Below are 57,671 nucleotides of genomic sequence, written 5' to 3' on the forward strand. Positions count from 1 at the left end.
AAGACCGGAGACAGAGCCAAGGCTGAGACCGAGAACTGAGCCGGGGCCATGACCGGAGCCGAAGCGAGGAGGACGTGAACCTCGCTCGTGCGGAGGCAGTGCTGCCCCGCGAGCAGAGCCGGGGCGGAAGACGAGCCAGGGCCGGACCGAGTCCAGGACCCGAGCCAAGCCGGAGCCCGGACCGGGCCCCGCACACCAGACGCTGGACCGAGGCCAGGCCCGAACCCCAGCCAGAGGCCAGAGCAAGGCCGAGGCCGAGGCCGAGACCAAGACCGCGACGGAGACCCGCACCCGCACCCGCACCCGCACCCGCACCCGCACCGAGACCAGCACCGAGACCAGCACGGACCCCGGCGACAAGACCGCGACCGAGGCACCGCCGATGACCAGCCCGACCGAGAACAAGGCCGCCGACAAGCCCCGAAACGCCTGCCCCACCGCTCCCCTCCCCTGATGGCCCACACCGCAGGCGACCCCCATCAATCCCTCCTAATGTGACGTTCAGTCGGCTCAGCCCGCTTACGGGAGGTTTCCCATGCCCCGCCGTCCCCCGATACCCGGCGCCGTCACCGCGACCGTCACCGTCGCAGCGCTGCTCACCGCGCTGACAGCGCTGTCCGTCACCCCTGCCGCGGCGGGTGGCGAGGACGACGGCACCGCTCGCTACCGGGGCGTCGTCACGGCCGACGGTGGTATCTGGCTGCGGGACCGGCCGGATCGGGGCAGTCGCATCATCGGGTTCGCCGCAGAGGGCGAGGTGGTCTCGATCTACTGCAAGATCTACGGCGAGCCCGCGCTCGGCAACCCCGTCTGGTACCTCCTCGCGGACGGCACCTGGGCCTGGGGGCCGGGCCGCTTCATCGACAACATCGGGGAATCGCCACGCTGGTGCTGACCGTCAAGGAGCACAAGGCTTTCCATTTGGGTAGGTTCCGGACATGACGAAGGCCGTAACCGCCCTGGCAGCGGCGAAGCCGCTCGCTCCCGCCGAAGCGCTCCCCCGGCGTCGAGGTGTCGAACTCGCGCTCATCGTGCTGGCCGTGCTGCTGTCCGTGTACGGCTACTGCACGGTCGGCCTGGCGAAGACCGGCACCGTCCCGCCCGGCGCCGCCGGCTACGGCGCCGGGCTCGGCGTCCTCGCCCTGCTCGCGCATGTCGCGGTCCGCCTCCGGGCGCCGTACGCCGATCCGCTCCCGCTGCCCATCGGCGTGCTGCTCAACGGCCTCGGCCTGGTGCTGATCTACCGACTCGACCTGGAGACTCCCGGCAACCGGGCGGCGCCCGCCCAACTCGTCTGGTCCACGCTCGGGGTGGCGCTGTTCATCGTGGTCGTCCTGCTGCTGCGCGACCACCGCGTGCTCCAGCGGTACGCCTACGTGAGTGTGGCCGGGGCGCTGGCGCTGCTCATGCTGCCGATCCTCTTCCCTGCCGTGAACGGCGCCCGCATCTGGATCCGGATAGCCGGATTCTCCATCCAGCCGGGCGAGTTCGCGAAGGTGCTGCTCGCGGTGTTCTTCGCCGCGTACTTGGCGGCCAACCGCAACGCGCTCGCCTACACCGGCCGCCGCGTCTGGTTCGTGCAACTGCCCACCGGCCGGGCGCTCGGCCCGATCGTCGCCATCTGGCTGATCAGCGTCGGTGTGCTGGTCCTGGAGCGCGACCTCGGCACCTCGCTGCTGTTCTTCGGGCTGTTCGTCGTCCTGCTGTACGTCGCGACCGGGCGCACCGGCTGGATCGCGGTCGGGCTGCTGCTGGCCGTCCTCGGCTCGGTCGCCGTGAGCTGGCTGGAACCGCATGTGCACGGCCGGGTCGAGGACTGGCTGCATCCGCTGGCGACGATCGAGGCGGGCCAGGGTCCCAACCAACTCGCCCAGTCGCTCTTCGCCTTCGCCGCGGGCGGCTTCCTGGGCACCGGCCTCGGGCTCGGCCACTCCGTCCTGATCGGCTTCGCGACCAAGTCGGACTTCATCCTCGCGACGGCGGGCGAGGAACTGGGCCTGGCCGGGCTGTCCGCGATCTTCCTCCTGTACGGCCTCCTCGTCGCCCGCGGCTACCGGGCGGGCCTGGACCTGCGCGACCCTTTCGGGCAACTCCTCGCCGTCGGCCTCGCCTCGATCGTCGCGCTCCAGGTGTTCGTGATCGCGGGTGGGGTGACGGGGCTGATCCCGCTGACCGGCATGGCGATGCCGTTCCTGGCCCAGGGCGGCTCCTCCGTCGTCACCAACTGGGTGATCACCGCGCTGCTGATCCGGCTCAGCGACTCGGCCCGGCGCCAGTCGGACATGCGGGTGAGCCCATGACCAAGTACATCCGGCACGCCGCCGCATTCTGCGTCCTGCTGCTCGCCGCGCTCCTGGTCAACGCGGCCCGCGTGCAGGTCTTCGGGGCCGGCACCTACACCGACAACCCGGCCAACCGCCGTGCCACGATCGCCCGTTACGGCCAGCCGCGCGGCGACATCCTGGTCGACGGCCTGTCGGTCACCGGCTCCCGGGACAGCCATGAGCAGCTGCGCCACGAACGGACGTACGCCGACGGCCCGTTGTACGCCCCGGTCACCGGCTTCGCCTCCCAGGAGTACGGGACGACGTTCCTGGAGCACGCGGAGGACGGCATCCTGTCCGGCAGCGATCCGCTCCTGGCGCCGTTCCCGCTGTGGAACGACGTCACCCGGGCCCGGAGCCCCGCCGGGGACGTCGTCACGACCCTCAACCGGGCCGCGCAGGAGGCCGCTTACCGGGGCCTCGGCGCACGCAAGGGCGCGGTGGCGGCGGTCGAACCGGCGACGGGGCGCATCCTGGCGCTGGTGTCCACCCCGTCGTACGACCCGGCGGAGCTGTCCGGCAACGGCCAAGCCGCGAAGTCGGCGTGGGCGCGGCTCAACCATGATCCGGAGCAGCCGATGCTCAACCGGGCCGCGCGGCAGACCTATCCGCCGGGCTCCACCTTCAAGGTGGTCACCGCGGCGGCGGCGCTCGACGCGGGTGTGATCCGCGACCTGGACGAACGCACCGACTCCCCCGATCCGTTCACCCTGCCCGGCACTCGGACGCGGCTGATGAACGAGGGCGACGGGTGCGCGGACGCCTCGCTGCGCGCCGCCTTCGCGTGGTCCTGCAACACGGTGTTCGCCAAGCTGGGCGTGGATGTGGGGGCCAAGAACATGCTGACCACGGCCCAGGCGTTCGGGTTCAACGACACCGGTCTGCGGATCCCGTTCTCGGTCTCGCCGAGCACCTTCGACACCACGGTGGACGGGGCGCAGCTGGCGCTGTCGTCGATCGGGCAGTACAACACGCGGGCCACACCGCTGCAGATGGCGATGGTCGCGGCGGCCGTCGCGAACGGGGGGCAGGTGCGGGACCCGTATCTGGTCGAGCGGACCGTGCGGAAGGGGGGCGAGACGATCGCTACGTCAGGTTCCCGGCCGCCGCGCCAGGCGATGCATCCGGCGACGGCGGTGGCCATGAAGGAGCTGATGACCGACGTGGTCCGCGAGGGCACCGGCACGAACGCGGCGATTCGCGGCGCCACGGTCGGCGGCAAGACCGGCACCGCGCAGCACGGCATCGGCAACTCCGGTGTCCCGTATGCCTGGTTCGTGTCCTGGGCCCAGTCGGACAACGATCTGGAGCCGAAGGTCGCGGTCGCGGTGGTCGTCGAGGACGCGGCGGCGGACCGCCTCGACATCAGCGGCGGCGGCGACGCGGCACCGATCGCGAAGGCGGTGATGCGGGCGGTACTCGGTCTGTGAGACGGGGGGTGTCGCGGACGGGGTGGACCGACCTACCGTTCGGTCATGACCGCATCCGCAGCCGTGCGCCATCTTGCCCAGGTCAACATCGCCCGCCTCAAGTTCCCGCTGGACTCACCGGAGTTGAAGGACTTTGTCGACGCGCTCGACCCGGTGAACGAGGTCGCCGACGTCGCCGACGGGTTCGTCTGGCGACTGCAGAGCGACTCCGGGAACGCCACCGACATTCCCGTGCTCGGGGACGAGTGGCTGATCGTCAACATGTCGGTGTGGCGGGACACGAACGCGCTCACGGCGTTCATGTACCAAGGTCAGCACCGGGAGTTGCTGGCCCGGCGCCGCGAGTGGTTCGAGCGGCTCGAAGAGGCGGTGACGGTCCTGTGGTGGGTGCCGGACGGTCACCGGCCCAGCGTCGCCGAGGCCGAGGAGCGACTGCTGCACCTGAGGGCGCACGGCCCGACGCCGTACGCCTTTAATCTGCGGACACCGTTCCCTCCGCCGGAGGCATCGGCTACGGCCGGCGGTTGATCGCGGTGAGGTCGATGTCGATGGGGAACGGCTCCGTCAGCTTGAGGCGGTTATGGAAGATGACGTTCAGGCCGTAGGCGTTCGTCGTCCGTCGCACGAATGATCACCCGGCGCTGCGTTGACCTGCCTCGATCGCCCCCTCCACCTCGGCGACCCGCTCCCGCTCCTCCACCGCGAACCGCTCCGCGTCCAGCTTCTCGGCGATCTCCTCGTCCTGGGCCATCAGCAGGTCCAGATTGGAGTCGCCCATCTCCAGGACGCCCATGTCGACATAGGCCTGCTGCAGGCGCTTGCCCCACAGGCCGATGTCCTTGACGCACGGCACGATGCGGCTGAACAGCAGTTTGCGGAAGAGCTGGAGGAACTCGGAGCGCTCGCTCAGTTCCTCCGCCTCCGCCTTGGGGATGCCGAAGTTCTCCAGAACCTCGACCCCGCGCAGCCGGTCGCGCATCAGATAGCAGCCCTCGATGACGAACTCCTCGCGCTCCCGGAGTTCGGCGTCGCTCAGCTGCTTGTAGTAGTCGCGCAGGGCCATGCGCCCGAAGGCCACGTGCCGGGCCTCGTCCTGCATGACGTAGGCGAGGATCTGCTTGGGCAGCGGCTTGTTGGTGGTGTCCCGGATCATGCCGAACGCAGCCAGCGCCAGGCCCTCGATAAGGACCTGCATGCCCAGGTACGGCATGTCCCAGCGGCTGTCACGGAGCGTGTCGCCGAGCAGGGACTGGAGGTTGTCGTTGATCGGGTAGACCAGCCCGATCTTCTCGTGCAGGAAGCGGCCGTAGATCTCGGCGTGCCGGGCCTCGTCCATGGTCTGGGTCGCGGAGTAGAACTTGGCGTCCAGGTCGGGCACGGACTCCACGATCCGCGCCGCGCAGATCATCGCGCCCTGCTCGCCGTGCAGGAACTGGCTGAACTGCCAGGAGGCGAAGTGCTGTCGCAGCTCGCCCTTGTCGCGGTCGGTCATCTTCGCCCAGTACGGCGTGCCGTAGAGGGTCAGGGCCTCGTCGGGCGTGCCGAGCGCGTCGTACGGATCGACCTCCAGGGACCAGTCGATGCGCTTCTGCCCGTCCCACTGCTTGTCCTTGCCCTTCTGGTACAGGGCGAGGAGACGGTCGCGGCCGTCGTCGTACTCCCAGCTGAACCGCGCCGCGCCGCTCGCGGGCACCTGCCAGTGGGGGTCTCCCGGGTCCTTGGCGTACACGTCATAGGTCGGCATACCCCGCAGGCTCACACGTGGACGCCGCGTCAACAAGTCATGCGCAAGGGATTGACGGTCTTACTGACAAGCAGTCTCATAAGTGGGAGAGGAACCGTACCCCCGGGTAACCAGGCAAGGGAGCCAGACCCATGACGACCCTGACGGAAGCCGACGCCCTCGACGGGCTGCGCGACGCGCTGGGCCTGCTCAAGGACCGGGAGCAGGTGGCCGAGCGGCTCCTCGCATCTTCCGCCAAGCATTCCTTCGACCCGGACAAGGAACTGGACTGGGACGCGCCCTTCGAGGAGGGCAAGTGGTTCTGGCCGCCGGAACTGGTGTCGCTGTACGGCACGCCGCTGTGGAAGCGGATGAGCGAGGAGCAGCGGATCCTGCTCTCCCAGCACGAGGCCGCGGCGCTGGCGTCTCTGGGCATCTGGTTCGAGATCATCCTGATGCAGCTGCTGGTGCGGCACATCTACGACAAGTCGGCGACGAGCGCGCATGTGCGGTACGCGCTCACCGAGATCGAGGACGAGTGCCGGCACTCCAAGATGTTCGCCCGGCTGATCTCGCGGGGTGACGCGCCCTGGTATCCGGTCGGCCGCGCCCACCAGGCGCTGGGGCGTGTCTTCAAGACGATCTCGACGACGCCCGGTTCCTTCACGGCGACGCTGCTCGGCGAGGAGGTCCTGGACTGGATGCAGCGGCTGACGTTCCCGGACGAGCGGATCCAGCCCCTCATCCGCGGCGTGACGCGCATCCACGTGGTGGAGGAGGCCCGGCACGTGCGCTACGCCCGCGAGGAGCTGCGGCGCCAGATGCTCACGGCTCCCAAGTGGTCCCAGGAGTTCACCCGGGTCACCTCGGGCGAGTTCGCCCGCGTGTTCTCGATCGCCTTCATCAACCCCGACGTCTACACGAACGTCGGCCTGGACAAGCGCGAGGCCCTGGCCCAGGTGAAGGCCAGCGCCCACCGCCGCGAGGTCATGCAGACGGGCGCGAAGCGCCTGACGGACTTCCTCGACGAGATCGGCGTCCTGCGAGGAGTGGGCCGGCGACTGTGGAAGTCGTCGGGGCTGCTGGCCTGAACGCTCCGAACGCACCCCAAGACACCGCGCAAAGCGCCTGACGGCCACGCGGCAGAGCCGCATATCGACACAGCCTCGACGAGATCGGCGACCTGCGAGGAATGGGCCGGCGGCTATGGAGGTCGCCGGGGCTGCCGGCCTGAGCCGTGGGCCGGGGTTGGTCTGCCCGCAGCCACGCGGGGCGGCAGCGGTTACCCTGCGGGTCATGAGCCCGCAGGCACCCACCCCGGCCTACCGTCGCCTCAGCGTCGAGGAGCGGCGCAGGCAGTTGCTCGCCTCCGCTCTGTCGCTGTTCGCGCACCGCGTGCCCGAGGACGTGTCGCTGGACGACGTGGCGGAGGCGGCCGGGGTATCCCGGCCCCTGGTGTACCGCTACTTCCCGGGCGGCAAGCAGCAGCTGTACGAGGCCGCGCTCCGGTCCGCCGCCGAGGAACTGGAGCAGTGCTTCGACGAGCCCCGCCAGGGCCTGCGGCTGCCCCGTCTGGGCCGCGCCCTCGACCGCTACCTCGCCTTCGTCGACGAGCACGACGCCGGCTTCAGCGCGCTGCTCCAGGGCGGAAGCGTCGTGGAGACCAGCCGTACGACCGCCATCGTGGACGGCGTACGCCGGGCCGCCGCCGAGCACATCTACAGCCACCTCGACATCAAGGACCCCAGCCCCCGTCTGCGGATGACCGTCCGGATGTGGATCACGGCCGTCGAAGCGGCCTCCCTCATCTGGCTCGACGAGGGCAAGCAGCCGCCGGTCGGCGAGCTGCGCGACTGGCTGGTCGAGCAGTTCGTGGCCGTGCTCACGGTGACCGCCGTCCGCGACCCGCAGACCGCCGCGCTCGTCGCCGAGCTGTCGGCGGATGTCTGAGACTGGTGCCGTGAAGAAACAGGACACCCCCTTCGAAGGCGGCCCCATGGACGGCCGCGTCCTCGCCGTGCTGCTGGGCCCCACCGGCCACCCCCCGAAGACGTACCGCATCCCGGTCCCGGACGCGCACGGCGGCCCGCCCACCGTCCTCGTCTACCGCCGCGTGCCGCGCGGGCACAGCAAGCGCCTCGGGCTGGTGCAGGGGTGGAAGTACGAGTACGACCCCGAGGGCAGGCGGGGCGGCGGGCTGCGGTGGCCCTGGTCGAAGCCTGACGCCGATCCAGACGCTACGCCGTCCGGCAAGCCGGATGACGCCAACGGGTGACTCGGTTGCGCCGAACCGCGCACGCTTGGCGCGCGCAGCCTCCCGCCGCGGTGATGCTCTCGGTGCGGAAGGAAGCGGAAGGCCCGCCCCCGCACCGGAGGTGACGCGATGTCAGGAAGGATTCTGCGCCTGGTCTGCACGGCAGTGGTGGCGGCCCAGGCCGCCCTCGCCCCACTGCCCGCGGCGGCGGCACCCGAGCCCCGGCGACCGGTGAACGAACTACTGGCGGATCTTCAGAAGCTGTACCGGAAGACGGAACAGGCCACCGAGACCTACAACGCCACCGAGGAGAAGCTGACGAAGCAGCGCGCCGAGGTGAAGCGGCTGGACGGCGAGCTCGTCCGCGCCCGGCTGGCGCTCCAGGAGAGCCGCGGCGTCGCCGGCCGGCTGGCCCGGCAGCAGTACCAGAGCAGCACCGACATCTCGCCGTACGTACGGCTCCTGCTCGCCCGCGATCTGCAGCACGCACTGGACGAGCGCCATGTGATCGGGCAGTTGGCGCGGGAGCGGGCCCGGACGGTGGGGCGGCTGACCAGCAACGAGAAGCGCAGGGGCACCCTGGGCCGCCAGGCACGCAAGGCACTCGACGCCCAACTCACCCTCGCCCAGCGCCAGAAAAAAGACCGCGACGACGTCCGCCGCCGCCTGGCCCGCGTGGAGGTCATGCTGGCCTCCCTCACCCCGACCCAGCTGACCGAACTCACCCGCCTGGAACAGAACAAGACCACCGACGCCCAAAACAAGCTCGTGACATCGGGCGCACTCGGCAGCGAGCGCACACCGTCACAGCGGGGCATCGCAGCCGTGCGCTACGCGGAGGACCAGCTCGGCAAGCCGTACCAGTGGGGCGCGGAAGGCCCACGCTCGTACGACTGCTCGGGCCTGACGTCCCAGGCCTGGGACTACGCGGGCACACCGATCCCCCGCACCAGCCAGGAACAGTGGGCCCAACTCCCCAAGGTCCCGCTCAAGGACCTGCGCCCCGGCGACCTGGTGATCTACTTCCCGGAGGCGACGCACGTGGCGATGTACGTGGGCAACGGCACAGTGGTCCAGGCCCCCCGCCCGGGAGGCAGGATCAAGCTCTCCCCGATCGCGTCCAACCCGATCCTGGGAGCCGTACGCCCTGACAAGCGCCTCTCATGAGCGCCCGGATCAGCGCCCCGAGGGGGCGCGGGGCTCTTCCTGATATGCGGCTCCGCCGCGCGGGCGCGGATCAGCCACGACGAACCCGCAGCCGCTGGCTCCCCGCGCCCGCAACGGCGACTAGGCCACAGAAGCGAGATACGCCTGAGTCTTCCCCGGCTCGTAGAAGAAGTTCTCAAAATCGGACGGATCATTGAACGCGTTGGCGAACCGATCCGCCACCGGCTGCAGCTGCCCGGCGGCGCCGATGAGATTCAGGATGTGCTCCGGCGGCGGCGCCAGCATGGCGTTCGTCCACTTGGTCACATGCGCCGCGGTGTCCCAGTACCGGTCAAAAGTGCTGCGCATCCACGCCTCGTCGAACTCCTTCTCCCCCTGCTCGAGAATCGAAGCAAGATACGCGGCAGCACACTTGGACGCGGAGTTGGACCCCTGCCCGGTGATCGGGTCGTTCGCGACGACGACGTCGGCGACACCGAGGACCAGCCCGCCGCCGGGCAGCTGACCGACGGGGTTGCGGACCGTCGGCGCATAACGCCCGGCCAGCGTGCCACCGGCGTCGGTGAGTTCCACGTTCTTCGTCCGCTCATGCTCCCAGGGCGTGAACTTCTCCATGAGTTCCAGGGTCAGGGAGAGGTGTTCCGCCGGGTCCTTGACGCCGTTGAAGACGTCGAGGGGACCGCCGGGTATGCCCTCCCAGAACAGGATGTCCGCGCGGCCGGAGCTGGTGAACGTCGGCATGACGAACAGCTCGCCCACGCCGGGCACCAGGTTGCAGCGGACCGCGTCGAACTCCGGGTGTTCCGGGCGCGGGTCGAGCCCGTGGACGTACGCGACCGCGAGCGCGCGCTGCGGCTCGCTGTACGGGGAGCGCGAGGCGTCGCGGCCGAACATCGACACCAGTTCGCCCTTGCCGGCCGAGACCAGCACCAGGTCGTACGTGCGGGAGAAGTAGTCGAGGTCGGAGACCGCCGCGCCGTGGATGACGAGCTGGCCGCCGCGCTGGGCGAAGGTCTCCATCCAGCCGGCCATCTTGACCCGCTGGTCGATCGACTGCGCGTACCCGTCGAGCTTGCCCACCCAGTCGATGGCCCGCTGGGTCGGACCGGGGTCGTGCGAGCCGGGGGCCGCGACCGAGACGCCGAGTCCTTCGATCTTCGGGGCCTGGGACTCCCAGAAGTTCAGCTGGAGATCGCGCTCGTGCTGCAGTGCCGTGTGGAACATGCACTGCGTCGACATGACCCGGCCGGAGCGAATCTCGTCCGCGGTCCGGTTCGACATCAGGGTGACTTCGTATCCGTGCGACTGGAGGCCGAGGGCCAGCTGGAGTCCGGACTGTCCGGCTCCGACGACGAGTATCTTCCGCATACGGGTGGTGGCTCCTAAATCGGGACTACTCGGGGGTTTCGTCGAGCGCGTGGCCGACGAGGGCCAGGAGGGTCTCGATCACCGAGATCCGGCGCCGCGCATCCATGATCATGACAGGTATGTGCGGGGGGATCGTGAGGGCCTCCCGCACGTCGTCAGGCTCGAACAACTCGGTGCCGTCGAAGTGGTTGACCGCGACGACGTACGGCAGCCCGCAGCTGTCGAAGTAGTCCAGTGCGGGGAAGCAGTCCTTGAGGCGGCGGGTGTCGGCCAGCACGACGGCACCGATCGCGCCACGCACCAGGTCGTCCCACATGAACCAGAACCGCTGCTGACCCGGCGTGCCGAACAGGTAGAGCACCAGGTCGTCGTCGAGCGTGAGGCGGCCGAAGTCCATGGCCACCGTGGTGGTCAGCTTGCCCGGCGTGGCGGTGAGGTCGTCGGTGGCCTCGCTCGCCTCGGTCATCAGCGCCTCTGTCTGCAGCGGCGTGATCTCCGAGGCGGCGCTCACCAGCGTGGTCTTGCCGACCCCGAAGCCGCCCGCCACGACTATCTTCGTGGCTATCGGGGCACGGGTGCGGTCCGTCTGCCAGGACCTCAGGTTCTCGTCGCCTTCGACGAGGGGGGAGACACCGACCGAGGAGTCGGCGTCAGAGACGGCGGAGTCCACTCAGCACCCTTTCCAGCAGAGCGCGGTCCGGGCGGCCCACCCCGTGGCCGGTTCCGGTGCCGTACACACGGATCTTTCCCTGGTCCGCGAGATCGCTCAGGAGCACGCGGACCACACCGAGCGGCATCTTCAGCAGCGCGGCGATCTCGGCCACCGTGCGCATACGGCGGCACAGTTCGACGATGGCCCGCATCTCCGGCATGACCCGGGTGCTGAGGGAACCATTCGTCAGTTCCTTGCGCTCCTCGGCGGCATCGAGCGCGGCCGTGCTCGCGACGAACGTCTCGACGAGCAGGACGTGGCCGAAGCGGGTACGGCCGCCGGTGAGCGAGTAGGGGCGGACGCGGGCGGACTTGCGGTCGCCGCCGCGCACCGGGAGTTTCTTCGGCGTACTGCTCATCGGGCACTCCCCGTCGAGTCGGACTCCTCCAGCGATTTTCGGAGCTCGGTGCGGAGTTCGGGCGTCAGCACGTGACCGGCCCGGCCCACGAAGAGGGCCATGTGGTACGCCACGACGCTCATGTCGCACTCCGCGGAGCCGTGCACGCCGAGCAGCGAACCGTCGCTGATCGACATCACGAAGAGGCTGCCCTCGTCCATCGCGACCATCGTGTGCTTGACCGCGCCGAACTCCATCAGCTTGGCCGTGCCTGCGGTCAGGCTGCCGATGCCGGACACGATCGTCGCCAGGTCGGCGGCGGAGCCGCGCGGACCGGTGAGCGTGGCCTCGCGGGCCTCGCGCGCCTCGGCGACGCGACCCGGGTCGGAGGTCAGGAGCAGCAGGCCGTCGGAGGAGACCACCGCGACCGACTGGATGCCCGGCACCTCCTCGACCAGGTTCCTCAGCAGCCAGTGCAGGTTGCGGGCCTCACTGCTCAGTCCGAAGGTACTGGGCGCGGTCAACTGCTTGCCTCCTCGACTGTGCCCCCCGTGGACTCTTCGGCTGTGCGCTCCGTGGCAGCGGCCGCGGGTTGCGCGGTCTGGCCCGTCCGTTCGGTGATCTCCGCCTCGACGTCGCGATAGCCGGCCTCCGCTCCTCGGCGGAACCCGCCGAGCCTGCGGCGCAGGGCTTCGGCGTCCACCGAGCCGGTCCGCTGGCGCGGCGCCTGGGCGGGTGCGCTGATCCTGGGGGTGCGCTTGGGCAGGCCCTTGTCGGTGACCTGCTCGTCCGTCTCGTCCGCCGCGCGCTCGTGTGTGTCCGGGCCGATGGCGTACGGGTCGGTGTGCGTGTCCGGGCCGCCTGTGTGGGGGCCGGCGGCGGGCTCCGGCGTGAGCAGCAGTTCCATCGTGGTCTCGGCGGGGGACGGTTCCGGGACTTGTTGCGGCTCCGGCGCGGTGGGCGCCTCGCCTTCCGCCACCGGTACGGCGTTCTCCTGTACGGCCCGCTCCCGTACGGTCCGCTCCGCCAGCGCCACCAGCGGGTCGCCGCCGGTGGCCCGGCCGTGCAGGACGTTCGAGTTGGCCTCGGCGTCAGCGCCCGGCAGGGAGACCGTGTGGGTGCCGTTCGCCGTCGCGGGTCCCGGCACGGCCGTCGCCGGGGCCTGGGCCAGCAGGGTCTGTGGAAGGACCACGACCGCCGCGACCCCGCCCTGCTTCTGCTCGCGCAATTGCACGCGGGCGCCGTGGCGGTGGGCGAGGCGGGCCACGACGTACAGGCCGAGGCCGAGACCGTCCTCGCCCTCCTGGTCGTACGGCGTGTCCGGGTCGAACGCGGAGAGGCGGGAGTTGAGGCGCTCCAGGCGTTCGGAGGTCATGCCGATGCCCTCGTCCTGCACGGAGAGCATCACCTCACCGCTCTCGAGGAGCCAGCCGGAGAGCTCGACGGGCAGGTCCGGCGGGGAGAACGAGGTGGCGTTCTCCATGAGTTCGGCCAGGAGGTGGGAGAGGTCGTCCGCGGCGAAGCCCGCCACGTGCGCGTGCGGGGGCAGCGCGGCGATACGCACGCGCTCGTAGCGTTCGATCTCGCTGACCGCGGCCCGGACCACGTCCACCAGCGGCACCGGGCCCGGATGCTGCTGGACGTGCTCGGTGCCGGCCAGGACCAGGAGGTTCTCGCTGTGCCGGCGCATGACCGTGGCGAAGTGGTCGAGCTTGAACAGCGTGGCCAGCCGGTCCGGGTCCTGCTCGCGCTCCTCCAGGCCCTCGATGACCGCCAGTTGGCGCTCGACGAGGCCCAGGGTGCGCAGCGCGAGGTTCACGAAGGTGCCGCCGATGCTGCCGCGCAGCCGCTCCAGCTGGGCCGCGGAGTCGGCAAGCTCAGCGCGCAGGTCCTCACGGGCGTCGGCCATCTTCTGCCGCTGGCCGACCAGGTGCTTGCGGTCGGTCTCCAGGGTGCCGATGCGCTCATGGAGGGCGACGGCGTGCGCGTGCAGGGCGTTGACGGAGCGGACGACCTGGGCGAACTCGTCGTTGCGCCCGGTGAACGTGACTGGTTCCTCGGCCGCCGGGTCCTCGGCGCCGGCCAGCCGGGCCGAGCCGCGGCGCAGCACCGAGAGCGGGCGGGTGAGGGTGCGGGCCATGGCGGTGGCGATGCCGACGGCGACCAGCATCAGGGCGCCGAGGATCGCGATGCGGATCTCCAGGGCGGTGACGTCGTCGTCGCGGAGATGGGCCAGGTCCTTGGTGCGGTGGTCGTAGAGGGAGGACTCCACGCCGCGCATCAGCTCGACGCGGGCGGACAGGGCCGCGTCCAGCTTCTTGGTGTCGGTGCCGACCTCGTCGTCCCCCAGCGTCGGCTGGTCGGTGAGGGCGGCGAGGTACTTGTCGGCGTTGTTGACCTCGGGACCGGTGACCGTCGAGTCGTACGTCGCCACCGACGCCTTGGGCGCCGTCTCGTGGAAGTCGGCGACGGCCGCGTCGGAGCGCAGGCGGGCCTGCTGGGCGGCGGCGGTCAGTGCGTCGCGCTGCTTGCGGTCGGCGTCGCTGGTCGTCGTGGTCTCGGTGGGCAGGCCCGTGATCGGGCTGATGACCGTTTGGGTCGTGGACGGCACGTTCAGGGCCGCGAGGAGCAGTCCGCGGGCGGCCGCGGACTGCTGGACGGCGGCGTCCAGCTCGGCGAGCGCATACGCGCCGGAGCCCGCCCTGGGCGGCATCTGCTCGGCCAGGCGCTCGGCGAGGCGGTGCAGTTCGGTGATGGCGGCGGAGTACGCCTGGTGGGTCTCCAGGGCCGTGCTCTTACCGGTGAGCGCGGAGCGGCGCAGTGTCCCGATGCCGTCCAGGTCGTCGCGCAGCCAGCCGGGTGTGTCCGTGTCGGCGCGCAGGTCCTCGACCTGCCGGTCGACCCGGGCGCCGCGCTGCTCGGAGGGCGCCTTGTCTTTGGGGCGGCCGGCGGCCACGTAGGCGGTGACCTCGTCGCGCTCGTCCGCCAGGGAGTGGGCGAGGGCGAGGGCGTCCTGGGTGCGCCCGGCCAGCATCACCAGGTCCTGGGAGTCGCTCACCTGCCCGGAGGCGGCCAGCAGAGACGGGGCGCCGGCCCCGGCTATCGCCGCGGCCACGACAGCCACGGCGACGATCAGCCGGTTGCGTACGTGGGTCGGGCGGCCGGTGCCGACCGGTGTGCCCTCGGCGCCCCCTTCGGGGGCCGTCTGCCTGCCTGTGCGCCGAGGCCGCTTCATCTGCACCGGTGCTCGCATTCCTGAACTCGTGTACCCATGGGCCCGGGTGGCACCCCGTCACATCGGTGCCAAGGGTTGCGTACGCCCGGTACGGTCCGTGCCCCGACCCTCCCAGTGCCGGTGGTCAGTGGTCGCGCATCACCTGACCCGCCACCCGAAGGAGTGAACATCGGAGGAGAGTTGGCGAGCAAGTTCCTCCGGTGTGTGCGGGCGCGCATTCCGGCGGGCCGGTTGGACGCGGGCGGCAGGCTTTGGCAATATTCGCCGCCACGCTTTCCCGGACCGCGCCATTCCACCTCAAACCAGGCGTCTGACCTGCACGGCTGCGCCAATTCAAGGGTTGTCGCAAGCCTTTGGCAGACCCTGTGGAGGGCTCGTGCAGACTGGCCGAATGCGTACTGAACTCGCGTCGGAGCCCGGCGACCCCATCCGACCCAACGAGGACTTCGCCGGTGTCGGACTACCGGCCTCCGGACAGGGCGGTTGTGTGATCGTCCTGGACGGAGTGACCCCTCCGCAGGGTGAGACCGGGTGTCTGCATTCCGTTCCCTGGTTCACCTCACGGCTCGGCGGGGCCTTGACCGAACTGACCGTTTCCGGCCGAGATCTGACGTTGCCGGAGATTCTCTCCCGGGCGATCCTTCGCACAGCCGACGCACACGTGGTGACCTGTGACCTTTCTCACCCGCGGACGCCTCAGGCGACCGTCGTCATGACGCGCTGGTCGGAGGAATCACTCGAGTATCTGGTGCTCTCCGACTCGACGCTCCTCCTGCAGTCCCCCGACGGCACGGTCACCCCCGTCCAGGACGACCGCCTGTCCCGGCTGCCCCGCTCGGCCCTGGCCACGGACGCCCTGGTGGACGCGACGGTCCGCAACAGGGAGGGCGGCTTCTTCACGGCGGCCGCGGACCCCACGGTCGCCTCCCGAGCGGTCACCGGCACGGTCGCCCGCGCGGAGGTGCGGGCCCTTGCCGCGCTCACGGACGGCGCGACCCGCTGGGTGGAGAACTTCCGCGAGGGCGACTGGACGCAGTGCTTCACGCTCGTACAAAAGGACGGCGCGCGGGCGCTGATAGAGCGCGTACGGGCCCTGGAGACGGCGGACCGGGAGGAGCGGACGCACCTGGGGCGCAGCAAGACGCACGACGACGCGACGGCCGTGTACGTCGAGCTGTGAGCGGGACGGCCGTGCGGCGGCCCGGCGGCTACTTCTCCGCGATCCCGTTCAGCTGGTGCAGCAGGCGGGCCAGTTCCGCCACCTCCCTGCGGTCCCAGTCGGCGAGTTGGCTGACGTAGCGCCCGCGGCGGGCCTCACGGACCCTGCCCACCCGGCCGCGGCCGGTCTCCGTGAGGGCCACAAGCCAGGCGCGCCCGTCGGCGGGATCCGGCTCGCGGGCGACCAGGCCCAGCTCCTCCAGGGCGCGCAGCTGGCGGGACATGGTCGCCTTGCCGACGCCGATGTACGCGGCCAGTTCGGTGGCCCGCTGCGGGCCGTGCTCGTCGAGGCGGACCAGCAGGCCGTACGCCGCCGACTCCAGGCCGGGGTGGACCTCCCGCGCCATCTCCCCCTGGCTGGCCCGGGCGCGCCGCAGCAGTACGGTCAACTCGCGTTCCAGAGCCAGGAATTCCTGGTCTGCACCACTCGGCGACATCCCGGCGGCGCCGAAAGGTCCGTCGCCGTTTCCGTCCTCGTGCACGTCAGCACCCCTGATCGGTTTCGCGGTCCTGAAAGTTTCTGCCACACGCCGCCGTTGCCGCAGCTCCGTCAGTATTTCGCAGGCGTAGACCAACGGCAGCGTCCGGGCCCTCTTCCCAGCCCGGGGTCTACGTGCGTAGCTTTTTACCGCCACCTACATGACATGCCCACGCCAGTGGGTCAACCGCGGTCCCCCCACCTCTCCCTCGGAGGCACGTCATGCTCGTGCACAGACCCGGTTCCTCCCGCCGACACGCGGCCACGGCACTCGCGGCCGCGCTCCTGTCGGTCCTCGCCCTCACTCTCCCCCTGACCAGCGCCCACGCCGCGACCACCCCCGCCCGCGGCTCCGCCCACATGGGCATGGGCGTCCTGGCCCACGACGGCCAGGACGGCACGCCCAACACCGGCGACGCCACCCAGACCGAGGGTGTCGACGTCTCCAGCTACCAGGGGAACGTCGCCTGGTCGACCCTGTGGAGCAGCGGGGTCAAGTGGGCCTACGTCAAGGCGACGGAGGGCACGTACTACACGAACTCCTACTTCACCCAGCAGTACAACGGCTCCTACAACGTCGGCATGATCCGCGGCGCCTACCACTTCGCGACGCCGGACACCACGAGCGGCGCCACCCAGGCCAACTACTTCGTCGACCACGGCGGCGGCTGGTCCCGGGACGGCAAGACCCTCCCCGGGGTCCTCGACATCGAGTGGAACCCGTACGGCGCCTCCTGCTACGGCAAGTCGGCCAGCGCGATGGTCAGCTGGATCCGCGACTTCGTCAACACGTACCGCTCCCGCACCGGCCGCGACGCAGTCATCTACACGGCCACCAGCTGGTGGACCGAGTGCACCGGCAACTACAGCGGCTTCGCGTCGACGCAGCCGCTGTGGATCGCGCGGTACGCCTCGGACGTCGGCACGCTGCCGGCCGGCTGGTCGTACTACACGATGTGGCAGTACACGTCGTCCGGCCCGACGGTCGGCGACCACGACAAGTTCAACGGCGCCCTCGACCGGGTCGTCGCCCTCGCCAACGGCTGACGCACACCCGCGCGCGCACTGAGAAGGCCCGGGCCTCCCTCAGGGGACCCGGGCCATCCTTCATCCGGCAGCGTCCGTCACGCCGCCACCGGAACCTCCGGCGTCGCGCCGTTCGTGGCCGGCGACAGAGCCAGTTCCAGGACCTGGCGGACGTCCGTCACCGCGTGGACCTCCAGCTTGTCCAGCACCTCGGCCGGGACGTCGTCCAGGTCGGCCTCGTTGCGCTTCGGGATGATGACGGTCGTCACGCCGGCCCGGTGCGCGGCGAGCAGCTTCTGCTTCACGCCGCCGATCGGCAGGACCCGGCCGGTCAGCGAGACCTCACCGGTCATCGCCACATCCGTGCGGACCAGCCGCCCGGACAGCAGCGAGGCCAGCGCCGTCGTCATCGTGACGCCCGCGCTCGGGCCGTCCTTCGGGACCGCGCCCGCCGGGAAGTGGATGTGCACACCCCGGTCCTTGAGGTCACCCACCGGCAGCTCCAGCTCGGCACCGCGACTGCGCAGGAAGCTCAGCGCGATCTGCGCCGACTCCTTCATCACGTCGCCCAGCTGACCGGTGAGGGTCAGGCCCGCAGCGCCCGTCTCGGGGTCCGCGAGGGACGCCTCGACGAACAGGACGTCACCGCCCGCTCCGGTCACGGCCAGACCGGTCGCGACACCCGGGACCGCCGTACGGCGCTCCGCCGGGTCCTGCGCCGACTCCGGCACATGGTGCGGCCGGCCGATCAGGGCGCGCAGGTCCGCGTCCGTGATCGTGAACGGCAGCTCCCGGTCGCCGAGTTCGTGCTGGGCCGCGACCTTGCGCAGCAGCCGGGCGATCGAGCGCTCGAGCGTACGGACACCCGCCTCGCGCGTGTACTCGCCGGCCAGCTTGCGCAGCGCGCTCTCGTCCAGGGTGACCTCGTCCTTGCCCAGGCCCGCCCGCTCCAGCTGGCGCGGAAGCAGGTGGTCACGGGCGATGACGACCTTCTCGTCCTCGGTGTAGCCGTCCAGGCGGACCAGCTCCATACGGTCGAGCAGGGCCTCCGGGATGGCCTCCAGGACGTTGGCCGTCGCCAGGAAGACGACGTCCGACAGGTCCAGTTCGACCTCCAGGTAGTGGTCCCGGAAGGTGTGGTTCTGGGCCGGGTCGAGGACCTCCAGGAGGGCCGCCGCCGGGTCGCCCCGGAAGTCGGATCCCACCTTGTCGATCTCGTCGAGCAGGACGACCGGGTTCATCGAACCGGCCTCCTTGATCGCGCGGACGATACGGCCCGGCAGCGCGCCGACGTACGTACGCCGGTGGCCACGGATCTCCGCCTCGTCACGGACGCCGCCGAGGGCGACACGGACGAACTTCCGCCCCATCGCGTGGGCGACGGACTCGCCGAGCGACGTCTTGCCGACGCCGGGCGGGCCGACGAGCGCGAGCACGGCACCGCCGCGCCGCCCGCCGATGACACCCAGGCCGCGGTCGCTGCGGCGCTTGCGCACCGCCAGGTACTCGGTGATCCGCTCCTTCACGTCCTCCAGGCCCGCGTGTTCGGCATCGAGGACCGCCTTGGCGCCCTGGATGTCGTACGCGTCCTCGGTCCGCTCGTTCCACGGCAGTTCGAGGATGGTGTCGAGCCAGGTACGGATCCAGGAGCCCTCGGGCGACTGGTCGCTCGACCGCTCCAGCTTGTCGACCTCCTTGAGAGCGGCCTCACGGACCTTCTCGGGCAGGTCGGCGGACTCCACGCGGGCGCGGTAGTCGTCGGACTCCTCGCCGTCCTTCTCGCCGTTCAGCTCGCGCAGTTCCTTGCGGACGGCCTCCAGCTGGCGGCGGAGCAGGAACTCGCGCTGCTGCTTGTCGACGCCGTCCTGGACGTCCTTGGCAATGGTCTCGGCCACGTCCTGCTCCGCGAGGTGGTCGCGCAGCTGCTGCGTGGCGAGCTTCAGCCGGGCCACCGGGTCGGCGGTCTCCAGCAGTTCCACCTTCTGTTCGGTGGTCAGGAACGGTGAGTAACCGGAATTGTCGGCAAGGGCGGACACATCGTCGATGGCCTGTACCCGGTCCACGACCTGCCAGGCGCCGCGCTTGCGCAGCCAGGCGGTGGCGAGGGCCTTGTACTCCTTGACAAGTTCGGTCACGTGACCGGGCAGCGGCTCGGGCACGCTCTCGTCGATGCGGGTCCCCTCGACCCACAGCGCGGCACCCGGGCCGGTGGTCCCGGCGCCGATCTGCACACGGCCGCGGCCGCGGATCAGCGCGCCCGGGTCACCGTCGGCCAGCCGGCCGACCTGCTCGACGGTGCCGAGCACACCGGTGCTCGGGTACGACCCGTCGATGCGCGGCACCAGAAGAACCCTGGGCTTCCCGGGCTCGGAGCGGGCGGCGGCCTGGGCGGCCTCCACCGCGGCGCGGACATCGGGATCGTTCAGGTCCAGCGGCACCACCATCCCGGGCAGCACGACCTCGTCGTCGAGCGGCAGCACAGGCAGGGTGAGCGGTGTGGACGTCGAAGCCATGATCTCCCCTTCGGCAGTCAAGTTGAGTTACGTCGACTCAATGATCGGACGGCGCAGAATGTTCCCCGCGCCGCGTTCGCTGTGAGCGATCTGCGCGACTACCGGTCCTGGCCTGCGGAAAGAGGCGGGGAGCCAGGTCAGCTGATGGCCATGGCGGGCTCGCGCTGCCACCGTCGGACCAGCGGCCAGGCCGCGATGCCGATGCACAGCGCGATCAGATGACCCCAGGCGGTCATCGGGTCGGCGAACGCGACCAGGGCATCGGCGAGCGTGGCACCGAACAGGATCAGCAGAGGCCAGCGCAACCAGGGGGCGAGCAGCCCGGCCAGAGCGCCGGCGGCCGCGGCCACGCCGAAGCTGATGCCGTAGTCGAGCCGGTGCAGCGAGCTGTCGGGCAGATGGCCGACGAGGACCGCGAGCCCCACGGGCACCTCGGTCGCGAGGGTGGCCAGGACGTGGCCGAGCAGGAAGACCACGGCCGTACGGGCACCGCCTATCCGCCGCTCCAGCGCGGTGAGTACGAGCAGAAAGCCCAGGGTGTACGGCGACACGAGCCCGCCCGCGATCCACAGCGCGCTCGCGAGCAGCACCAGCGCGGGGGTCTGTACGAGGTGGGCGACATCGGTACTGGAGGCCTGCTGGAGGGCGCGTACGAGGGACGGGTCCGTCTGCTCGGCGAGGAGCGAGACGAGGGCGAGCAGAGCGGCGTACCCGAAGGTGAAGGGCGTACCGGTGGGGGTGGGGAACAGCCGCCGGAGCCGTACGGCCCGAAGGACCCGCGGGACCGCTGGGCGGGCCGGTCCCGGGACGGTGGGTGTCCCCGTTCCCCGCTGGCGCGGCATCACGTCCAGCAGGTCGGCGGTCTCGACGCCGTCGATCGTCTCGGGAAGGGGCGTCGCCGAGGCCGACGCCGCTGCAGTCCTCGCGGTTCGTTCCACGCTGACGCGCTCCTTCCGTTCCGCCCCACATTTGGCGCCCCGGCAGCCCCTGTCCATGACCGACGCCACACGGAACCCGATTCACACGATGTTCGGAGGAACCGCGCACTCCACCCGGGTGTTCCCGCCGGAGCCGCCTCCCCGTGCGGGTGAACTGCCGTGCGCCTGCCCGCCATCCGTAATTCCCGTGGCCGTGGCGGCCAGTTCGTGCAGGATGGGCGCATGACCGCCGCGTACGACTACCCCGTAGTCCTGGACCGTCGCGAGGGCCCGTACGGCGAGGTGGTCCTGCGCCGGCACGGACGGTTGCTGCAGATCATCGCGAACGGCTGCTTCCTGATGGACACCTCCGACGGCCGCTCGGAACGGCTGCTCGTCGACGCCGCGTACGAGGCGCTGAATCGGCGGCCGGTGGACGGGCAGCCGCGCCCTGACGTGCTGATCGGCGGCCTGGGCGTCGGGTTTTCGCTCGCACACGCCGCCGCGGACGACCGCTGGGGCCGGATCACCGTCGTCGAGCGGGAGCCGGCCGTCATCGGCTGGCACCGCTGCGGCCCGCTGTCCGAACTGTCCGCCGACGCCCTCGCCGATGCGCGCACGGAAATCCTGGAGACGGATCTGGTGGCGTACGTCAATGAGACTTCCGCCACGTTCGACGCCCTGTGCCTGGACATCGACAACGGCCCCGGCTGGACGGTCACGGAGGGCAACGGCGGACTGTACTCACCGGCCGGACTGGCAGGCTGTGCAAGGGTGTTGAGGCCAGGAGGGGTGCTGGCGGTGTGGTCAGCGCAGCCCTCTCCGGAATTTGAAGGATGCTTGTGGAATGCCGGGTTCCAACAGGTGCGTACCGAAGAGATCCCCGTTGCCCGGGGCGTTCCGGACGTCGTGCACCTCGCCGTACGACCTGGATAGCGAGGGCACCGTCCATCCCCGTAGTGTGCTTCCCTGACGCGGATCATTCAAGCGTCAAGCGCAGTCATGGGATCACCCCACGGGTTCCGGAAAGCACACTTCAGGGGCGGGCGATGGAGCAGACACACACCTCGCACAGCGGCACGGCGCAGGCGACACCGGGCGCACAGCGCCGAGTCCTGGTCGTCGAGGACGATCCGACGATCGTCGACGCCATCGCGGCCCGCCTGCGCGCGGAGGGATTTCTCGTGCAAACCGCGGGCGACGGTCCGGCGGCCGTCGACACCGCCGAGGCCTGGCAGCCTGACCTGCTGATCCTCGACATCATGCTGCCCGGCTTCGACGGCCTCGAGGTCTGCCGCCGCGTGCAGGCCGCGCGTCCGGTGCCGGTGTTGATGCTCACGGCGCGGGACGACGAGACCGACATGCTGGTCGGACTCGGGGTCGGCGCCGACGACTACATGACCAAGCCGTTCTCGATGCGGGAGCTGGCGGCGCGCGTGCATGTCCTGCTGCGGCGGGTGGAGCGGGCGGCGGTGGCCGCCGCGACGCCGCGCTCCGGCATCCTGCGCCTCGGCGAGCTGGAGATCGACCACGCGCAGCGCCGGGTGCGGGTGCGCAGCGAGGACGTGCACCTCACGCCGACCGAGTTCGACCTGCTGGTCTGCCTGGCCAACACCCCGCGCGCGGTGCTCTCCCGCGAGCAGCTCCTCGCCGAGGTGTGGGACTGGGCGGACGCGTCGGGCACCCGGACCGTCGACAGCCACATCAAGGCGCTGCGCCGGAAGATCGGCGCCGAGCGGATCCGCACCGTGCACGGTGTGGGCTACGCGCTGGAGACACCGACGCCATGAGCGACGGGCGGTCGGCCGCGCGGAGGAGCCCCGGGGAGCCCTGGGGCGGCGTACGCCCGTTCTCGATCAAGACCAAGCTGGGCGCTCTGGTTGTCATCTCGGTGCTGATCACCACCGGTCTGTCCATGATCGCGGTGCACACCAAGACCGAGCTGCGCTTCATCATGGTCTTCTCGATGATCGCCACGCTACTGATCACGCAGTTCGTGGCGTTGTCCCTGACCTCCCCGCTGGACGAGATGAACGCGGTGGCCCGCTCCATCTCGCACGGCGACTACACGCGCCGGGTGCGCGAGAACCGCCGGGACGAGCTGGGCGACCTGGCCCAGACGATCAACGTCATGGCGGATGAGCTGGAGGCACAGGACCGCCAGCGCAAGGAGCTGGTGGCGAACGTCTCGCACGAGCTGCGCACACCCATCGCGGGGCTGCGCGCGGTGCTGGAGAACATCGTGGACGGGGTCACCCAGGCCGACCCCGAGACCATGCGCACGGCGCTGAAGCAGACGGAGCGGCTGGGCCGGCTCGTGGAGACGCTGCTCGACCTGTCACGGCTGGACAACGGCGTCGTACCGCTGCGCAAGCGGCGCTTCGAGGTGTGGCCGTATCTCTCGGGCGTGCTGAAGGAGGCCAACATGGTCGCCTCCGCACGCGCGGGCATCGCCTCGGGCTCGGGAAGTCACACGCGTACGGACGTCCATCTGCACCTCGACGTGTCCCCACCGGAGCTGACCGCGCTGGCCGACCCTGAGCGCATCCACCAGGTCGTCGCCAACCTGATCGACAACGCGGTCAAGCACAGCCCGGCGCACGGCCGCGTGACGGTGAAGGCGCGGCGCGGGCCGCAGCAGGACTCGCTGGAGCTGGAGGTCCTGGACGAGGGCCCCGGCATCCCGAAGGCGGACTGGCACAAGGTCTTCGAGCGGTTCAACCGGGGAACCGTCAGCCGCCCGCACGGTCCGGGCAGCGACGGGGGTACGGGTCTGGGCCTGGCGATCGCGCGCTGGGCCGTCGATCTCCATGGCGGCCGCATCGGAGTGGCCGAATCCGAGCGGGGTTGTCGGATTCTGGTCACCCTTCCGGGAGAGCCTTCCACGCCAAGTTGACGTAAAGTTCGAACTGCAGCCACAAGATCCATCTGCGTCCGCGCCGATGGACACGTGTGATCAGCGAAGGCCCGCACCCACGGGGTGCAGAGGCCCGGGTCGCGGCATGCCTTCCACAGGCCTCCCACTGGCGAACCTCGTTTGTTTCCCGCCATTTCAGCCCCCGAAACACGCTTTCCAATGTGACTTACACGACGATGAACCGGCCCGACCTGACCTTCCCGGTCATGGAGGCGTAGCCTTAATTCCCGCTGTCCATCACCTTGTGAAGCGGAAGAGGGCGGTTGCCGCCGTGTCGCCACAGTCCCCCAGTAACTCGAGCATCTCCACCGACGACCAAGCCGGGAAGAACCCCGCCGCTGCGTTCGGTCCGAACGAGTGGCTCGTCGACGAGATCTATCAGCAGTACCTCCAGGACCCGAATTCGGTAGACCGTGCCTGGTGGGACTTCTTCGCCGACTACAAGCCGGGCGCCACTGCCGCCCCGGCTCCGGCGGGTACCGCGGCCCCGACCGCTCCTCCGGTCGCCCCGGCCGTTCCGGCCCCGGCTCCCGCAGCCCCGCAGCCCGTGGCCGCCGCGCCGGCCCCGGCTCCCGCGCCTGCTCCGGTCGCGCCGAAGCCGGCGCCCGCCGTGGCTCCGACCCCGGCTCCGGCGAAGGCCCCCGCTCCGGCGGCGAAGGCCACGCCCGCGACCGAGGCCCCCGAGGGCCCGGAGTACGTGACGCTGCGCGGCCCCTCCGCGGCCGTGGCGAAGAACATGAACGCCTCCCTGGAGCTGCCGACGGCCACCTCGGTCCGCGCGGTCCCGGTGAAGCTGCTCTTCGACAACCGCATCGTCATCAACAACCACCTGAAGCGTGCGCGCGGCGGGAAGATCTCCTTCACGCACCTCATCGGCTTCGCGATGGTCCAGGCCATCAAGGCCATGCCGTCGATGAACTGGTCGTTCGGCGAGAAGGACGGCAAGCCGACCCTGGTCAAGCCGCCGCACGTCAACCTCGGCCTGGCCATCGACCTGGTGAAGCCCAACGGCGACCGCCAGCTCGTCGTGGCCGCCATCAAGAAGGCCGAGACCCTGAACTTCTTCGAGTTCTGGCAGGCCTACGAGGACATCGTCCGTCGCGCCCGCGACAACAAGCTGACGATGGACGACTTCACCGGTGTCACGGTCTCGCTGACCAACCCCGGCGGCCTCGGCACCGTCCACTCCGTCCCGCGCCTGATGCCCGGCCAGTCGGTGATCTTGGGCGTCGGCTCCATGGACTACCCGGCCGAGTTCCAGGGCACCAGCCAGGACACCCTCAACAAGCTCGGCATCTCGAAGGTCATGACGCTCACGTCGACCTACGACCACCGGGTGATCCAGGGCGCCGCCTCCGGCGAGTTCCTGCGTGCCGTCGCGAACCTCCTCCTCGGTGAGAACGGCTTCTACGACGACATCTTCAAGGCGCTGCGCATCCCCTACGAGCCGGTCCGCTGGCTCAAGGACATCGACGCCAGCCACGACGACGACGTCACGAAGGCCGCCCGCGTCTTCGAGCTGATCCACTCCTACCGGGTCCGCGGCCACGTCATGGCAGACACCGACCCGCTGGAGTACCGCCAGCGCAAGCACCCCGACCTGGACATCACCGAGCACGGGCTCACCCTGTGGGACCTGGAGCGCGAGTTCGCCGTCGGCGGCTTCGCCGGCAAGTCCCTGATGAAGCTGCGCGACATCCTCGGCGTGCTGCGCGACTCGTACTGCCGCACCATCGGCATCGAGTTCATGCACATCCAGGACCCCAAGCAGCGCAAGTGGATCCAGGACCGCGTGGAGCGCAGCCACACCAAGCCGGAGCGCGAGGAGCAGGTGCGCATCCTGCGCCGGCTGAACGCCGCGGAAGCCTTCGAGACCTTCCTGCAGACGAAGTACGTCGGCCAGAAGCGCTTCTCGCTGGAGGGCGGCGAGTCCGTCATCCCGCTGCTCGACGCGGTGCTGGACTCGGCCGCCGAGTCCCGCCTGGACGAGGTCGTCATCGGCATGGCCCACCGCGGCCGCCTGAACGTTCTCGCCAACATCGTCGGCAAGTCGTACGCGCAGATCTTCCGCGAGTTCGAGGGCAACCTCGACCCGAAGTCGATGCACGGCTCCGGCGACGTGAAGTACCACCTGGGCGCCCAGGGCACCTTCACCGGCCTGGACGGCGAGCAGATCAAGGTGTCCCTGGCCGCGAACCCGTCCCACCTGGAGACGGTCGACCCGATCATCGAGGGCATCGCCCGCGCCAAGCAGGACGTCATCAACAAGGGCGGCACGGACTTCACGGTCCTGCCGGTCGCCCTGCACGGTGACGCGGCCTTCGCGGGCCAGGGCGTCGTGGCCGAGACCCTGAACATGTCGCAGCTGCGCGGCTACCGCACCGGCGGCACGATCCACCTCGTCATCAACAACCAGGTCGGCTTCACCGCGGCCCCCGAGTCCTCGCGCTCGTCGATGTACGCGACGGACGTGGCGAGGATGATCGAGGCCCCGATCTTCCACGTGAACGGCGACGACCCCGAGGCGGTCGTCCGCGTTGCCCGTCTGGCCTTCGAGTTCCGCCAGGCGTTCAACAAGGACGTCGTGATCGACCTCATCTGCTACCGCCGCCGCGGTCACAACGAGTCGGACAACCCGGCCTTCACCCAGCCGCTGATGTATGACCTGATCGACAAGAAGCGCTCGGTGCGCAAGCTCTACACCGAGTCCCTGATCGGCCGCGGCGACATCACCTTGGAAGAGGCCGAGCAGGCGCTCCAGGACTACCAGGGCCAGCTGGAGAAGGTCTTCACGGAGGTCCGTGAGGCCACGTCCCAGCCGTCGACCGCGCCGGCGGCGGCGGCGCCGCAGGACGGCTTCCCCGTCGCGGTCCCGACGGCGATCTCCTCGGAGGTCGTGAAGCGCATCGCCGAGTCCCAGGTCAACATCCCCGACCACTTCACCGTCCACCCGCGCCTGCTGCCGCAGCTGCAGCGCCGGGCGGCGATGGTCGAGGACGGCACGATCGACTGGGGCATGGGCGAGACCCTGGCCATCGGCTCGCTGCTCCTGGAAGGCACCCCGGTCCGCCTGTCCGGCCAGGACTCGCGCCGCGGCACCTTCGGCCAGCGGCACGCGGTCCTCATCGACCGTCAGACGGGCGACGACTACACCCCGCTCCAGTACCTGGGCGACGAGCAGGCCCGCTACAACGTCTACGACTCCTTGCTGTCCGAGTACGCGGTCATGGGCTTCGAGTACGGCTACTCGCTGGCCCGCCCCGACGCGCTCGTGATGTGGGAGGCGCAGTTCGGCGACTTCGTCAACGGCGCCCAGTCCGTGGTCGACGAGTACATCTCGGCGGCGGAGCAGAAGTGGGGCCAGACGTCCGGCGTCACCCTCCTGCTCCCCCACGGCTACGAGGGCCAGGGCCCGGACCACTCCTCGGCCCGTGTCGAGCGCTTCCTGCAGCTCTGCGCGCAGAACAACATGACGGTCGCCATGCCGACGCTCCCGTCGAACTACTTCCACCTCCTGCGGTGGCAGGTGCACAACCCGCACCACAAGCCGCTGGTGGTCTTCACCCCGAAGTCCATGCTGCGCCTCAAGGCCGCCGCGTCGAAGACGGAGGAGTTCACGACGGGCGAGTTCCGCCCGGTCATCGGCGACTCCACGGTCGACCCGGCCGCCGTCCGCAAGGTCGTCTTCGTGGCCGGCAAGCTGTACTACGACCTCGAGGCCGAGCGCACCAAGCGCGGCGCCACGGACATCGCGATCATCCGCGTCGAGCGCCTGTACCCGCTGCCGGGTGCGGAGCTCCAGGCGGAGATCGCGAAGTACCCGAACGTCGAGAAGTACCTCTGGGCCCAGGAGGAGCCGGCCAACCAGGGCGCCTGGCCGTTCATCGCCCTGAACCTGATCGACCACCTGGACCTGGCGGTCGGCGCGGACGTCCCGCAGGGCGAGCGCCTGCGCCGGATCTCCCGCCCGCACTCCTCGTCCCCGGCGGTGGGCTCCGCGAAGCGCCACCAGGCGGAGCAGGAGCAGCTGGTGCGTGAGGTGTTCGAGGCGTAACGCCTCCGGCGGTACTGCGACACAACGATGGGCCCGGCCCCGGAGATCTCCGGGGCCGGGCCCATCGCCGTACTGTCTGATGCTCGCTCAGGTGGTCTGCGGCTCGAAGTCCCAGTACGGCCGGTTGCGGGAGCGGGCCGAGATGGTGTGGATGTGCTGGGGGCCCAGGGTGGCATCGAGATCGGCGAGCGCCTCCCGCTCCGCCTTGTCCGCCTGCCCGCGTTGGTGCAACCCACGCAGATCGGCGGCGCGTGCGATGCGCGCCGCCAGAGTGAGCGGGTGAGCCCGCCCGAGTGCCTCGGCAGCCCAGTTGACGGTGTCCTCGCTGAGCGCCGCCGCGCCTTCGATGTCGCCGGCGAGATTCCGCAGGGCGGAGGCGTTGACGGCACAGCCGAGCGTCCAGGGGTGGTTAGGACCGACCGCTTGTGTCATGTGGGCGAGGGCCTGCTCGATCAGGGTCAGTGCGTGGTCGACTTCGCTCGAACGGCCGAGGATCAGGGCGTGGTTGGCATGGGCTCCAGCGGTGAACGGGTGCCCGGCGATGAGTGTCTCCTCGTACCGTACGACCACGGACTCGCTCAACTCACGTGCCCGGTCGAGGTCGCCGTGCTCGCGTGCGAAGCAGCTCCGGCTGACGGCGACGGCCACCGTCTCGAGATGTGCGTCGCCCAGCTTGTACTCGAAGAGCTCCAGCACCCGGGAGATGAGCGGTTCCGCCTTCGCCAGGGCGCCGGTGCGGTAGTGGCACAGGGCCAGGTTGTGCTCGGCGCGCAGGGTCCCCGGGTTGTCGCTGCCGAGCACCACTCGGTGCTCGCGCGCGTTCTTCTCCTGAATGGCCTCGGCTTCGGAGTAGCGGCCGAGCAGCCTGAGGTCGATGGCGTAGGAGACCTCGGAGAACAGGGTCCAGGGATGCCGCCGCGTCAGCAGTCTGAGGCGTGCGTCCAGTGTCCGCCGGTCGATGTCCTTGGCCTCTTCGTAGCGCCCGCGCAGCCGGAGTGAGAAGCCCAGATTGTTCAGGGCGTTGAGGGTCCGTGTGTCCTCTTCGCCGAAGAGGTCCCGGTAGGCCGGAAACAGCCGCTGGTCCAGTGCCAGGGCCTCGTCGTAGCGGGCGAGGCCGCGCAGATCGGCCGCGAGTCCGCTGGCCGTCCGCAGATGGTCCAGGTCGTGCTCGCCGCGCTCCTCACGCAGGTGCTGGACAGCTGCCCGATCGATAGCCTCGGTCTCCTGGAACCGGCCCGTGGCACGGAGCAGGTTGGCGTAGTGGTAGGTCAGCTCCCAGATAAGCCGGTCCGTGTCGTGGACCTGCGACCGCCACGTCGCCATGGCACGCTCACCCAGCGCGACACCCTCCGCGTATTCACCGGCGAACCACAGGTAACGGAGGCAGTTGAGGACAAGGGTCCGGACGGCCGGGTCCTCGCTCGTCAGGACGTCGGCGTAGCCCAGGTGCGGGACGAGTTCCGCGTACTCGTTCCACACCCGGGCGTCGGTGGGACGCTTCGGGTCGGCGGCGGCGAGGGCCCGTCGCGCCACATCGGCGAACTCCCGCCGTCGGTCGTCGGGCACCTGCTGGCGCACGATCTGGTGGACCATGCGGTGGAGGTAGAGCGACTCGCCGGAAGGGGCGGCCTCGTCCGGCGCGGCCTCGTGCGATTCGAGTCGTACGACGGAGTACTGGCGCAGCTGGTCGATCGCCCTGTTCCACAGGAGCGGATCGTTGAACAGTCCCGCGAGTTGCTCGGGCAGATCGTCGTGCGGCATCTCCCTGAGCAGCCGTACGGGTATGTAGCCCGGGGCGAAGAAGGTACACAAGCGCAGGAGGTCCACGGCTTCCGGGACGGTGCTGCGGAGCCTGTCGAGCAGGATCGACCACGCGGTCTCGAAGGCCAGCGGGAAGTCCGCCGACACGCTCACCACGGCTTCGCCGATGCCGCCCTCCAGCAGGGCGATGTACTCCTCCACCGACAGGTCCGAGTCGTTGAGCCAACCCGCTGTCTGGTCGAGCAGCAGCGGCAGATCCTCCAGGGCGTCCGCGAGCCTGTCGGCCTCCGGTTCCGTCAGCCGCGGCGCCCGGCGCCTGATGAACCGCACCGAATCACGGCGTTCGAAGACGGGAATGTCCAGGAGCGCGCTGCCATGATCGCGCCACTCCGGATTGCGGGACGTGATCAGTACGTGGCCGGGGCCGGGTGGCACCAGATCCCCGATCTCCGCCGGTTCATCGGCGCTGTCCAGCACCAGCAGCCAGCGCGGGAAAGGGGTACCCCGGCGCAGGGAATCGTGTACGGCGCGCAGTCGCTGGCCGTACTCGAAACCCGTGGACAGCCCCAGTTTCGGGGCCAGTTCGGCGAGACCTCGCCGACACGTCGTCCTGGCTCCGGCATTGGCCCACCACACCACGTCGTACTCACCGGCGAAACAGAAGGCGTACTCGAGCGCGAGCTGGGTCTTGCCCACGCCGGACATGCCGTGCAGCGTGAGCACGCGCCGTCCGTCGCGGGCACGCAGCCGACGGTGGACCTCGTCCAGCAGCCAGTCGCGTCCCGTGAAGCGGATATTGCGGCGCGGCACACCGCCCCACACCTCGGGCAGGGATGCCGGATAGCGAGGCCTGTCGCCCTCACGCTCGGCGAGCGCGGGCACGTCGGGCAGGCCCAACCGTTCGAGCAGCCGCCGCTCGGCCTCGGCCGCGTCCAGGCCAGTGAGTCCGGCGGCCGCCAACGGACGAGCGTCCTGGAGGAGTGGCAGCGCGAAGTCCGTCCACACCAGCACGAAGCGCGATGAGTCCGGTGCGAGGACGGTCCGCAGCGCGTGGGTCCAGTCTTCGTCCGGGTACGGAGCCAGTCGGAGGAACTGGTTGCTGAGCACCAGCAATACGGAACCCGACGCCGGGAGCAGATCGGTCAGGGCTTCCTCCAGCGATGCCCCTGGCCCTGGATCCCAGAGCTGGTACGTGACGGTCGTTCCACACCGTTCCAGCAGGTCACCGATCCAGGTCGCCCAGGCTCCGTCGGCACCGGCGTGAACAAGGGCGACGGCGTGTCCGGCTACCGGGTCGGGCTCGGGGCGGGGTGCCATCGTCGGCTGGTAGGGGGTGAATCGGCGGGGGGTGTCAGTGGGTCTGGCTGCGGGGGCCTGCTCGGGGCGGCGTTCCCTGACCTCCGTGCGGAGCTCCGCTTTGCGTACGGGGACGCCCCACTGGTTGCTGACGGTGAGCCAGAGCGAGGCCGTACCGGGCTCCGATGTCGTCGACACCCGGAAGCGTGCCGGTCCGTAGGTGCCACCGAAGCGGTGCAGCACCACACGGGGTTCGTCGAGGGCCGAGCACACGAAGTACGGGGAACCGTCCAGGGTGATGGTGAAGGTGAACTCCTCTTCCGGGTACGGCCAGGCAGGCATCCCACCCTCCTGGGTGGGGAGCGGGCCGCGCAGGTCGACCGTGACGAGATAGTCGCACCCTGTCTCGGCCAGCCGGGGCCAGGCCACGACCGGCTCGATCAGGAGGGGCTGCTCGTCAACGCTCACGCCGCCCGCCTCTCAGCCGTGAGTCCCTGGGCGCGTCGTCACCCGCGGTGAGTCTGAGCGTGGTCTGCGGGTGTCCGTAGTAGTGGAACATGAAGGCGAACAGGAGTCGCAGAACCCGTTTCTGGCCGATTCTGTCTACCTGCCCCTCATCGTTGCGCACCCTCGGGATGGCCGCCAGAGGGCCGAACTCCTCTACGGCACGGGCGCGGAAGGCCCTCAGCGTGTGCGGTACGGGGCGCTGCGGGTGGGCGGCGACCTCGGCAACCAGGCTACGTACGAGTGCCCTGGCCTCCAGGTCCCCGACCTTTCCCGCGGTGACGATGCAGCCGCCCGCGCCCTTGCGCAGGAAGAGCTCCGCGAAACCGCGTAACGCCCGCTCCCCCTGGGCGCGGTTGTCTACGAAGCGGCCGGAGTGACAGGCGTTGAGGCAGACCAGGGAACGGTCGCGCCGGAGCACGTACATGGTCTCGCCGTTGAACTCGGCCCAGGTGCGGTCGCCGAGCGAGAGATACGGAACTGCGTCGCCGTACGTGCCGTGACAGCCCATGTAGACGAGACCCGTGCGCGCCGACGAGGCATCGAGCGCCTGGAGGAACGGCGTCATCTCCAAGTGCAGTTGATGGGAGTAGGGCGCGAATACGGAGCCGTCGTCTGCCATGTCGTTATGGAGGTAGCCGATGACGCTGCCCTGGCAGTCGCTCGTCTCCTGCGGCAGCCCTTGGCCGAGATCGTGCATCGTCGTCCAGCGGGCCGTGACGACGAGAGACCCCAACAGTCCTTCGTCCAGACCGCGTTCGGGGTCTTCGGGCAGCCAGAACAGCTCCCAGGGGAGTTCGTAACCGGTGTCGTCCCACACGATCAGGCGCAGGGCCCCGCCGTGCCGCGCCCGGATCCGGTTGAGCCAGTCGGCCAGTTCGGGCTGGTTCTGCGACCACAGCCGAATGCCCCGCAGGATCTCGGACGGGAACTGACCGTCGCCACGGCGGAGATTGGCAAGCGTCACTGCGGGCGCCGAGAGCCTGGTCGGGCCGGCCTCGCACACGACCGTCACGCCTCCGCACCAGCCGTGCAGCCGGTATCCGTCCGATCCGTCGGCCGCCGTGGTCCGTACGACGGTGAGCAGGGCGAAGCCCTCCTCCAGGCGTGCGCCCGGCAGGACTTCGGCGCGGCCGAGACCGGCGGGCCCCTCGTGCGACCGTCGCAGACTCTGCACGGATGCGCTTCCCCGGCGCGCAGCGAGCTTCAGTCCGGGCAGGGTCGCGCCACGCATGACGGTGCCCGCTCCCGTCAGCCAGCGAGGGTTGCGCTGCGGCTCAGCGCTCACCGGCGCTCCCTTCCCCCGCAGCCGGATCGGGCGTCGCGCGCCCCGCGATCACACTCGCGCCCAGCGCGTCGGCCAGCGCGAAGGGCAGGTCGCCGTACGGTTCCTTGGCCGGATCGATGACGGCGACGTGCAGCCTCGTTCTGTCCATGGCTCCGACACCCGCGGCGGCTTCGAGGGCGTCCTCCACCCCTGCCCCGCCGACCTCGCCGTCCAGCCGCCCGGTGCGGCTGGTCCTGAGCGGGACGTTGCCGCGCCCATCGGTGACCACGACCAGCCAGGCCTCGGCCAGCCCGGCTCCGTGCTGCCGGAACGCCCGGCGCAACGTCTGCACCGCCTGGTCGATGCCATGGGCGAGCGGGGTGGCGCGTCCGGCCGGGCGGTACAGGGCGGCCATGACGCGGGGATCGAGAACGCTGCGGGCGGTGAAGCCCTCGGCCCTGAGCTCGTCCGCCGCATGGGCCCCGCCGATCTCGACCACTTGTGCGGCGGCCCTCTCTGTGTAGGCCCATCGCAGGAACGGCGTCAGGGCGTCCTGCCAGTCCCAGTCGTCGCGGCATGTGTGGTCCAGAACAAGGACGAGGATGCGTTCGGGCGTGCCGGCGCGGATGTGGCTGTGCAGGTCGACGGGCAAGACGGTGAACTGCTCGGTGCGTCGCGCCTTCTGGTGCACGGCGGCCTCCCGGACCGTGCGGACCAGGGCGAGGTCCCGCAGGTCCCTGGCCCGTCTCGTTCCGACCACGACACCGCGCGGTGAGACTGTCCCGGCCCGGCGCTGCCAGGGGCTGCGCAAAGGGGCGAAGTCCCGCAGCGCCTCGGCCTCGTCCTCCGGATACGGGGTGGCAGGTACGGCCGGGGCCGCGCCGAGTGCGGGACCCAGTCCTTCGGCGGGTTCGGTCTCCAGGAGTGCCTCCCCGGGCATCGGGGGCCGTTTCCGGGATCTGTCGACGGTGGCCGGTCTCCTGACGGCGTCTGACGGCGTCGCGCCGGGGTGCGTCGGGCTCGGGGACGCGTCCGCCGGACGGGGCTCGGATTCTCGCTCGTCCGGTGCGTCGGGCGGTGCGAGCCCGATCAGCCGCGCGGCCGCGTCGGCGTGCCACGCCTCGGCCCTGTGCGCACCACCCACGGCCGCGATGGTGCGGGCGAGCCTGGCCAGCGCCAGCTCTCTGCGCGCACTCGCCTCGGGTCCCAGGAGGTCCCGTACCCGGGTGAGAGCGTCGTCGGCGACCGGCAGCGCCGGAACGCCCTCGCGGGCGGCAGTGCGCCAGGCGGGCGGCAGCTCGTCCATTAGGCTTTCGGGTCGGGGCGGGACGAGACCGGCAGCCGGCAGGCGTACCGCGAACCGGTCCAGCAGGTGCGGGCTGAGCCGCCCGACGTCCTCCGTACGGCAGGAGGCCAGCCAGCGCGTCCGTGGCCGTGCCACGCTGCGCAGCCCCGTACGCTCGACCACGGCAACGTCGGCACCCAGCAGCTGGACGGCCGCGCGCATCCCGGCGACGCTGAGCCGCGTCAGGTCGGGCACCACCACCACGGGTGGCGGCCCGGAACGCCGGTCTCCTTCGATGAGCGGGCCTGGTTCGGTGCGGAAGGTGATGCCGTCCGCCTCCCGGAGGAGACGGGAGCGGGTCCACAAGTCCTCGTCACGGCTGTCGGAACCCAGCATGAGCGGTGCTCCGACCGCTTCGGTGCCACCGGCGAGGAGGCCGGCGAACAGCCGCGCGACGGACTCCATGAGCCGGGGATCGAGGTCGAAGAGCAGGACGCCGTTCAACGCGGGCTCGGCGGCCGAGCAGACCAGGGCGTGAGCGAGCCTTCGGGCGAGGTCGTCCGGCCTGGCGTCGGAGGCGCGGTCGTGGCTCGTCGGTTCTGTCGTCATGACGGGCCTCAGGCCGTTTCGAACAGGTCCTTGACGCGGGAGTCGTCATCAGGCCCCCAGCCGAACGTGCCGCCGTGGGCGGTCTCCGGCCGCCTGTGCCGCAGAGCCATGGGCAGTACCCGCAGCAGATGCCGGGGCTCGACCTGATCCGCTCCTTCCAACGCCGCCAGCGCGCGAGCCGCCATGGTGGCGACGATCTCACCGCGCTGCCCCACGGCTTCCACCCGGACCGCGGCCTCGGCACAGAGACGGAGTATCTCGTCGGCGACCTGGACCTCCGGTGCCCGACGCCGGGCGATCTCCAATCGATCGCGATCGGCGGCGGTCTCCCGCTCCGCGTCGGCCAGCCACCCGGCGTCCCCGGCACCACCGAGGTACTCGTCGAAGTCCAGGACCGTACGAATCATGCGGTGGCGGTCGTCCACTCCCAGCTGCTCCGCCGTCACCATCAGTCCGAACCGGTCGAGCAACTGGGGCCGCAGTCCGCCCTCTTCGGGGTTCATGGTGCCCACGAGACCGAACGCGAGGTGCTTGGCGGTGGCGAGACCCTCGCGCTGAACGGACAGGACACCGGTCGAGACCACGTCCAGGACGATGTTGACGATGTGGTCGTCCAGGAGGTTGACCTCGTCGATGTAGAGCAGTCCTTTGGCGTCCGCGTCCTCCAGAAGTCCCGGTTGCGGCCGGGTCTCGCCCTTGAGCAGGGCGTCGAGGTCCCAGCCGCCGAGTACACGGTCGTCGGTGGCGTTGATGGGCAGGGTGACAGGCAACTCGCCGTGGACCATGAGGGCGAATGCCCTGACCAGGGTGGACTTCGCGGTCCCGCGCGCTCCGGCCATCAGCACACCGCCGACCCGGGGGACCACGTGGTTGAGCTCCAGTGCCAATTTCAGTTCGTCCTGCCCCACGACCCGGGAGTACGGCAGGATGCGCGCACCCCTCGTCGTCCGGCTCACGAACCGGTCCCTTCGGGAGTGCTGGGCGTCCCGTCCGGCGCGTCCGCGGTCCGCCAGCGGAACGTGACCTGAAGCTGCGCCTCGGCCCCGCTCTTGACCAGAGCGGCCACTCCAGCGTCTACCTTGATGGCCAATTGCATCTCGATCTCGTCGGGCCTGACGCCGTCTCCGAGTTCCCCGAACTTCCGCACCGCCTGCGCCGCGCACCGGCGGGCCAGGTCGAGGCCCTCGGTGTAGGCGTCCCGGGCGACCTGCACGACTCGCTGGGCAGCTCCGTCCCGGGTCGCCTCGTCGCCGTACACGAGATCGAGACCGTCGGCCGAAGGCGGCTGCACCCCTGTCTCGACGGCGACCGGAATGGGCCCGTCCATACCCTCCGGGACGGGCCCCACTATGATCATCACACGTCCCCCTGGCTCAACTAACGTGTGTTACAGGCATGTTGAGAGACCCGGTACCTTCCCCAGGGCGCGCGGGGTTATGCGCCCCGGGGGTCGCAGGGGACGTCAGGTGGTCTGCGGCTCGAAGTCCCAGTACGGCCGGTTGCGGGAGCGGGCCGAGATGGTGTGGATGTGCTGGGGGCCCAGGGTGGCGACGAGGTCGGACAGGGCCTCCTGCTCGACCTTCTCGGCCTGTTGACGGTCCCTCAGGCCCCGGAGGTCGGCCGCATGGGCGATGCGGGCGGAGAGGGTCAGGGGGTGGGTGCGGCCCAGGGTCTCGGTGGCACGGGTGACCGTGACCCGGCTCAACTCGGCCGCGGATTCCGTCTCGCCGACCAGGTTGCGCAGCGCGGAGGCGTTGATGGCGCAGCCGAGGGTGTAGGGGTGGCTGTCGCCCACGGCGGCGGTCATGTCGGCGAGGGCCTGCTCGATCAGTACGTGCGCGTGCTCGCGTTCGCCGACACTGCGCAGGACCAGGGCGTGGTTCGCGCGGGCTCCGATGATGAACGGGTGCCCTTCGGGCAGCAGCAGTTCGTAGCGGGCGATGATCGACTCGCACGCCTCGCGGGCCTGGTCGATGTCGCCGTGCTCGCGGGCGAAGCAGCTCTGGCTGACGGCGGCGGCCAGGGTTTCGAGGGCGTTGTCGCCGAGCTTGCGTTCGTAGCCCTCCAGCACGTTCGTGAGGAGTTCAGCTGCCTCGGCACGGTCCCCGCCACGCAGCTTGCACAGTGCCATGTTGTGCTCGGCACGCAGGGTCCCGGGGTTGTCGTTCCCCATGGTGCGCCGGTATTCGCCTACGTTCTTCGCCTGGATGGACTCGGCTTCACCGTAGCGACCGAGCAGCCGCAGATTGATGGCGTAGGACACCTCTGAGAAGAGGGTGAAGGGGTGCAGGGCCTTCAGAAACAGGCGGCGCGCCTCCAGTGTCCTCCGGTCGATGTCCCAGGCCTCTTCGTACCGTCCGAGCAGCCGGAAACAGAAGCCCAGGTTGTTCAGCGCGCTGAGCGTCCGCGAATCCTGCTCGCCGAAGAGTTCGTTGTAGGTCGGGTACAGCCACTGGCAGAGCTCCAGTGCCTCGTGGTAACGGGCGAGATTCCACAGGTCGGCCGCTAGTCCGCCGACCATCCGCAGTCGGTCCAGGTCCCGCTCGCCGCGTTCCTCGCGCAGGCGCTCCGCAGCGCCCCGGTCGATGGCCTCCGTCTCCACGAACTTGCCGGCGGAACGCAACAAGTTGGCGTAGTGGTACGTCGCTTCCCAGACTCGCGGGTGCGATTCTCCGAGCCGTTGCTGCCACGCGTCCAATGTCCGCCTGCCCAGCTTGACCCCCGAGTTGTACTCACCCACGAAGTACATGTAGCGCAGGCAATTGAGCACCAGCGTCTGCACTCGGCGGTCCTTGCTCTTGAGGACGTCCGCGTACTTCAGATGCGGAACGATCTCGGCGTACGCGTCCCAGTTGCGCGTTTCGGTGGGCCTCCCAGGATCCGCCGCCGCCAACGCCCGCCGCACCACATCGATGAACTCCTGGTGCTCCTCGTCCGGCATGTCCTTGTGGACGATCTGGTGGACCATGCGGTGGAGGTAGAGCGACTCGCCGGAGGACACGGCCTCGTCGGACGCCGACTCGTGCGACTCCAGCCGCACCACCGAGTATGTGCGCAACTGGTTGATCGCCTTGTTCCACAGCAGCGGATCGTCCAGCAGACCGCTGAGTTGCTCGGGCAGGTCGTCGTGCGGCATCTCCTTGAGCAGCCGTACGGGGATGAAGCCCGGTGCGAAGAACGTGCACAGACGGAGCAGGGCGACCGACTCGGGGACGGTCTCGCGGAGTTTGTTCAGCAGTATCGACCACGCCGTCTGGAAAGCGAGCGGGAAGTCCGCCGACACCTTCACCACGTCCTGGTCGATCCCGCCCTCCAGGAGAGCGATGTAGTCGTCCACCGACAGGTCCGAGTCGTTCAGCCAGCCCGCCGTCTGGTCGAGCAGCAAAGGCAAGTCCTCAAGGACGTCCGCCAGTTGGTCGGCCTCGGGCTCCGTGAGTCGAGGAGCGCGGCGGCGGACGAAGGCCACGGACTCGTCGCGGGAGTAGACCGGCACTTCCAGGAGCCGGGCGTTGTGCTCGCCCCACTCCGGGTTGCGGGAGGTGATCAGTACGTGGCCGGGGCCGGTGGGGACCAGGTCCCAGATCTGGTCGGGTTCGTCGGCACCGTCCAGGATCAGCAGCCAGCGGGCATAGGGGTCGCCGCGGCGCAGGGAGTCCCGGACAGCGCGCAGCCGCTCACCGTACTCGGCGCCCGTCGACAGGCCGAGTTTCGGGGCGAGTTCGGCGAGGAGACGGCGGTAAGTCACCCGTTTCTCCGCGTTGACCCACCACACGACGTCGTACTCGAAGCCGAACCGGTACACGTACTCGGCCGCGAACTGGGTCTTGCCCACGCCGGACATGCCGTGCAGCGTGAGGACGCCGGCGCCGGGCTCGCTGTCCTGGAGCAGGTGGTAGGCGTTGTTCAACAGGCGCTCGCGGCCCGTGAAGCGGGTGTTGCGGCGGGGCACGCCGCCCCAGACCTCTGGCGTGACCCCGGGGAAGCGGACCGGGCGTCGGGAGCCGGCGGCCACGAGCGGCATGTCGGCCGGCAGGTCCAGCCGGTCGAGGAGGCGCCGGTCGGCCTCGTCCGGGCCCATGTTGGTCAGGTCGGCCGGTGCCAGGACGGCGGTGGCCGTGGGCAGCGGGGCGTTGGTGATCGACACGGCGGCGAACCGGGAGGGGTCCGGCGCGACGACCTCGCGCAGGGCGGTGTTCCACTCCTCCTGGGTGCGCGGGCCGAGTTGGAAGTACCAATCGCTGACCAGGATGAGGATCCGGCCTTCGGCGAGGGCGAGGTCGCGGAGCAGGTTCTCCAGCGGCTCCTCCGCGGGTGAGTCCCAGCGCAGGTACACGACACGCAGACCGCGCTGCTCCAGTCTGTCCCCGATCCATGCCGCCCAGGCTCGGTTGAACCCCGCGAAGCTGATCGTGACGGTCTGCCTCGCGGTCCCCCTCCCGGTCGACCCGACCGGGGTACGAGCTTCAGACATGCAGCGGCCTCCAGCGCGTAGTCATAAAATCCTAGAACCTCGGCGCGGCTCTGGGGAGTCCGGCGACTTCAAGAACGAACACCTCGGCTCGACGATCTTTGCGCAGCGAGGCGGCCTAGGTCGGCGATTCAGCGATTCGTGGGCGGCGCCGGTGTCTGACGCTGGGTCCACAGGGCGCGCACGGCCTTCACGTACGCCCGCGCACGTGCCGTGTGCCCCCGCGGTGCGGGGTGTTCGGCCATCCGCTCGTACGCGGCGACCATCTCGTCGACGAACGTCCGGCCCCGGACCGTGAGGTCGGGCGAGCCGACGAGTGCGGGCAGCGCCGCCCCGACCTGCGCCCGATAGCGCGCGTGCTGGGCCCACGCGGACTCGCGCCCGTCCCGGACCGTCGTCAGCGCGCGGCGCTGGAAGAAGTCGGCGAGCGCCAGATGGGCGTACGCCCCTTGAAGCAGCCCTTCGTACGGTCGGGAATCCGGGCGCCACGGCGCAAAATAGCGTGCGGTGGGGTCGGCTTGATGCAGGGTCACCATCTCGCACAGCGCCGCCAGCTTGGTGTGCTGCACCTCATGGACGAGGGTGGCGGCGAAGGCGACGGGCGTCGCCGGTGCGCTGCTCAGGAGCGCACCGAACGCCTCACGCCGGGTCCCGCTGCAACTGCCGCGGCCGTCCGCGCCGGGCGGCATCTCCAGCGGGACCAGACAGCGCAGCAGCTCAAGTGCCTCCGTGAGCCGGTGATCGCCGCCCGTCCGCAGTACGGCGGCCGTGCCGGACCACGTCTGCAGCCAGCGCTTGCGCTCCGCCTCGTCGGGTGCCGCGGGGCCGCTGAGCGCGTACTGGTCGGGCTCGCGCGGCGGTACGCGGTACGGGTCGAGGTCGTCCAGGGGCATGGGCTCGGCGCCGGGCAGCAGTCCGGGCAGCGCGTACGCCGACGTCCAGGCGAGCGCTGCGGACCAGGCGCCGGTGCCGCGCTCCAGGTGCACGATCACGTCCTGGGCGTCGGGCCGGCGCAGCGTCATGACGCCCTTGTCGTGGGCGACTTCGACCACCGTGTCATTCCTGTCGTCCGTGCGCAGGACGCCCAGGGAGGGAAGGGCGAGCCGACCCTCACGGGCGGTCAGCGGGGTGGTGAAGGAGATTCCCGCACGCGCCGCCGCCACGGCGGCCACGGCGCTGAAGTAGGCCAGGTCGTGGGCGAGTTCGCGTCGCTCCGAGTCCGTCGGAGCCACACCCCGCAGCCCGCGCAGACATCGCCGGGCCCACGGTCCCGTCAGGGGATAGATGAGCCGCGCCCTGGCCGGTGAGGCTCTGCCGTCGGCCGGGGCCGCGCGGTCCGCCTCCGTCAGCAGCGCCCAGTCCTCCCTCAGCCGTGCCCTCAGGGCGGCGGGGCACACCGCCGGATCCGCCGCCTCGGCCGCGTCGAGCACGGCGCGCAGCAGGAGCAGCCGTCTGGTGTCCTGGTCGCGGACGAGGAGCGCGAGCGTGTCGGCGCCGCCTTCGGTGCGGCCGAGTTCGGTGAGGGCCCGCTCCGGGACCTCCGGAAGTATCACGGGGTGCCCCCCTCGAGCGCGACCGGGACCGGGCCGGTGGGCCTTGTGTCCCCGGCGAGCCGTTCGGCCACATGACGGATGAAGAGCTGGAGGTCGGCGCAGTACACGGAGGGATTCCGGAAGCCGTGTCCGGCCCGGTACCGGTGGGCGTAGTGGCCGCCGCCGCACACCTTCACCAGCGGACAGGCCCGGCACTCCTCGGCCAGGGACGCCACGCCCGACTGCCGGGCGGCCACCGCGGGGTGGCGCAGGGCCTCGTCGAAGGAGTGCCGGAAGACGTCCAGGCCGGTGCGCGAGGCGCCCTCGTAGGCGGACTTGAGGGAGTCGACCTGCTCGATCGTCCCGTCGGTCTCCACCACGAGCGCGTCGAAGGGGGCGAGCCCCAGGGACTCCGTGGCGGCCGGCAGCCCCAGCAGCAGTGCGAGGCACTCCTCGAAGAGCCGCACCCGGGTCTCCCGGTGCCCGGCCGTCCACCAGCGGTCGAACACGGCACACAGCCACGCACCGTGCCGCACGCCCTCCCAGTGCGGCGGCGGCGCCGACCAGTTCCCGTGCGGCAGCAGCAGATCCAGGACGGGCGGGCGCAGTCGGAGGAGGGATTCGTACGTTTCCACCGGGTCCAGCGTGGGGTCGACGACGGTGAGGATTCCGGCGTACGACTGCGGGAAGCGCTCGGCGACCAGCCGGGCCCCGCGTGCTGCGGCGGGCCAGGACGGGCGCCCGGCGTGGTCGACTCGACGCGCGTTGTGCGCGGGCAGACCGCCGTCGAGGCTGATGCCGATCCGGATGCCGTGCCGGGCCAGTACCGCGAGGCGCTTCTCGGTCAGGAGCGTGGCGTTGGTCTGGACGGTGGCCTGAAGTGTGCAGTCGGTGAGGAGGCGGGCGCGTACATCGTCGGTGAAGCGGGCCAGGGTGTCCGCGCCCGCCAGCAGGGGTTCGCCGCCGTGCAGGACGAGGGACACGGTCGTCAGGCCGTGGGCGCGGGCGTGCTCGGCGATACGGGCGGCGGTGTGCCCGAGGACCCCGGGCGGCGCGGCGGCGGGACGGCTGCGCCAGGTGTGGTCGGGGCCCTCGTAGAGGTAGCAGTAGCGACAGGCGAGGTTGCAGCGCCCGTGCACCTTCACGATGAACTGCCGGAACGGGTGCGGGCCCGCGGGTGCCGGAACGGGAGCGGTCCTTCCAGACACTCCAGCACCCCCATGCCGTACGCCTCGTCTGGACCCGCATTCCCGGTGGGCGACCGGACGCAAACCCGGCGCGATCGAAGTTGTCTCTTTCTGCTCGCCCACAAGCTCAAATGGACCGAGTTTCAGACGAGTTCAGAGTGAGTTGTTAAAGCCCCAGAGCATCTCACTCGGCCGGTCCGCCCTCTCCCGCAGCCCCGCCAGCACCTCGCGCAGCACCGGATGCCGGATCGTCCTCAGCTCCTCCAGATCCACGCTCAGCAGATCCGGCAACGCCTCGCCGGTCCGGTCGCCGGTCCCTGACGCGGCCTCGTCCCGTTCGCTCATCCCCGTCCTCCCCTCGTTCCGTTCACTCCAGTTCCGCCAGCCGCTCCGTCGTGTCGCGGGCTGTCGGTTCGCCCGTGGTCAGGCTGCCGTCGGGGAGCCTGGACCATTCGGTACGGGCCGCGCGGTAGGCCTCGCGGGCCGCTCGCGGGCGTGCGGCCGCCTCATACGACATACCCCGCCAGTGGTGTGCCTGCGCACCCAGTTCCACCGCCTCCTGCCGGCGGCGGTCCGTCTGTGCCGTCTCCTCCGCCTCGCGGGCGGACTCCGCGGCCAGCCGGAAGGCGTCGACGGCGTCGTCCAGGCGGGTGGGACGGCCCAGGCCGCGGTACGCCTCGTACTGGGCCTGCCCCAGCTCCAGGCGACAGCGCGCGGCCAGCAGCGGCTCCTCCGCATCGGCCGCCGCGAGCCCGAAGAGGTACTCCGCCTCGCGCAGATCGACCCGGTCGCCGCGCAGCCGGTATCTGAGGATCAGTGCCCGGCCCAGCAACAGCAACCGGTACGCCATGTGTTCGCTGCCCGCCGGGGTCTCGGTACGGCAGTCCCGCAGCACGCGGACCGCCTGGGACAGCGGGTCCAAGGAGCGGACGCCGGCCTCCGAGAGCGCCCGGCGCAGCAGCGTCTCCCCCCACTCGGCGAGGACGTCGGGGTAGCCGGCTGCGTCCCTCGGCATGTCCCGGGCGGCCGTGGCGAACGAGGCGGCGGCGTCCTGGAGTTGGCGCGGGTCGCCCGACTCGGCGTACCGGGCGGCCCTGATCCGGCCGGCGCGGACGTGCAGGGCGGCCCGCTGGCCGCGCTTGTGGGTCGTGGCCAGCGCCTCGTCGACACGGTCCTGCGCCTCGTCGAGGTCGCCGTCCGACCTGAGCAGCGCGTCGACCAGGTCGACGATGACGCGTACGCGCTCCGCGAGCGGTTCGGCCGGCGCGGTCTCCAGCGCGTCGCGCAGCGAGCGGGCTGCCTGACCGGCGTAGCCGCGGGCCTGTTCCGGGTCGGTCGTGGCGTCCGAGAGGCGCAGCAGGATCCGGCCGTGCGCGAGCGGGAGTTCGGGCGGGCGGTTGCGGCGGTCCGGCCAGGCGTCGGCGAACGCCTCCAGCATGCCGACCGCGCCCTGGAGCAGCGCGCTGTCCCCGCCGAGCCGCCACTGCGCCTCCAGGGCGCCCACCCGCTCCAGGGTGAGCCGCAGCGCCTCCTTCTGGTCCAGGTCGGGGGCCGCGCAGGCGACCGCGTACTCCCGGTCCGCACGGCGCAGCAGGTCGAGGGCGCCGCGCCGGTCGCCGCGGCGCCTGCGGTCGGTGGCCGCGGCGTGCAGCACCCGGGCCAGGGCGGCCCGTTCGTGCAAGGCGTGCGGATGGGCCACGGCCCGTTCCGCGGCGGCCTCGGCCTCGCGCAGCAGCTCCGCGCCGCCCTGCACCTCCCACAAGCGCAGGGTGCAGCGCGCGTACTCCGCCCACAGCTCGGGGTCGGAGCCGGGCGGGCGTTCGTGCTCGGTTGCGCCGCGCAGCAGTTGTACGGCGTCGATCAGGTCCTGCACCATGCCTTCGTCGTCGAACCGGGCGAGCAGCGAGCGGGCCCGGGTGACCGCCTGGTGCGTGGGGCGCTCACCGCCGATGGGGGCGCCGCCTGTGCTGCCGTACATCCGGAACTGTTCGGGCAGCGGCATGAAGCGCTCCAGGACCCGGGCCGCGACCTCGGCGAAGGGCTGCGGGACCAGTGTCGCGTCGCCGTTGTCGCCGTTCTCGCCCGGGTAGCCGGTGCCGGGCGCGTAGGCGCGTCCGGTGCCTCCCGCGGGTTCGCCGCCGAGCTGGGCGAGCGCCAGGGCCGGGAAGTTGGGGCCGCCCTTGCCGAAGCGCTGCTCGATGTAGGCGGAGCAGTGCTTGAGGACCAGTACGGCCTCGTCCCGGCCGAGGGTGGACAGCAGCGCCTCCTGCACGTCCGGCGGCATCTCGTACCACTGGACGCCGTCCGCGCCGTGGTCCTCCCCGGCGCGGGTGACCAGGCCGCCGAGCAGGACCTCGGCGAGTTCGGAGGGCCCGGAGTCGGGCAGCATCGTGCGCTGCACCAGTTGCATCACCGGCAGGCAGAGCGGGGCGGCCGCGAGGTAGACGGCGAGCCGGCCGGCGGCCGGTGAGGCGGCCGAGCGGAACCTGCTGACCCGCTCGACCGACGTCGGCCGGCGTCCGGGGCGGGCCTGCGGCACGGGCGGCTGGTCCGCGCGCACCCAGCCCACCGCGCCTGCGACCGGTCCGGCGCCGGCCCCGGACAGCAGCCGTGCCCACGCGCCGAGCGCCACCGGTTCGGGCGGCAGCACCGGCACCGGGAGGGCCCCGCGCGGCGCGCCGCGTGGGGCGCCGGCCGGGGTGCGCACCCGCAGCGCACTCGCGCCGCCGAGGGTCTCGCCGCGGGTCAACTCGCCGTAGGTGACAGGCAGTCGGGTGCGGTTCCACAGGCGCTGCGGCAGCGGCTGGAGCACCGCGGCGGGTCCCTGCCGGGCCAGGTGGTGCAGGAGCCGGTGCGCATGGCCGCTGCGCCACAGCGGTCCGGCGCAGTCGCTGACCAGAAGGGTGATACGGCGTCCCGTGGGGTCGCTGAGCCGGTCGGCGGTGTGCAGCGGGGCCGCGTGTGCGTCGGGGCTGCGGCTGACGACGGGTTCGCCGTCCGGCCCCGTGTGCAGATGGCTGATCTGGATGTCTCCGAAGGCGCCCAACTGGCCGAAGACCTGCTGGAGTTCGGTGAACATACGGTCCCAGACCCGCATCGACGGCGAGGCGTCGAGCACCAGTTGCAGCCGGGCGTCGCCCCGGGTCACGGCCCGGTGGACGGGCAGAATCAACCCGCCTGCGCGGGCGCTCTGTTCGGCGGTCGCCGTCTCGTCAAGCTCGGTGCGCAGTGGCGGTGCGGCACTGCGGTAGGCCTGCAAGGGCCGCAGGGCGCGCTGGAGTTCGAGTGGGGCGGGCAGCACGGGCGCGGCGGGCACACCGACCGGCAGTGCCGTCACCCGGGCGGATCCGCGGGCACGGAAGGCGCCGTCCTGCGGCAGCGGGTACAGGGAGACGTTTCGGTCGGGTCCGGCGGTGGCCGGCTGTGGTTCCGGGCGCGGCGGGCGGCGCTCCTCGTCCCGTGCGAGGTTACGGCGGTCCAGCGGGAGATCGCCGGTGGTGCGCGGGGGCCGTACGCCGGAGCTCGTGCCCATCTCGTCCGTGTCCCCGGCGTGCGCGGGGCGCGACCAGCGGGCCAGCCAGAGCGCGTCGCTCAGCCCCTCGGCGTCCGGGTCGAGCCCGATCTCCCGTAACCGGAGGGCGAGTTCGGCGATGGGGTCGTCTGGAAGGCCACTGGCTGGATCCGGACCATGTCGCGCCGCCGCGTCGGACATCAGCGCCTCACCTCGGACGGTCGAGCCGCTGGATGAGCTGGTCGGCGAGGCGGTCGCGGCTGGGCGGGGCGGCCGCGTCGGTGAGGTAGATGGCGTTCAACAGCTGGTCGGCGGCGAGGAGTTCACTGCGCGAGCGCTCCAGGAAGCGGCCGATCAGATCGTCGCCCGCGCGGGCCGCCTCGTCGCCGAGATGGGCGCGTACGAAGGTGGCAAGCCGGTTGTGGTCGGGCCGGCCCAGCTCCAGGTGGATGCAGCGGCGCATCAGCGGGGCCGGGAAGTCGCGTTCGCCGTTGCTGGTGAGGACCACGAAAGGGAAGGCGCGGCAGCGCACCCGGCCGTCGCGGACGCGGACCTTGGTGCCGTCGGCGGTGAGCACCTCGGCCTCGCCGTCCGGCAGCCGGTCGGCGAGGCGCTGGAGCTCGGGTATCTCGAACTCGCCCTCCTCCAGCACGTTCAGCAGATCGTTGGGCAGGTCGATGTCGCACTTGTCCAGCTCGTCGATGAGCAGCACGCGCGGGGTGTCCGAGGGCAGCAACGCGGAACCGAGCGGGCCGAGTCGGATGTAACTCCCGATGGCCTCCACGGCCCCCGGGCTGCCGGCCGCGCTGCCGTAGCCGCCCTGCGCGGCGATCTGCACGTCCTGGAGCCGGGCGATGGCGTCGTAGTGGTACAGGCCGTCCTGGAGCGTGGAGCGGCTGACGATGGACCAGCGCAGTACGTCACCCAGGCCCAGCTCGTACGCCACGGAGTGGGCCAGTGTGCTCTTGCCCGCGCCGGGGCTGCCCGTGACGAGCAGGGGGCGGCGCAGATACAGCGCCGCGTTGATCATCTCCAGTTCCTCGGCGCCGGGCCGGTGCAGTTCGGCCAGGTGGCGGTGCGCGCCCAGGCGGCGGTCGCGGGAGCCGTCGCCGCTGTCGCCGTCCCCGGCGGTGTCGCCGCCGTCGACCGCGTCACGCCCGGAGAAGTCCCGCCAGGGCGGCGGCGGAGGCAGCCTGTTCATGCCGTCGTGGGGTTCCCCTGCGCCTCGGTAGATGAGCCACTCACTGGATTCGGTCATGATCCGGTCCTCGTCGTCACTCGCCCCACCCCGGCAGCCGTCGAACATGCGTCACGGTCCGTCGAACGTGCATCACCGTATCGATCCACCGGAAGCCTGGTAAGGGGCCGGAAGGCGCACGCAGGCCGGCGCATGGCCGTCGCCTCACGGTGCCTCCAGCAGATCACCGGCTCCGGGCAGCGGCTGATGCGGATCGTCGTACAAGAGTGCTATTCCATCGGCCCAGAACGCCTCCGTGAGCCCCTCGCGCACCTTCATCCGCAGTCCGTGCACCAGGTCGGGCAAAAAGGCCGCGCCGTCACCGTCGTCGACCGCCTTCTTGGCGCCCCGGTGGAACTCCCCGCACACGGCCTCGGGCCGGCTTCGCCAGCGGCGCCACAGGACCACCCCGAACCCGGCGTGCACGATCCGGCCCAGCGCGGCCGAGTCGTCCTCGTAGCGCTGGTCGCCGAGGCGGCACAGCACCGGGACCGTACGGGGTGCGAGGCCACGCAGTTCCGCCACGGGCGGCACCGGTTCGCGGACGCCGTCGTCGCAGTCCAGCACCTCGGCCTGCGCGTCACGGGCGTGCAGCCGGCTCCAGCGGTCCCGGCGCTCGTCGTCGTCCTCGTCCGGGTCCCCGCGCGTGCCGCCGGTCCCGAACTCGCCATCGCCGGGCAGCTGGTCGCGGTCCGAGCAGCGCACGACGACCGGACGCTGGGCGCCCAGGGGCGGCCCGTCCGGCCTCAGCCGCCATTCGTCCACGGCCAGTCCGAGCAACTGGTGCGGCAGGGCCGCGTGCAGGGCCACGGGCCGCTCGGACTCGTCGCAGCGCCGGAAGGCCTCCGCGAGGGGAGCCACGACGTACGACGCGAGGTCGTCCAGGGGCGCCCGCTCGGCCTCGTGCAGCCGCGTGACCTCGCCGTCGGCGCGGGCCACGGAGATCGACCAGTCGCAGCGGTCGGGTTCCCAGCCCCGCGGCAGCACCTCCAGCAGCACGGTCAGCCGGGGCCCGGGGTCGGTCGACCGCTCCTGCGGTGGCCGGCCGTGTGCCCCGCGCCGGGGAGCCTCGCCGGAGCCAGTATGCGTACGGGACCGGCGCTGCCCGAGATGGCGGGCGCGCTGCCGGGCGAGGCGGCTGCGGTAGCCGGGGTCGAGCCCTGTCGAGGCCTGCTTCACCCAGTCCCACAGGGCCTGTTCGGCGGCGAGGTTGCTGGGCGTGGCGAGACGCGGGAAGGCCATGACGAGCATCGCGTAGTCGAGTACGAGTTTCAGCGCGCCGTCACGCTGTGCGTTCTCGTAGAGCACGCCCAGGCCGTCCCGCCAGCCGCGCGGCGCCGGCATCACGGACGGGACCTGGAAGTTGGGCAGGGAGTCGAGGAGGTCCAGCAGGTCGCGGGTGGTGTCGGGCGGCGGCAGTTCGGCGAGCCGGCCGAGCAACTCCCCGCGCCTGTCCGGGTCGAGCGTCCGGCCGGGCCGGGCACCGAGCTCGCCCTGGACGTCGGCCCAGGTGGGGCGGCGGGAGTCGGAGGGCTGCTGCCGGTCGCGGTGGTAGCGGTCGTGGGCGTGGAAGACGGTCTGGTAGACGTCGTCGTGCTCAGTGCGTACGGCGCCCGGCGGGACCTGTAGCGTCCGCAGGCGCTCGATGCCGGTCGAGGTGCCGCCGTTGCCGTGGTCCGCGCGGGACTTGAGCACGCCGATGACCTCGCCGCGGACGGGGTCGATGACGGGGCCGCCGGAGACACCGTTCGGCAGGTCGTTCTGCCCGAGCCTCATCTGCACCCCAGACGACCAGCCACCGATGGTTCCCTGCACGGAGAGGAACCCGTCCAGGATCTGCAGCTGACCTCCGGTCACGGTCCAGCCCGCGTAGAACACGCGGCCCTCGCCGTACTGCGCGGTGGGCCGCTCGGAGACGTACACGCAGTCGTGGCCGACCGGTTCGCGCAGCCTGACCAGCGCGAGGTCGGGGGCGGGCCAGCTGGCGCCCAGGCGTCGCTCGAGGTGCTCGGGCAGGGTGGCGGCCACCTGCCCGGTCACAACGGAGGAACCCTCCTCCGGTCCGCTCTCGTACACGACGGCCACTTCTTCGCCCCCCTCCCCGTGTACCACGTGTGCGCAGGTCAGAACCCAGTTCGGGGCGATGAAGAATCCGCTGCCGAGGAAGGTGTCGGGTTCGTCGAGGGCATACCCGACACCTGTGCGATGAATGCGCACGGTGGCCGCGAGAACGAGTTCACGCAGAGCGTGGTGGGCGCCATCGAACCCACCCGATGCGCCCCCGTCGTACCGCTCACTCATACCCGCCCCCACCGACTGAGCCACGGGCGCCCCCCTGCAACGGGGCGCCGGTGAACGCGCCCGCGCGCGGAGGGTTGGCGGAGGTGGGTGAGGGAAGGGCGGGGGGTGTCGGATCGTGGGGGGCCGGGGCGCCGGGATTGCGGGTGTGGGGGAGCGGGGCGGCGCGCGCGGGGGCCTGGGGGGCCGGGGCGTCGGCTGTGCGGGCCGGTGGAAGCGGGGCGCGGTGCGCGGGATCCTGCAGAGCCGGGGCATCAGAAGTGCGGGCCGTCTGCGGGAGCGGTGCGCCGACCGCGAGATCCTGAGGGGCCGGGGCCAGGTCACCCCGCGGGGGATTGTGCGGGGCCGGAGCGTCGGCGGTGGGGCCCTGTGGGGCTGTGCTCCCCCGTGCCGGGCCACCGCCCCTGGAGACTTGCGGGGCTGCGCTCCCAGAGGCCGGCCCACCGCCCGTGGAGGCTTGCGGGGCCAAGCTGTCTGGTACCTGGCTGCCGCCCGTGTGGGCCTGTGGAGCAGTACCCCCCGACGCCGAGCCACCGCCCGTGGAGGCTTGCGGGGACGCGTTCCCCGGTGCCGGGCCACCGTCCGTCGAGCCCTGTGGAGCAGTACCCCCCGACGCCGACCCACCACCCGCCGAACCCTGCGAACCAGCACCCCCCGGCGCCGGGCCCTGCGTGTCCGGCGTTGTGGGGTCGGTCGGGCCGTTTTCGGTCCAGGTCAGGGTCACCGTGATCGCGGCCTTGGCCTCGCCGTCCGCGAGCAGACCCACGACCTTGCCTGCCTTCGCGGTCAGTTCGATCCCGAACTCGACGCTCACCTCGTCCGGCCGCACCGCGCGCAGCGGACCGGCCAGCGAACGCGCGACACCGGTGACCAGCGAGTGCAGGCTCTCCACGCTCGCCTCCACCCGGTCGGCGAACCCGGTGTCCGTGTACGACAACTCCCCCGACGGCACGGCCAGTTCCTCGGCACCGGATATCCGGGCCCACACCGGCGTACCGTCCGGCAGTTCGATCCGCGCTACCCGCGTCACTTCCCGCGCCATGGCGTTCCCCCGTTCCCCCGTTCCGCAGAGCCCCGCCGGACGGCGTGCCTCCACGCCCCATGCCCGTGCGGCTGCTCGTTCTTCCCCCACGGGACCGACTGACCTCTTCCTCCCACGGGGAAGGACTCCTTCCCCGGACCGGCGAACGCTACCCCTGCGGGCCGCTCCGCGCTCCCCGACGTACGCCGTGGGCGGCCTAGGCTGGTACGGAGTCATCAGACACGCAACGTCATCAGAGACACGCGGCCACGCACACGCATCTACGCAGGAGAGCAGCCATGTACTTCACCGACCGCGGCATCGAGGAACTGGAGAAGCGGCGCGGCGAGGAGCAGATCACCTTCGAGTGGCTTGCCGAGCAGCTGCGTACGTTCGTCGATCTGAACCCGGACTTCGAGGTGCCGGTGGAGCGCCTGGCGACGTGGCTCGCGCGCCTGGACGACGAGGACGACGAGTAGGCCGACTTCGGCGACGCACGCCCCGTCAGTCCCGCGGCCGTACCACTTCGTACGCCAGCCCCACCGCCCCGTACGCCAGCAACAGCGCCCCCGCCGCGATCCAGCCGGCACTGCGTCGTCGTACGCCCCACACGGTGACCGGCACGCCTCCCGCCAGCTGTGCCAGTGCCAGCGCGCGGGCGCGGGGCTCGCCGGACCACGGCAGCCAGGGGCCGAGGGGGCCCCGCTCCACCGCGTCGAGTCCGGTGCGTACCGCCTCCCGCCACCCCGCTCCCTCGATCCGGCGCGCGTCGGCCTGGACGCGGGCGACCTCGCGGAGCCGGTCGGCGGGTTCGCCGGGGGTGAGGCCGGCCGGCAGGGTCACGCCCACGCGCGTGAGGACGGCGAGCAGTCCGCGCAGCCGGGCGCGCGCGTCGGCCTCGGAGTCGGGCTCCATCAGCGCGTGGAGTGACTGCACGTCGAGGACGGGATCGAGGCCCAGGCGCGCGGCGAAGGTGCGCATCGCCTCGCTCTCACCGGCCGGTGTTCCGTCGGTCAACCAGACGTAGCCGACGGGGCGCCGGAAGCCGGACGCGAGGGTGTACCCGGCGCGGTCGGCGTCCCACCACAGCGCCAGTACGGGCCAGGGCGCACCGCCGGCCAGTGCGGCGGCCCAGCCGGTCAGCACGCGGTCGACCGGTTCGCCGCCGTGCCGCCACGGCCTGCCCTCGGGGACGAGCACGCTCCACTCCTCGCCCGCGCGCGTGAGCAGCATCCGCTCGTGCAGCAGCGGGGCGGCGGGGGCGACGGACTCGGGCTCCGCCCGGCACAGCAGCAGCGCCCCCGAGGCGGAAGCACCCGGGGAACCGGCCTGGAACGCATCCCTCGACATGCTGACACGCTAGGCAATTCACCTACTTCGTGCCTGATATGAGTCGTTGGTGATCACGCGAACGAGCGTCTTGACATTGAGCAGCCACGATATATCGTGTTTCACGGAAGACGCGATATGGCGCGTCGCGTCCGTCGAGGAGGTCAGCACCATGTCCGAGTGGTCCGTCGCCGAGCCCAGGAAGCTCACCTTCGACGATCGCGTGAGCGAGCTGCACGTACGCATCGTCAACGGAACAGTCAACGTCGTGGGCACGGACGAAGGTTCCGCACGCCTGGAGGTCTCGGACATCGAGGGCCCACCCCTGATCGTCACCCACGAGGGCGGCACGCTCACCGTGGCGTACGAGGACCTTCCCTGGAAGGGCTTCCTCAAGTGGCTCGACCGCAAGGGCTGGCGGCGCAGCGCGGTCGTCTCCCTCGCGGTCCCGGCGGACACGCGCGTGGAGGTCGGCGTGGTCGGCGCCGGCGCGGTCGTCTCCGGCATGCGCGGCACGTCGGCGATCAAAGGCGTCACGGGCGACACGACACTCGTCGCCCTCTCCGGCCCGGTGCGCGCGGACACGGTGTCCGGAAACCTGGAGGCCCAGGCCGTCACCGGCGACCTGCGATTCAACTCCGTGTCCGGAGACCTGACCGTCGTGGAGGCCTCGGGCTCCTCCGTGCGCGCCGACTCGGTCAGCGGCTCCATGATCGTCGACCTCGATCCGGAGGGCCCGACCGACGTCAGACTGACCAGCGTCTCCGGCGAGATCGCGATCCGCCTGCCGCATCCGGCGGACGCCGAGGTCGAGGCGAACACAGCCAGCGGCACGATCTCCAACGCCTTCGACGGGCTCAGGGTGCATGGCCAGTGGGGCGCGCACAAGGTCACCGGCCGGCTCGGCGCGGGCACCGGAAAGCTCAGGGCCACGACGGTGTCCGGTTCGATCGCCCTGCTGCGCCGCCCACCGAGGGAGGACGAGGACGAGGCCTGGGACGGCCCGGGACCGGACGCCTCGACCGGAGCCTCGACAGAAGCAGGGACCGGAACGGGGACCGCAACAGTGGCCGGCTCGGTGGAGAATTCCGTCTCCGGCGGGGTGGCCGACGCGACCAGCGCCCTGGCCGACGGTACGACCGACAAGAAGGTGCTCTGACATGCCTCCCGTCTTCGCCCACGGCCGCCTCCGCCTTTACCTGCTCAAGCTGCTCGACGAGGCCCCGCGCCACGGCTACGAGGTGATCAGGCTCCTCGAAGAGCGCTTCCAGGGGCTGTACGCACCATCTGCGGGCACGGTCTACCCCCGCCTGGCCAAGCTGGAGGCCGAAGGCCTGGTCACGCACACCACCGAGGGCGGCCGCAAGGTGTACGCGATCACGGACGCGGGCCGCGCTGAACTCGCCGACCGCAGCGGTGAACTGGCCGATCTGGAGCTGGAGATCCGCGAGTCGGTCGCCGAACTCGCCGCCGAGATCCGAGCCGACGTGCGCGGCGCCGCCGGCGATCTGCGGCGCGAGATACGGGCGGCCGCGACCGAGGCCCGGCGCGGCGCCAGGACGGGCGCCGGGGATCACGGACCCTTCGGGGAGCAGGGCAATCTGGGCGACCTCGGCGACAAGGAGGCCTGGCGCGCGGCCAAGGAGGAGATGCGGCGCGTCAAGCAGGAGTGGAAGGAACAGGCCAGGCGCGCGAAGGACGAGAGCCGCCGGGCCCGTGAGGAGGCCCAGCGGGCCCGCAACCAGGCCCAGGAGGCACAGGCGCGGGCCCGGGCCCAGGCCCAGGAGGAGATGCAGCGCGTCGCGCGCCGGGTCCAGGAGCATGTGCAGGACCACTTCGCGCGGGGCGACTGGCCCACGGGGGTGCGCGAGGGACTGACCGAACTGGCCAAGGAGTTCGGCGAGTTTGGGAAGGACTACGGAAAGGAGTTCGGCAAGGACTTCGGCTTCGGCCGCACCGGGACGGACAAGGGGCCGACGGACTCCGAGCCCGGTGCCGGCAAGTCGGGCCCGGGCCCCGATTTCTCGAAGACACCGGAGGACTTCCCGGCGGACTACGAACCGTCCTGGGCCCACGAGGACACCACCGGCGACCCGACCCGCGACCTCGACCGCCTCCTGGACCGTTTCCGCGACGACGTCCGCGACGCGGCGCGCGACCACGGCGTCACGGCAGATCAACTCCGCGACGCCCGCCGCCACCTGTCGACGGCGGCGGCTCACATCGGGGCGATACTCCGCACCCCGAAGTCCTGATCCACCCCTACGGCGGGCGCCGGCACGGGACCGGGGCGCCTGGCCTCCCGCCTCGCCGTCAGCCCGCCTGCGCCTCTCCCCCTCCGTACAGCACCCGCGTCAGCGACTCGTACGTCACCCCATGGTCGGCCAGGACTTCCGCCGGGACGCCGGGGAGGACGGTGAGGGCGAGGAGGAGGTGTTCGTCGCCGATGCTGGGGGTCCCCCCGCGCGAGCGGATTCGAGCGTGGGGGAGGTTGCGATGGGCGACGGCGAGGCGCAGGGACCGTTCGAGGACGTGCTTGGCGCCCCGGCTGAAGGAACGGCGGCCGGACCACGAGCCCTGGTCGGTGCGCTCACCCGACATCGCCCCGACGCCGTGCGCCTCCTCGACCCGCTGGACGATCTCCGTGACGTCGATCCCCAGCCCGGCGAGGGCATCGGTATCGGCCCGGGACAGCCCGCCCCGCCGCCGTGCCGCGTCCACCGCCTCCCGCACGGACTCCTTGCGGTCCGCGAGCCCGAGCGCGGCCAGCGCGAAGGAGGCACGGCTAGCCTCGCGGTCCAGCAGGGCGAGCAGCAGATGCTCGGCGTCCACGGTCCGCGACCCCGCACGTTCAGCACCCGCGACCGCACCCCGTACGACGTCACGGGCGTGCTTCGTGAACCGTTCGAACATCATTGCCTCCCGTACTTCTTGTGCACGGCCTGTCTGCTGACGCCGAGTTCGGCGGCGATCTCCTGCCACGACCAGCCCTGATTGCGCGCACTGCGCACCTGCACCGCCTCCAGCTGCTCCAGCAGCCTGCGCAGCGCGGACACGGCCCGCAGTCCGACCCGCGGATCGCGGTCACCGGCTCGCTCGGCGAGATCCGTTGCTTCGGTCATGATGTCAACTTACATTGACACACCCTCGACTGTCAACCGCGGTTGACATGTATCAATGGCCGGCCCGAAGCCGGACCGGCCATGGAAGGAGGACCCGACGGACTCAGCCCTTGGTGAGCACGACCTTCCCGAAGTGGTCGCCGGATTCGAGCCGTTCGAAGCCCTCGCGGGCCCGGTCGAGCGGCAGCACCTCGTCGATGACGGGCCGTACGCCCGTGGCGGCGCAGAAGGCGAGCAGGTCCTCCAGTTCTTCCTTGGTGCCCATGGTCGAGCCGACGACCTTCAACTCCAGGAAGAAGATCCGGGTCAGCTCGGCGTGCGAGGGCCGGTCACCGCTCGTGGCACCGGAGATGACGACCGTGCCGCCGGGACGCAAGGACTTCACGGAGTGGGACCAGGTCGCGGCGCCGACGGTCTCGATGACGGCGTCCACGCGCTGCGGCAGCCGCGCGCCCGTCTCCACCGCCTCGACGGCACCGAGTTCCACGGCCCGCTTCCGCTTGGCCTCGTCGCGGCTGGTGGCGAAGACCCGCAGCCCGGCCGCCTTGCCCAGCACGATCGCGGCCGTGGCGACACCGCCGCCGGCGCCCTGCACGAGGATCGAGTCGCCGGGCCGTACCCCGGCGTTGGTGAAGAGCATCCGGTACGCCGTCAGCCAGGCCGTGGGCAGACAGGCGGCCTCCTCGAAGGAGAGCTCCTTGGGCTTGGGCAGGATGTTCCAGGTCGGCACGGCGACCTGCTCGGCGAAGGTGCCCTGATAGCGCTCGGTGAGGATCGAGCGCGGTTCCTTGGGGCCGACGCCGTGGCCGGTCTGGCCGATGACGGAGTGCAGGACGACCTCGTTGCCGTCCTCGTCGACCCCGGCGGCGTCGCAGCCGAGGATCATCGGGAGTTTGTCCTCGGCGAGGCCCACCCCGCGCAGGGACCAGAGGTCGTGGTGGTTGAGGGAGGCGGCCCTGACGTCGACGGTGCTCCAGCCGGGCCGGGCCTCTGGGGCCGGGCGCTCCCCCAACTCGAGGCCGGAGAGCGGCTGGTCGCGGTCGATTCGGGAGGCGTAGACAGCGAACATGACCATGACGATAGGTTCCCGTCCCGCCCGACGGAACCGCACGCCGCTGTGACACGCGTCCTCTTGATGTTCGGGCCAACCATCCACCCCGTCCGGCGTTCGAGGACGAGGCCGTTCAGGCCGAAGCGGGGGGCCGGGGGGCGGCACCCCCGGGGGACGGTGACCTGAGGTCACCCGATCGGGCGGGCCGGTGGGCAAGGGAATGGCCCCGCCCTATCGGACGGGGCCACACGACGCAACGTCAGCGACGAGCCACGCCCTCGGCCCGAGCAGCCGCGGCAACCGCCGCAGTCACCGCCGGAGCAACCCGCTCATCGAACGGCGACGGAATGACATAGTCAGCGGCAAGATCGTCGCCGACGACCGCGGCCAGCGCTTCGGCCGCCGCCAGCTTCATCCCCTCCGTGATCCGGGAGGCCCGCACCTGAAGCGCCCCCGCGAAGATCCCGGGGAACGCCAGCACGTTGTTGATCTGGTTCGGGAAGTCCGAGCGCCCGGTGGCGACGACGGCCGCGTACTTGTGCGCGACGTCGGGGTGCACCTCGGGGTCCGGGTTGGCCATCGCGAACACGAAGGCGCCCTCGGCCATCGAGGCCACCGCCGCCTCCGGGACCGTACCGCCGGAGACACCGATGAAGACGTCGGCGCCCGCCAGGGCGTCCTCCAGCGACCCGCTGAGGCCGGCCTTGTTCGTGAACCCCGCGACCTCGCGCTTGACCGGCGTCAGGTCCTCCCGGTCGGACGACACGACGCCCTTGCGGTCGGCGACGGCGACGTCCCCGATACCGGCCTCGATCAGCATCTTGGCGATGGCGACACCGGCCGCGCCGGCGCCCGAGATGACGGCCCGCAGGCTGCCGATCTCCCGCCGGCTCAGCCGCGCCGCGTTCCGCAGGGCCGCCAGCGTCACGACGGCCGTACCGTGCTGGTCGTCGTGGAAGACCGGGATGTCCAGCCGCTCCTGGAGCTTGCGCTCGATCTCGAAGCAGCGCGGCGCAGAGATGTCCTCCAGGTTGACTCCGCCGAAGGAGGGAGCGAGCCGGACGACGGTCTCCACGATCTCGTCGACGTCCGTGCAGGCGAGCGCGATCGGCACCGCGTCCACGCCGCCGAACTGCTTGAACAGGATCGCCTTCCCCTCCATCACCGGAAGGGAGGCCTCGGGGCCGATGTCCCCGAGGCCGAGGACGGCCGTACCGTCGGTCACGACGGCGACCACGGACGACTTCCACGTGTAGTCGTTGACGAGCTCCGGCTGCTCCGCGATCGCGGAGCACACGCGCGCGACGCCGGGCGTGTACGCGAGGGACAGGTCGTCCTTGTCACGGACGGGCACGGTGGCCTGCACGGCCATCTTGCCGCCGCGGTGCAGCGCGAACGCCGGATCGAAGGAATCGAGGGGCTCGGCCCCGCCGTCCTGCTCCGTACCGCTGTCGCTGCGAGGATTGAAAATCTCCGCTGCCACTTGGTTTTACCCCTTAAGTGTTCATGGTGTGAGGGTGGACCACTCCAGGTGAAGAGTGGGCGGGACCGCATACGACCCGATTGACCGTTACGTACGGGTACGTACGCGACGGGCGCGCCGCACACGCGCCCTGAGCCCCGGATGAGGGGTGCAAAGAACCTTCTTACCGGACGGACGGCTCCGACGACGAGTCCAGTAGGCCAAGGTCACATCGCGGCGCCCGAAGGTCACGACCTGATGACGTCGTGAACCCCCTGCACGGGGCAAACATTCCGGCAAGGGCCGACCACGTGGTGAGATGCGCCGAAGATATTCCGGCCAGGACCAGGGATTCCCGCAGACGGTCCGGCTCGGTGTACCGACCTGATGCGGTTCGGGGGTCACCCGTTATCCGATTTTGACATAGCGAGTCCCCTGAATGGCGCAGCCCGAATGGCAAGATGCCGTAAACCCACGAGGTCGCGACACCCGAAGGTGTGTGTTCTCGTCGACCCATCGGTATCTCCACCCATCCGCCGGAGGAACCCACGATGACCGCAAGCTCCACCCGTCGTACGACCGCCGCGCACTCCCGGCTAGCAGCGGTCGGTGCGATCGCGGTCGCAGGCGCGCTGATTCTCACCGGCTGCGGTGACCAGACCAAGAACAAGGACAAGAACTCCGGCAACGCGTCCACGAGCTCCGCCCCGCTGGCCGACAAGCTCCCCCAGTCGATCCGCGACAAGGGTGTGATCAAGGTCGGTTCGGACATCGCCTACGCCCCGGTGGAATTCAAGGACTCCTCCGGCAAGGTCGTCGGCCTGGACCCGGACCTCGCGGACGCCCTGGGCAAGCAGCTCGGCGTGAAGTTCGAGTTCGAGAACGGCACCTTCGACGCCCTGCTCACCGGTCTGCGCTCCAACCGGTACGACATCGCGATGTCGGCGATGACCGACAACAAGAACCGCCAGGAGGGTGTCGACCCGGACACGGGCAAGAAGGTCGGCGAGGGCGTCGACTTCGTCGACTACCTGACCGCCGGTGTCTCGATCTACACC

45 protein-coding genes (1 of these 45 only partly in view) are annotated in these 57,671 nt (G+C 70.9%); 18 read left to right on the plus strand and 27 right to left on the minus strand.

The features are described 5' to 3' along the window. Nucleotides 1-535: 535 nt before the first annotated feature. From ACFYXB_RS16355 to ACFYXB_RS16370, 4 genes are read left to right on the plus strand one after another with little or no spacing between them, the layout of a single operon-like run. Nucleotides 536-895, plus strand: a complete 360-nt coding sequence (locus tag ACFYXB_RS16355) for an SH3 domain-containing protein (RefSeq protein WP_389582425.1) — start codon at nt 536-538, stop codon at nt 893-895. A 43-nt stretch (nt 896-938) separates the two neighbouring features. Further along, nucleotides 939-2,300, plus strand: coding sequence for an FtsW/RodA/SpoVE family cell cycle protein (locus tag ACFYXB_RS16360; protein WP_389582428.1), 1,362 nt, complete (start codon nt 939-941; stop codon nt 2,298-2,300). Beyond that, the gene (locus ACFYXB_RS16365; protein WP_389582431.1) at nt 2,297-3,754 is read left to right on the plus strand and encodes a penicillin-binding transpeptidase domain-containing protein; all 1,458 of its coding nucleotides are present in this window, start codon (nt 2,297-2,299) and stop codon (nt 3,752-3,754) included. Before ACFYXB_RS16360 ends, ACFYXB_RS16365 begins: the two co-directional genes overlap by 4 nt. Before the next feature lie 45 nt (nt 3,755-3,799). Then, nucleotides 3,800-4,282, plus strand: a complete 483-nt coding sequence (locus tag ACFYXB_RS16370) for a DUF3291 domain-containing protein (RefSeq protein WP_389582433.1) — start codon at nt 3,800-3,802, stop codon at nt 4,280-4,282. A gap of 103 nt (nt 4,283-4,385) precedes the next feature. On the opposite strand, the gene ACFYXB_RS16375 is transcribed toward ACFYXB_RS16370, so the two are convergent. Continuing rightward, the gene (locus ACFYXB_RS16375) at nt 4,386-5,498 is read right to left on the minus strand and encodes a ferritin-like domain-containing protein (RefSeq protein WP_351364459.1); all 1,113 of its coding nucleotides are present in this window, start codon (nt 5,496-5,498) and stop codon (nt 4,386-4,388) included. 131 nt (nt 5,499-5,629) lie between these two features. Between ACFYXB_RS16375 and ACFYXB_RS16380 the strand changes: the two genes are divergently transcribed. The 4 genes from ACFYXB_RS16380 (at nt 5,630) to ACFYXB_RS16395 (ending at nt 8,898) form a co-directional block, all read left to right on the plus strand. After that, nucleotides 5,630-6,568: a diiron oxygenase gene (locus tag ACFYXB_RS16380; protein ID WP_351364462.1), complete on the plus strand. Its 939-nt coding sequence runs from the start codon at nt 5,630-5,632 to the stop codon at nt 6,566-6,568. Between the two features lie 205 nt (nt 6,569-6,773). Then, nucleotides 6,774-7,427: a TetR/AcrR family transcriptional regulator gene (locus tag ACFYXB_RS16385; RefSeq protein WP_389582436.1), complete on the plus strand. Its 654-nt coding sequence runs from the start codon at nt 6,774-6,776 to the stop codon at nt 7,425-7,427. 10 nt (nt 7,428-7,437) lie between these two features. Further along, complete coding sequence (locus ACFYXB_RS16390; protein ID WP_351364466.1) at nt 7,438-7,752, plus strand: hypothetical protein; 315 nt, start codon at nt 7,438-7,440, stop codon at nt 7,750-7,752. Nucleotides 7,753-7,860: 108 nt separating this feature from the next. Further along, nucleotides 7,861-8,898: an NlpC/P60 family protein gene (locus ACFYXB_RS16395; RefSeq protein WP_389582439.1), complete on the plus strand. Its 1,038-nt coding sequence runs from the start codon at nt 7,861-7,863 to the stop codon at nt 8,896-8,898. A gap of 120 nt (nt 8,899-9,018) precedes the next feature. Here the strand turns inward: ACFYXB_RS16395 and ACFYXB_RS16400 are convergent, their stop codons facing one another. The 5 genes from ACFYXB_RS16400 to ACFYXB_RS16420 are packed head-to-tail and all read right to left on the minus strand — an operon-like array spanning nt 9,019 to nt 14,556. Then, nucleotides 9,019-10,266, minus strand: coding sequence for a styrene monooxygenase/indole monooxygenase family protein (locus ACFYXB_RS16400; RefSeq protein ID WP_389582442.1), 1,248 nt, complete (start codon nt 10,264-10,266; stop codon nt 9,019-9,021). Between the two features lie 25 nt (nt 10,267-10,291). Further along, a complete protein-coding gene (locus tag ACFYXB_RS16405; RefSeq protein WP_389582444.1) occupies nt 10,292-10,936 on the minus strand; it encodes an ATP/GTP-binding protein in 645 nt (214 codons plus the stop codon). Continuing rightward, a complete protein-coding gene (locus ACFYXB_RS16410) occupies nt 10,917-11,336 on the minus strand; it encodes a DUF742 domain-containing protein (protein ID WP_389582447.1) in 420 nt (139 codons plus the stop codon). Before ACFYXB_RS16410 ends, ACFYXB_RS16405 begins: the two co-directional genes overlap by 20 nt. After that, a complete protein-coding gene (locus ACFYXB_RS16415; protein ID WP_389582449.1) occupies nt 11,333-11,839 on the minus strand; it encodes a roadblock/LC7 domain-containing protein in 507 nt (168 codons plus the stop codon). Before ACFYXB_RS16415 ends, ACFYXB_RS16410 begins: the two co-directional genes overlap by 4 nt. Further along, the gene (locus ACFYXB_RS16420) at nt 11,836-14,556 is read right to left on the minus strand and encodes a nitrate- and nitrite sensing domain-containing protein (protein ID WP_389582451.1); all 2,721 of its coding nucleotides are present in this window, start codon (nt 14,554-14,556) and stop codon (nt 11,836-11,838) included. Before ACFYXB_RS16420 ends, ACFYXB_RS16415 begins: the two co-directional genes overlap by 4 nt. Before the next feature lie 385 nt (nt 14,557-14,941). Between ACFYXB_RS16420 and ACFYXB_RS16425 the strand changes: the two genes are divergently transcribed. Further along, nucleotides 14,942-15,730, plus strand: a complete 789-nt coding sequence (locus ACFYXB_RS16425; protein WP_389582453.1) for a hypothetical protein — start codon at nt 14,942-14,944, stop codon at nt 15,728-15,730. A gap of 28 nt (nt 15,731-15,758) precedes the next feature. Here ACFYXB_RS16425 and ACFYXB_RS16430 read toward each other — a convergent pair whose 3' ends face one another. Next, entirely contained in the window at nt 15,759-16,250 is a 492-nt protein-coding gene (locus tag ACFYXB_RS16430) for a MarR family transcriptional regulator (protein ID WP_351343544.1), read from the minus strand. A gap of 218 nt (nt 16,251-16,468) precedes the next feature. On the opposite strand from ACFYXB_RS16430, the gene ACFYXB_RS16435 reads away from it, so the two are divergent. Further along, nucleotides 16,469-17,293, plus strand: coding sequence for a lysozyme (locus ACFYXB_RS16435; RefSeq protein ID WP_389582456.1), 825 nt, complete (start codon nt 16,469-16,471; stop codon nt 17,291-17,293). A 77-nt stretch (nt 17,294-17,370) separates the two neighbouring features. Here the strand turns inward: ACFYXB_RS16435 and lon are convergent, their stop codons facing one another. Then, entirely contained in the window at nt 17,371-19,785 is a 2,415-nt protein-coding gene (gene lon, locus ACFYXB_RS16440) for an endopeptidase La (protein ID WP_389582459.1), read from the minus strand. Between the two features lie 137 nt (nt 19,786-19,922). After that, nucleotides 19,923-20,723, minus strand: coding sequence for a rhomboid-like protein (locus ACFYXB_RS16445; RefSeq protein ID WP_389582462.1), 801 nt, complete (start codon nt 20,721-20,723; stop codon nt 19,923-19,925). A gap of 222 nt (nt 20,724-20,945) precedes the next feature. Between ACFYXB_RS16445 and ACFYXB_RS16450 the strand changes: the two genes are divergently transcribed. The 4 genes from ACFYXB_RS16450 (at nt 20,946) to ACFYXB_RS16465 (ending at nt 27,673) form a co-directional block, all read left to right on the plus strand. Continuing rightward, a complete protein-coding gene (locus tag ACFYXB_RS16450) occupies nt 20,946-21,638 on the plus strand; it encodes a spermidine synthase (RefSeq protein ID WP_389582465.1) in 693 nt (230 codons plus the stop codon). A 113-nt stretch (nt 21,639-21,751) separates the two neighbouring features. After that, nucleotides 21,752-22,492, plus strand: a complete 741-nt coding sequence (locus ACFYXB_RS16455) for a response regulator transcription factor (protein WP_351343561.1) — start codon at nt 21,752-21,754, stop codon at nt 22,490-22,492. Then, on the plus strand, nt 22,489-23,598 hold the full coding sequence (locus ACFYXB_RS16460; RefSeq protein ID WP_389582468.1) for a sensor histidine kinase: 1,110 nt from the start codon (nt 22,489-22,491) through the stop codon (nt 23,596-23,598). The genes ACFYXB_RS16455 and ACFYXB_RS16460 overlap by 4 nt, the downstream gene beginning before the upstream one ends. 292 nt (nt 23,599-23,890) lie before the next feature. Next, complete coding sequence (locus ACFYXB_RS16465) at nt 23,891-27,673, plus strand: multifunctional oxoglutarate decarboxylase/oxoglutarate dehydrogenase thiamine pyrophosphate-binding subunit/dihydrolipoyllysine-residue succinyltransferase subunit (RefSeq protein WP_389582471.1); 3,783 nt, start codon at nt 23,891-23,893, stop codon at nt 27,671-27,673. Nucleotides 27,674-27,760: 87 nt separating this feature from the next. On the opposite strand, the gene fxsT (ACFYXB_RS16470) is transcribed toward ACFYXB_RS16465, so the two are convergent. The 13 genes from fxsT (ACFYXB_RS16470) to ACFYXB_RS16530 all read right to left on the minus strand — a co-directional run bounded on the left by fxsT (ACFYXB_RS16470) (nt 27,761) and on the right by ACFYXB_RS16530 (nt 49,670). Continuing rightward, a complete protein-coding gene (gene fxsT / locus ACFYXB_RS16470) occupies nt 27,761-30,751 on the minus strand; it encodes an FxSxx-COOH system tetratricopeptide repeat protein (RefSeq protein WP_389582616.1) in 2,991 nt (996 codons plus the stop codon). A gap of 436 nt (nt 30,752-31,187) precedes the next feature. Then, nucleotides 31,188-32,522 carry a CHAT domain-containing protein gene (locus ACFYXB_RS16475; RefSeq protein ID WP_389582474.1) on the minus strand — a complete coding sequence of 445 codons (1,335 nt, stop codon included), beginning with the start codon at nt 32,520-32,522 and terminating at the stop codon, nt 31,188-31,190. Further along, entirely contained in the window at nt 32,512-34,395 is a 1,884-nt protein-coding gene (locus ACFYXB_RS16480) for a magnesium chelatase (protein WP_389582478.1), read from the minus strand. Before ACFYXB_RS16480 ends, ACFYXB_RS16475 begins: the two co-directional genes overlap by 11 nt. An 8-nt stretch (nt 34,396-34,403) precedes the next feature. Continuing rightward, nucleotides 34,404-35,351, minus strand: a complete 948-nt coding sequence (locus tag ACFYXB_RS16485) for an AAA family ATPase (protein WP_389582480.1) — start codon at nt 35,349-35,351, stop codon at nt 34,404-34,406. Continuing rightward, nucleotides 35,348-35,752, minus strand: coding sequence for a CU044_2847 family protein (locus ACFYXB_RS16490; protein ID WP_389582482.1), 405 nt, complete (start codon nt 35,750-35,752; stop codon nt 35,348-35,350). Before ACFYXB_RS16490 ends, ACFYXB_RS16485 begins: the two co-directional genes overlap by 4 nt. A gap of 105 nt (nt 35,753-35,857) precedes the next feature. Further along, a complete protein-coding gene (fxsT, locus tag ACFYXB_RS16495) occupies nt 35,858-38,866 on the minus strand; it encodes an FxSxx-COOH system tetratricopeptide repeat protein (protein WP_389582486.1) in 3,009 nt (1,002 codons plus the stop codon). A gap of 128 nt (nt 38,867-38,994) precedes the next feature. After that, a complete protein-coding gene (locus tag ACFYXB_RS16500) occupies nt 38,995-40,413 on the minus strand; it encodes an aKG-HExxH-type peptide beta-hydroxylase (RefSeq protein ID WP_389582618.1) in 1,419 nt (472 codons plus the stop codon). Continuing rightward, a complete protein-coding gene (locus ACFYXB_RS16505; RefSeq protein ID WP_389582489.1) occupies nt 40,413-41,603 on the minus strand; it encodes an FxsB family cyclophane-forming radical SAM/SPASM peptide maturase in 1,191 nt (396 codons plus the stop codon). The genes ACFYXB_RS16500 and ACFYXB_RS16505 overlap by 1 nt, the downstream gene beginning before the upstream one ends. Nucleotides 41,604-41,735: 132 nt before the next feature. After that, entirely contained in the window at nt 41,736-41,927 is a 192-nt protein-coding gene (fxsA, locus tag ACFYXB_RS16510; protein WP_389582491.1) for an FxSxx-COOH cyclophane-containing RiPP peptide, read from the minus strand. A 22-nt stretch (nt 41,928-41,949) separates the two neighbouring features. After that, complete coding sequence (locus ACFYXB_RS16515; RefSeq protein ID WP_389582494.1) at nt 41,950-45,294, minus strand: SAV_2336 N-terminal domain-related protein; 3,345 nt, start codon at nt 45,292-45,294, stop codon at nt 41,950-41,952. 7 nt (nt 45,295-45,301) lie between these two features. Further along, a complete protein-coding gene (locus ACFYXB_RS16520; protein ID WP_389582497.1) occupies nt 45,302-46,351 on the minus strand; it encodes an AAA family ATPase in 1,050 nt (349 codons plus the stop codon). Between the two features lie 144 nt (nt 46,352-46,495). Next, nucleotides 46,496-48,631: a trypsin-like peptidase domain-containing protein gene (locus tag ACFYXB_RS16525; protein WP_389582500.1), complete on the minus strand. Its 2,136-nt coding sequence runs from the start codon at nt 48,629-48,631 to the stop codon at nt 46,496-46,498. Beyond that, complete coding sequence (locus tag ACFYXB_RS16530; RefSeq protein WP_389582502.1) at nt 48,624-49,670, minus strand: CU044_2847 family protein; 1,047 nt, start codon at nt 49,668-49,670, stop codon at nt 48,624-48,626. Before ACFYXB_RS16530 ends, ACFYXB_RS16525 begins: the two co-directional genes overlap by 8 nt. 278 nt (nt 49,671-49,948) lie before the next feature. Between ACFYXB_RS16530 and ACFYXB_RS16535 the strand changes: the two genes are divergently transcribed. Next, complete coding sequence (locus ACFYXB_RS16535; protein ID WP_351343587.1) at nt 49,949-50,128, plus strand: DUF6104 family protein; 180 nt, start codon at nt 49,949-49,951, stop codon at nt 50,126-50,128. A 25-nt stretch (nt 50,129-50,153) separates the two neighbouring features. Here ACFYXB_RS16535 and ACFYXB_RS16540 read toward each other — a convergent pair whose 3' ends face one another. Then, entirely contained in the window at nt 50,154-50,999 is an 846-nt protein-coding gene (locus tag ACFYXB_RS16540) for a hypothetical protein (RefSeq protein ID WP_389582505.1), read from the minus strand. A gap of 151 nt (nt 51,000-51,150) precedes the next feature. On the opposite strand from ACFYXB_RS16540, the gene ACFYXB_RS16545 reads away from it, so the two are divergent. Both ACFYXB_RS16545 and ACFYXB_RS16550 read left to right on the plus strand, forming a co-directional pair. Next, nucleotides 51,151-52,137: a DUF4097 domain-containing protein gene (locus tag ACFYXB_RS16545; protein WP_389582508.1), complete on the plus strand. Its 987-nt coding sequence runs from the start codon at nt 51,151-51,153 to the stop codon at nt 52,135-52,137. 1 nt (nt 52,138) lies between these two features. Then, on the plus strand, nt 52,139-53,233 hold the full coding sequence (locus ACFYXB_RS16550) for a helix-turn-helix transcriptional regulator (protein WP_389582510.1): 1,095 nt from the start codon (nt 52,139-52,141) through the stop codon (nt 53,231-53,233). A 58-nt stretch (nt 53,234-53,291) separates the two neighbouring features. Here the strand turns inward: ACFYXB_RS16550 and ACFYXB_RS16555 are convergent, their stop codons facing one another. The 4 genes from ACFYXB_RS16555 to ACFYXB_RS16570 form a co-directional block, all read right to left on the minus strand. Then, nucleotides 53,292-53,891 carry a Clp protease N-terminal domain-containing protein gene (locus ACFYXB_RS16555; RefSeq protein ID WP_389582620.1) on the minus strand — a complete coding sequence of 200 codons (600 nt, stop codon included), beginning with the start codon at nt 53,889-53,891 and terminating at the stop codon, nt 53,292-53,294. Then, the gene (locus ACFYXB_RS16560; RefSeq protein ID WP_121405930.1) at nt 53,891-54,100 is read right to left on the minus strand and encodes a helix-turn-helix domain-containing protein; all 210 of its coding nucleotides are present in this window, start codon (nt 54,098-54,100) and stop codon (nt 53,891-53,893) included. The genes ACFYXB_RS16555 and ACFYXB_RS16560 overlap by 1 nt, the downstream gene beginning before the upstream one ends. 103 nt (nt 54,101-54,203) lie before the next feature. Continuing rightward, complete coding sequence (locus ACFYXB_RS16565; protein ID WP_389582513.1) at nt 54,204-55,169, minus strand: zinc-binding dehydrogenase; 966 nt, start codon at nt 55,167-55,169, stop codon at nt 54,204-54,206. 241 nt (nt 55,170-55,410) lie between these two features. After that, nucleotides 55,411-56,634: an NADP-dependent malic enzyme gene (locus ACFYXB_RS16570; protein ID WP_389582515.1), complete on the minus strand. Its 1,224-nt coding sequence runs from the start codon at nt 56,632-56,634 to the stop codon at nt 55,411-55,413. A 530-nt stretch (nt 56,635-57,164) separates the two neighbouring features. On the opposite strand from ACFYXB_RS16570, the gene ACFYXB_RS16575 reads away from it, so the two are divergent. Then, nucleotides 57,165-57,671, plus strand: partial view of an ABC transporter substrate-binding protein gene (locus tag ACFYXB_RS16575; protein ID WP_389582517.1) — the 5' portion only. 453 nt of this gene lie beyond the right edge of the window; only the first 507 of its 960 coding nucleotides appear in the window; the start codon lies at nt 57,165-57,167; its stop codon lies off the right edge, out of view.

This window comes from Streptomyces sp. NPDC002619 (genome assembly GCF_042889305.1).
Taxonomy (GTDB): domain Bacteria; phylum Actinomycetota; class Actinomycetes; order Streptomycetales; family Streptomycetaceae; genus Streptomyces.

Coding starts and splice junctions, on each gene's coding strand:
- ACFYXB_RS16355 (WP_389582425.1), top strand. CDS start 536: ATGCCCCGCCGTCCCCCGATACCCGGCGCCGTCACCGCGACCGTCACC.
- ACFYXB_RS16360 (WP_389582428.1), top strand. CDS start 939: ATGACGAAGGCCGTAACCGCCCTGGCAGCGGCGAAGCCGCTCGCTCCC.
- ACFYXB_RS16365 (WP_389582431.1), top strand. CDS start 2,297: ATGACCAAGTACATCCGGCACGCCGCCGCATTCTGCGTCCTGCTGCTC.
- ACFYXB_RS16370 (WP_389582433.1), top strand. CDS start 3,800: ATGACCGCATCCGCAGCCGTGCGCCATCTTGCCCAGGTCAACATCGCC.
- ACFYXB_RS16375 (WP_351364459.1), bottom strand. CDS start 5,498: ATGCCGACCTATGACGTGTACGCCAAGGACCCGGGAGACCCCCACTGG.
- ACFYXB_RS16380 (WP_351364462.1), top strand. CDS start 5,630: ATGACGACCCTGACGGAAGCCGACGCCCTCGACGGGCTGCGCGACGCG.
- ACFYXB_RS16385 (WP_389582436.1), top strand. CDS start 6,774: ATGAGCCCGCAGGCACCCACCCCGGCCTACCGTCGCCTCAGCGTCGAG.
- ACFYXB_RS16395 (WP_389582439.1), top strand. CDS start 7,861: ATGTCAGGAAGGATTCTGCGCCTGGTCTGCACGGCAGTGGTGGCGGCC.
- ACFYXB_RS16400 (WP_389582442.1), bottom strand. CDS start 10,266: ATGCGGAAGATACTCGTCGTCGGAGCCGGACAGTCCGGACTCCAGCTG.
- ACFYXB_RS16410 (WP_389582447.1), bottom strand. CDS start 11,336: ATGAGCAGTACGCCGAAGAAACTCCCGGTGCGCGGCGGCGACCGCAAG.
- ACFYXB_RS16425 (WP_389582453.1), top strand. CDS start 14,942: ATGCGTACTGAACTCGCGTCGGAGCCCGGCGACCCCATCCGACCCAAC.
- ACFYXB_RS16435 (WP_389582456.1), top strand. CDS start 16,469: ATGCTCGTGCACAGACCCGGTTCCTCCCGCCGACACGCGGCCACGGCA.
- lon (WP_389582459.1), bottom strand. CDS start 19,785: ATGGCTTCGACGTCCACACCGCTCACCCTGCCTGTGCTGCCGCTCGAC.
- ACFYXB_RS16450 (WP_389582465.1), top strand. CDS start 20,946: ATGACCGCCGCGTACGACTACCCCGTAGTCCTGGACCGTCGCGAGGGC.
- ACFYXB_RS16455 (WP_351343561.1), top strand. CDS start 21,752: ATGGAGCAGACACACACCTCGCACAGCGGCACGGCGCAGGCGACACCG.
- ACFYXB_RS16460 (WP_389582468.1), top strand. CDS start 22,489: ATGAGCGACGGGCGGTCGGCCGCGCGGAGGAGCCCCGGGGAGCCCTGG.
- fxsT (WP_389582616.1), bottom strand. CDS start 30,751: ATGGCACCCCGCCCCGAGCCCGACCCGGTAGCCGGACACGCCGTCGCC.
- ACFYXB_RS16480 (WP_389582478.1), bottom strand. CDS start 34,395: ATGACGACAGAACCGACGAGCCACGACCGCGCCTCCGACGCCAGGCCG.
- ACFYXB_RS16490 (WP_389582482.1), bottom strand. CDS start 35,752: ATGATCATAGTGGGGCCCGTCCCGGAGGGTATGGACGGGCCCATTCCG.
- fxsT (WP_389582486.1), bottom strand. CDS start 38,866: ATGTCTGAAGCTCGTACCCCGGTCGGGTCGACCGGGAGGGGGACCGCG.
- fxsA (WP_389582491.1), bottom strand. CDS start 41,927: ATGAGCGAACGGGACGAGGCCGCGTCAGGGACCGGCGACCGGACCGGC.
- ACFYXB_RS16515 (WP_389582494.1), bottom strand. CDS start 45,294: ATGTCCGACGCGGCGGCGCGACATGGTCCGGATCCAGCCAGTGGCCTT.
- ACFYXB_RS16520 (WP_389582497.1), bottom strand. CDS start 46,351: ATGACCGAATCCAGTGAGTGGCTCATCTACCGAGGCGCAGGGGAACCC.
- ACFYXB_RS16525 (WP_389582500.1), bottom strand. CDS start 48,631: ATGAGTGAGCGGTACGACGGGGGCGCATCGGGTGGGTTCGATGGCGCC.
- ACFYXB_RS16530 (WP_389582502.1), bottom strand. CDS start 49,670: ATGGCGCGGGAAGTGACGCGGGTAGCGCGGATCGAACTGCCGGACGGT.
- ACFYXB_RS16535 (WP_351343587.1), top strand. CDS start 49,949: ATGTACTTCACCGACCGCGGCATCGAGGAACTGGAGAAGCGGCGCGGC.
- ACFYXB_RS16540 (WP_389582505.1), bottom strand. CDS start 50,999: ATGTCGAGGGATGCGTTCCAGGCCGGTTCCCCGGGTGCTTCCGCCTCG.
- ACFYXB_RS16545 (WP_389582508.1), top strand. CDS start 51,151: ATGTCCGAGTGGTCCGTCGCCGAGCCCAGGAAGCTCACCTTCGACGAT.
- ACFYXB_RS16550 (WP_389582510.1), top strand. CDS start 52,139: ATGCCTCCCGTCTTCGCCCACGGCCGCCTCCGCCTTTACCTGCTCAAG.
- ACFYXB_RS16555 (WP_389582620.1), bottom strand. CDS start 53,891: ATGTTCGAACGGTTCACGAAGCACGCCCGTGACGTCGTACGGGGTGCG.
- ACFYXB_RS16560 (WP_121405930.1), bottom strand. CDS start 54,100: ATGACCGAAGCAACGGATCTCGCCGAGCGAGCCGGTGACCGCGATCCG.
- ACFYXB_RS16565 (WP_389582513.1), bottom strand. CDS start 55,169: ATGTTCGCTGTCTACGCCTCCCGAATCGACCGCGACCAGCCGCTCTCC.